This is a genomic window from Clostridium algoriphilum, assembly GCF_020443705.1.
Taxonomy (GTDB): domain Bacteria; phylum Bacillota; class Clostridia; order Clostridiales; family Clostridiaceae; genus Clostridium_AD; species Clostridium_AD algoriphilum.
The window spans coordinates 57,672-115,342 of sequence record NZ_JAIZZK010000004.1; the positions used below are offsets into that span (position 1 = coordinate 57,672).

Sequence of the window (57,671 nt, forward strand, 5' to 3'; positions counted from 1 at the left end):
ACATTTTTAGAAGGAGTAAGTTTAGGTTCAACAACTGATAATCCTGATGAGGAAGTAGATACTGTAGGCATGATGACAGTTCATAGCGCAAAAGGGCTAGAATTTCCAGTGGTATTTATGGTAGGTATGGAAAATGGGATATTCCCAGGTATGTCTTCTATTAATAACCCTACTGAAATGGAAGAATCGAGACGTTTATGCTATGTTGCTATAACGAGAGCAGAAGAGAAGCTTTATATAACTTCTGCAGAAAGCAGAATGGTATTTGGCAGAAATGTAGGGTATCAACCGTCAGATTTCATCAGCGAAATATCTCCAGACTTAAAGGAAATTATTGGAGGAGGAAAAAACAGAAGTGTGCAGGTGTTAAAGAGAAAAAACAGCAAGGATTCACATAAATTTAATCCTCATGGTCTTTTAAGTAAAACGGCACCACAAGATTACGTATCAGCTACGTCGCATGGAAGTAATATAGGTGAGCAAGGCGCAAGTGGTGGGAATACTTTAACTGAGACTCAAAGCATTATGCATAGTGAAGCTACAGTAGGTAGAAAAGTTAGGCATAGTAAATTCGGAGTAGGTACTATAGTGTCAACTTCTGATTCGAGCGGTGACACTATGGTTTCAATAGCATTTGATAACATGGGAATAAAAAAGTTAATATTAGATAAAGCACCACTAGAAATAATATAAGGTAAATGAGAATAGGGCTAGCATGATTACTTGTTATTTATTTGGATGTACGATGAATGCAGCTTGTGCATTACGAATGCAACTTGTGTATAGTGAATGCAATTAGGGCATATTGGATAAAATAACTAGGAAAATGCTAGTCATTTTATTTCAAGTGCCTTAAAGTTGCGGGATGGGAGAATAAGATATGATAATTATAAGTGTAGAAGATAGGATTAATGAATTAAAAACTATAATTAAATACCATAGTGATAGATATTACAACCAAGATAATCCAGAAACATCTGATTATGAATATGATCAATTAATGCTTACGCTTAAAGCAATAGAAAAGGAGCATCCAGAACTTGTTACCCTAGATTCACCAACCCTAATAGTAGGTGGAGGTGTTAAAAGAAAAGCAGGGGTATTGGTAAAACATAATGTACCAATGCTTAGCTTGCAAGACGTATTTACAAAAGAAGACATCTATTCTTATGTAAATAGAATGATAGAACAACTGAATGATCCAACATTTATTGTTGAACTTAAAATTGATGGTTTGTCAATGGCCCTGCGGTATGTAGATGGTAAATTAACAGTAGCTGTAACTAGAGGTGATGGAATTATTCAAGGTGAGGATGTTACTGAAAATGCTAAAGTAATTAAGGATGTTGTACGGAAACTGAAAGATCCAATTCCATATCTCGAAATTCGTGGTGAAGTATACATGTCTACTGAAGCGTTTAACAAGGTTAATGAACAACAAGAGTTATTAGAGAAAAAGATATTTGCCAATCCTAGAAACTGTGCTGCAGGTACATTAAGACAGTTAGATAGTAAAATAACAAAGGAAAGAGAATTATCTTTATTTATTTTTAATGTTCAAGATACCAAAGGAATTGAATTTAAAACACATACCGAAAGTTATGAATGGTTAAAAAAACAAGGTGTAAAAGTTATTGAGAATTATGTAAAATGTAAAACAGCTGATGAAGTGTGGAATGCTATCCAGGCTACCTCCGAGGAAAGAGGCAACTTAGCATACGATATCGATGGAGTTGTTATTAAAATTAATAATTTGGAAGATAGAAAAGAACTTGGAAATACTTCAAAAGTTCCGAAATGGGCTATAGCTTATAAATTCCCTCCGGAAGAAAAAGAAACAAAATTAATCGATATTGAAGTATCAGTAGGAAGAACCGGTAGAATTACTCCTACAGCAATATTTGAGCCGATTCGTTTATGCGGAACATCTGTATCCAGAGCAATTCTTCACAACCAAGATTTTATCGATGATTTAGATATAAGGATTGGAGATATAATTGTTGTATACAAATCAGGAGAGATTATCCCTAAGATTAAGGGCGTAGTGAAAGAAAAACGTTTTGAAGGAACAAATAAATTCAAAATACCGGACATATGCCCGGTATGTGGAACACCTACTGTCCGTGAAAAAGATACTGCTGACATCAAATGTATAAACCCTAATTGTTTGGCGCAATTAGAAAGACGCATTATTAATTTTGTTGGTCGGAATGCTATGGACATAAAAGGTTTCGGCAGCGCATATGTTAAGGAACTTATTCGTTTACAATATATCAAAGATATTGCAGATGTATATTCTTTGTTTAATTATCGCGATGAACTTATAAAGCAAGGTATAATTGGAAAAGAAAAGAACACAGATAAGTTACTAGATGCTATAGATAAGTCAAAGGGAAATGAAGCACAAAGACTGCTGACAGGACTTGGAATTCCAAATATTGGGAAGGTAGCAGCAAAAAGTATAATGAAGCATTACAGATCTATTGAAGAGTTGAAAAATACGTCTTTGGAAGATTTACAAAACGTTTCCGATATAGGTGAAATAAGTGCCTTGTGTATACTTAAATTTTTTGAAGATAATAAAAATAGAGAAATAATTGATAGGTTAAAGGATTATGGAGTTAATATGGCTGTAGAGGACACTGATAGCGAAGATAATAAGTTTGATGGGTTAACTTTCGTTGTAACTGGAACATTGACTTCCATGGGGCGAAATGAAGCTATAGTAATGATAGAGAATCACGGAGGAAAGGTAGCAGGTTCTGTATCTAAGAAAACAAGTTACGTGTTAGCAGGAGAGAATGCCGGAAGTAAGCTTACAAAAGCTCAAGAGTTAGGAATTACAGTTATATCTGAAGAAGAATTAGTAAATATGTTGTAATATATAATTGGTAAAGAAAAGACGTCAGATGGCGTCTTTTTTTATGTTAAGGTCCAATATTTCTTTTTCAGCATATATAGGAAGTAAAAAACTTCTCAACATTTTATTATTTATTTGATTATTTCACTTATTAAAAGTTAATACTTTTAATAAGGCACACGAAAATAAACTAGGATACTTATTTGTTATTTATTTAATTGTGCCTAAGATGGGGGTAAGTATGAAAAAGTTATTATGTATAATGTTAATCTTTATAACGATGTTAGGATGCGGATGTATTCAAAAGAAAGTAAAACCTTCAACATCTAGAAAATATCTAGTGTATAACTTAGGAAAATTGCCATCAGATTTGCTGATGATAGATAACGATAACATTCGCGAAAAAGATTTGTTATTAGCCTTATTTGAAGGATTAGTAAGGGAAGATAAAGATGGAAAAATTGTGCCTGCTATGGCTGAAAAATATGAAACTTCAAAAGATAAAATAGAGTATACTTTTAAACTAAGAAAAAATTTACATTATAGCGATGGCTCAGAAATAAAAGCTACAGATTTTGTAAGACTTTTTCATGATATCCTATTAGAAAAAGAAAATGTCTTTGCAGATCAATTATATTGTATATTCGGAGCTAAGGATTTCAGTTCCGGAAAAACAGGGTTTGATAAGGTTGGCATTTTTGCAAAGGATGATTTAACATTGCAAATAAGGCTGAATAGTCCTAATGATTACTTTGTAAAAACTCTTAGTAATCCGATTTTTACTTTACGAGAAGACAATTTGAATATGAAAAACTGGAAAGAAAGCTACGGTGAAATTCAATATAGTGGTCCTTTTATTATAAAAGACGTAAATAAAGAGGGAGAAATAACACTTGTAAAGAATCAAAAGTATTGGGGATCCAGTAAAATAGTAAGTAATGAGATGCTATTTACTTCAATAGATGATGAAGAGAAAGCTTTAGCCGATTTTGAAACCTCAGGTGAAAGTGATTCTTCAAAAATTGATATACTTGTAAGTCCGCCAATAAGTGAAGTAAGTGCCCTTACTAAGGAAAAGAAAACAGAAGTTAAACCAACACAGAGTATGTATTATTTGAATTTTAATTTAAATAGTAAAGCTACTGTAGATATAGACTTTAGGAGTGCAATTAGTTCAATAATAGATAGAAATCTAATTATAGAAACAGTAGCAGAAGATTTGGCTGTTCCAACAATGAGTTATACACCTTTTATTAATTCAAGTGACAATAGTTCTAAACTGATTTTTAATGCATCTCGAAGCAAAGCTAAAGGGAAGGCATATTTACGTAACAGTAAATATAATAAAGAACAAGATTTAGTTATGGTATATGAAAGTGAAAATTTTGATACTAAAATAAGCAATGAGATAGCTAAAAACATTAAAGAATATTTAGACCTAAATGTAGAATGCATTGGATATACAAAAGATGAACTTAAGAAGGTACTTGCAAAAGGTGAGTATGATATAGTATTTTCAAAGAACGATGAAGAATATGGGGATGTCTATAAGTTCTTTTCTAAATGGACAGCAAATTCAAAAGATAACATATACGGATATAAGAGTACGGATTATGATAAAGCTATAGCAACAGCATTGAATGAGAATAATGGTAGTAAAAAAATAACAATCTATAATAAGGCACAAGGAATACTTGCTAAAGACTTGCCGTGTATACCAGTGTACATTGCGAATACAGTTATCTGTAAGAAACAAAATATTAAAGACATATATACTACTAAGAGTGGAAACTTAATATTTGATTATGCATATAAAGACAATAATATGGTTGTAAAATAAGTGTATCATGTTGTATGCTAATAAAAGTATATATTGCCTGAAATGCATTAACAGCATTAAGCAATATATACTTTTTGTTATAGCATAATATGAGAAAAAATCTTAAATCATCTTATTCTTGATTTCTAAAAAATGTGGTTAAGAAAAATATAAACATATTCTTGCTACTGTCAAATGATGACTTACTTTGTTTAAAGCTTTCTTTTCGTTTATTGTATACCATACTTTTAACAAATACAGAAGCTAACTCATTATTATCAGGTGTTGGTACTTCCGGCATTCTAAAATCATCGTCATGTAATAAATCATCGGATCTTAGTGAAAAATTCCTATAATGTTCTGCGTCATCTAATGGGGGAGAATCTGGCCAACTTAGTATTATACCAGTGTCTAAAATTTGATGTTTGAAAATATCTTGAAGCATATGTGAATTATCTTCAACGTTATTAAAATCAGAATATAAAATTAGGCTATACATGTATAGTACGAGTTCATCTGAAGTATAGTTTATCTCTTTTTCAGCGCTTTCCTTTATCAAAATACCTTTTTCACTATCATATAATTTTGAAAGCTTTTCATATAAATCATCACTAGTATCTTTGAATTTAAGGATAGAAGTATTATTATACATAAGTGTGCAGTTTATAAAAAGCATACAGGAATGATCTAATTTAGCATTAATAATTAAAGTTGGTTTAGTATTGTATTGTTCGACAAGTAAATCTAAAAAATCTAACAATAGGTTCTCGCATTTTTCGGAGCCTGAGTACTTATAAAAAATGTTTAGAGCTAAGCATATCTTGTTAAGTTCCTCAAATGAGACGTTGTAAATTTCTTCTTTAAATTGGGTAAACATATCTAAGATATCCAGAGAAAATTTTTCGTATTCATGTTCACCTTTATCATAAGAAGAATATTTAAAGTAAGCGACCATCATAAAAGCTTGATCTGAGAACTTAAATTTGTTGTTTTTATCTTCAAAAGTAAATTCCTTTTGCATAGGATCAGTTAAATCTTTTTTGTCAACAAATAACCCATCTTTATTACGAAAATAAGAGGCATAAAATTCTAACTGTTCTTTACATAACGTAAGATAAAGAGAGCTTAGAGCATATTTATTATCATCAACGTCTCTAAAACTACTGTAATAATCTGATAATTCTAAGAGCGACAGGGTCATAAATGCATTGCTGCTAATAGTTATTTCTTTCTTTACCTTGCTTTCATTCCAATTTAAAGTGCCTTCTTTCATTTTTAATTTTGCATCTGCTTTTTTGTAGACACATAAAAGTGGAGAAATTAATTTAGTTGTGTTAATATCAATCTTAGAAAAAGATTTAGAGTTTAAATCGCGTACAGGAATATATACCCCGCATTTGGAGTTAAAAACTATATCCCTTAATGATTCTTTTGATAAGTAGAAAAACTGATTTTTTATGTTATTTTTGTTTAATGTATTGATTCTTAAAAAAGGTCCTAAAAAATTCAACATATCACCACCATATATTAATCCTTATATAGATAATATGATTAGAATCAATAAAATGTGCTAGTTTTGTGAAATTAGAAAGGAAGAATTTAAATGAAGGTTGGAAAACTAAGTTGGGATGACTTGAAACAGATAATTGATAACAATAAAAGTGTTGTCAGAAGCGACGTAAGAATACTGCAATAGGCAAAGGTAAAGTTAAAAGAGCAGTTGCAACTTCAGGAGCGAAGCTTTACGATGAAATAATTGTTACTAAATCATTATGCATGTAAGGAACCTCAATTATAGTCAACGATCATCTAGATAGGGTAGCAGGCATTCTAACCCACAAAGAGACACAGACGGCTAAAGACTATGTGAATAGTATTAGTGTTGTTAAGGGAGGCTGTATAGCAGGAGAATTTGGCGTTAATTCTATGCATGATATAACTGACGGTGGAGGCATATTAGTAATAGATAATATTGAAAAAGATGTTTTGCCATCTACTAGAGATGAATTATTTAGTATATAAATTTAATTAAGTTAACAGTAGCGATGAATAACTATTAATTATTATCTACTAAACAGAGATACGAGGGGGATAAATATGAAAAAAATAATAATTGCTAGCAACAATGAACATAAGATAATAGAAATCAGGGAAATCTTATCACAATTCCCTTTTGAAGTAGTATCATTAAAAGAAGCAAATATTAATATTGATGTAGAGGAAACTGGAAGTACATTTATGGACAACGCATACATAAAGGCTAGTGAAATTCATAAAATAGCTGACGGAAACATGGTACTTGCCGACGACTCAGGTTTAGCCGTGGAATCATTGAATGGCGCTCCAGGTGTTATGTCAGCAAGGTTTGCTGGGGAACATGGAAACAATAAAGCAAATAATGAAAAATTACTATATCTTTTAGATGGCGTAGCGGATGAACAAAGGAAAGCAAAATTTGTTTGTGCAATGGTACTTATAGTTGATGAAGATAATATAATAAAAGTTCAAGGAGAGGTAGAGGGGATAATCACAGCTGAATATAGAGGTGATGAGGGGTTTGGGTATGATCCATTGTTCTTTGTAAAAGAATATAACAAAACCTTCGCACAAATGAGCAATAAAGAAAAGAATACTACTAGTCATAGAGGAATGGCGTTAAATAAATTAAAAAGTGAGCTTGAAAAATTAATATAGAAGATGTAATTAGTATAGTGGATGTAATTGAATAGAAGAGATAATTATTAGGCGGCATCTAAGAAAAAGGGTGCTATGTATTTAATTGATGAAGAGGGTGAATTTAAATGCGCATAGGTGTTATAAGTGATACACATAGGATTATTAGTAGCATAGAGAGACTAGAGGACGAGATAAAGGGATTAGATGTGTTAATTCACTTAGGAGATAATGTAGAGGATGTACCAATAATACAAAAGCATTACAAGGGAGAAATAATTAATGTAAAAGGTAATTGTGATTTTGCTACAAGTACTCCTAATGACCTTGTAAGAGAGATTTGTGGAAAAAAGATATTTCTAACACATGGACATAGATATGGTGTAAAAGAGAATTTGTCTAAATTGCGATATAAGGCTCTAGAAACAGGGGCTAGTATAGTTTTGTACGGGCATTCACATATTGCTAAAATAGATTATGAAGAAGGTATATGGTACATAAATCCTGGTAGTGCATCACTTCCAAGAGATGGAGCTCGGAGCTATGCTATTATAAGCATCGATGAAGAGGTCATAGAGCCAAAAATAATAAGGTTTTAGTAAAATTTTAAAAAAGTATTGACGTATTAATATATATGGTGTAGAATAATCCATGTCGTCAGAAAAATTCATTAAATTTGAATGGTTATGAGGAAAGAGTTAATTTAGGTCATTAAATGTGTTTTTATGGGTATTTAATGTATATCGGGGTGTAGCGCAGCTGGGAGCGCGCGTGGTTTGGGACCATGAGGTCGCAGGTTCAATCCCTGTCACCCCGACCACTAAAATTAATATGCGGGTATAACTCAATGGTAGAGTGTTAGCCTTCCAAGCTAATTACGAGGGTTCGATTCCCTCTACCCGCTCCAAATATATTAATGCATAATAAGGTATTAATATATAAGCGTCTTTAGCTCAGTTGGATAGAGCAACGCCCTTCTAAGGCGTGGGCCGGGGGTTCGAATCCCTTAAGACGCACCATATGGTGGACGTAGTTCAGTTGGTAGAGCGCCAGTTTGTGGTACTGGTTGTCGTGGGTTCGAGTCCCATCGTCCACCCCATTTACAATTGGGATATCGCCAAGCGGTAAGGCACCACACTTTGACTGTGGCATTCGTAGGTTCAAATCCTGCTATCCCAGCCATTATGGTTTACTAGCTCAGTTGGTAGAGCACATGACTTTTAATCATGGTGTCCGGGGTTCGATTCCCCGGTAAGCCACCAAAATAGTAATAATATGCAGGTGTGGCGGAATTGGCAGACGCACTAGACTTAGGATCTAGCGCCTTCGGGTGTATGGGTTCAACTCCCTTCACCTGCACCAATTACTATTTAATTTTAAGAAAAAACATATATGCGGGGGTGGCTCAGTGGTAGAGCGTCACCTTGCCAAGGTGAACGTCGCGAGTTCGAATCTCGTCTCCCGCTCCAAATATGTTATTATATACATATTCAAATTATTAAGTGTCTTTAGCTCAGTTGGATAGAGCAACGCCCTTCTAAGGCGTGGGCCGGGGGTTCGAATCCCTTAAGACACACCAATATGCGTCATTAGCTCAGTTGGTAGAGCACCTGACTCTTAATCAGGGTGTCCGGGGTTCAAGACCCCGATGTCGCACCATTTTATAAATGCCGGGGTGTAGCGCAGCTGGGAGCGCGCGTGGTTTGGGACCATGAGGTCGCAGGTTCAATCCCTGTCACCCCGACCATTATAATATAATATGCGGGTATAACTCAATGGTAGAGTGTTAGCCTTCCAAGCTAATTACGAGGGTTCGATTCCCTCTACCCGCTCCAAACATCTTAATGTATATTATTGAGTATATGCGGTTTTAGCTCAGTTGGATAGAGCAACGCCCTTCTAAGGCGTGGGCCGGGGGTTCGAATCCCTTAAGACGCACCATACGGTGGACGTAGTTCAGTTGGTAGAGCGCCAGTTTGTGGTACTGGTTGTCGTGGGTTCGAGTCCCATCGTCCACCCCATTTAAGAGTTAGACTTTATAATAAAAGTAAAGCATTAGACTCTTTAATTATTCATGAACAGATTCAATCTATAATCTTACAACAATATGGTTTACTAGCTCAGTTGGTAGAGCACATGACTTTTAATCATGGTGTCCGGGGTTCGATTCCCCGGTAAGCCACCAAAATAGTAATAATATGCAGGTGTGGCGGAATTGGCAGACGCACTAGACTTAGGATCTAGCGCCTTCGGGTGTATGGGTTCAACTCCCTTCACCTGCACCATTACTATTTACAAGTAAATTACTATTGTAAGAAACATATATGCGGGGGTGGCTCAGTGGTAGAGCGTCACCTTGCCAAGGTGAACGTCGCGAGTTCGAATCTCGTCTCCCGCTCCAACTATGCGGGTATAACTCAATGGTAGAGTGTTAGCCTTCCAAGCTAATTACGAGGGTTCGATTCCCTCTACCCGCTCCAATAAAAGTCTTTAGTATTTATACTAAAGACTTTTTAAAAATTGTTTTATTATGCGCCCATAGCTCAGTTGGATAGAGTTGCAGACTTCGAATCTGAAGGTCGTGGGTTCGACTCCCTCTGGGCGCACCATAAACGTTGATATAGCAAGGCTTACAGAAATGTAAACCTTGCTATATTTTTATTTTCCCCACTAGAAAAGTATAAAAAATAAGAGGAATTATTCCTTCTAGTAAGTGCTAATTAAGAGGTGGTATTAAAGTGTTTGCATATAATAGGTTATAAGCATTAAATAGGAGCTTGCAAATGCCAAGAAAAAAGTTTATTAAAATAGTTAAGAAATTAATTTGTGGCCTTATCCTAGTGGTTTATTTAACTTCAAGTGGAATTGCTTTGTACTCAAAGATAGTGAGGGCATCTGGGGAATACAATACTAAATATACAATTACAAATAATTATGGAATGATGGAAGAAGAAGTTAATTTACTTGCGACTAAAAGATTATGTTATGTTATTTTCAGCGCAAAGAAGGATAAGGAATCTTATGAGAAGATAGTACTTAAATAGTGGGTCAGGATCCCCTTTGGGGGCACCAGTTAAAACTATGCTTAACAGTTCACAAGCTACTAAGACAAATTAGAATTTGAAAACATAAAATTATAAAACATTGAGGTGGCAATAATATAAAATTTACCGTTGCCTTAATGTTTTTTGCAAAGCATCCACACTTTAAAATAAATAATCTGAATTTTGGAGGAATGTTTGTTAAATGTAGAATATAGAAGGTAAATTAAAGGTGGTTTGTAGTATGTGGACATTATTATTGGAATTCTCAGTTTTTTAATAGGGGATACAATTGTGTTGACAGCTACTAAAATATATAGTAGAATTAATGAAAGAATAATAATAAAGTACCTTTAATTTGGTCCGAGAGACCGAGAAGGAAGTAGATGCTTAAAGTGTAATTACTACGCCTTCTCGCAAAAGAGATGGCGTTTTTTGTGTGTAGAATAATTTAATATTAAAAGTACTGTAGTACCTTTAAATTTAGTCCGGAGAGGCTGAGAAGGAGAGGATATAATATGTTAAAAGGAAGAAATTTGATTGACCCAATGGATTTATCATTACTAGAATTAGAGGAGATTTTTAATTATGCAGATGAGATAATTAAAAATCCTAAGAATTATGCTCATATAGGTGATGGAAAGATTTTGGCAACATTATTTTATGAACCAAGTACACGAACAAGATTAAGCTTTGAAGCAGCAATGTTAAGGCTTGGAGGAGAGGTATTAGGTTTTTCTGAGGCAACGTCAAGTTCGGCATCAAAAGGAGAAAGTGTAGCTGATACTATTAGAACAGTAGAATGTTATGCAGATATTGCAGCAATAAGGCATCCGAAAGAAGGAGCTGCGAAAGTTGCGGCTATGAATTCTAAAATGCCAGTAATAAATGCAGGCGATGGCGGTCATCAACATCCAACTCAAACGCTAACTGATCTTTTGACTATAAGAAACATTAAAGGAACATTATCAAACTTAACTATTGGAATATGTGGTGATTTAAAGTTTGGTAGAACAGTTCATTCATTAATAAAAGCCATGTCAAGATATGAAAATATAAAGTTTATACTGATTTCACCAAACGAATTAACAATTCCTAAATACATTAAAGAAGAAGTACTTGAGAAAAATAATATGGAGTTTAGCGAGGTTGAAAAATTAGAAGATGTTATCGGAGATCTTGATATCTTGTATATGACTAGAGTTCAAAAGGAAAGATTTTTTAATGAAGAAGATTATGTAAGACTTAAAGATATTTATATATTAAACAAAGAAAAAATGGCAAAAGCTAAGAAAGATATGATAATACTTCATCCACTTCCTAGAGTTAATGAAATAGCTGTAGAATTAGATACCGATCCGAGGGCGTGTTACTTTAGACAAGCAAAATATGGTATGTATGTAAGGATGGCACTTATTGCTAAACTTTTGGGGGTAGATAAATAATGGTAAGGATAAATAGTATACAAAGAGGAATAGTAATAGATCATATTAAAGCTGGTGTAGGACTTAAAATATTCAACTACTTAGGTTTAGATAAGGCTGAATTTACAGTTGCACTTATTATGAATGCCCCTAGTGGTAAACTTGGTCGCAAAGATATAATTAAAATAGAAAATGAAATTGATATAGATTTTACAGTTTTAGGTTTTATAGATCCTAACATAACTATAGATATAATAACTGGAGAAAAAATTGAAAGTAAAATTAAATTAAATTTACCTGATAAAATTGAGAATGTAATAAAATGTAGTAACCCAAGATGCATCACGTCTACTGAACAAGAAATTCAACATAGTTTCTATTTATCTAATAGAAAAAAGGGCGAGTATAGGTGTATGTACTGTGATGAGATTAATAACCATAATAATATATCATAATAAAACACATAATTAAATCTTGTTTATAGTTTGAACAAGATTTAATTATAAATGAAAATCTTAATATAGTGTGAAAGGATGATAAATTAATGGAATTATTAATAAAAAATACAAGAGTAGTTGATTCATCACAGGATTTTATTGGCGATGTTTATATAAATAAAGGTATAATTTATGAAATAGGTAAAGAATTAGAAAAAGACTGTGAGGTATTAGACGGAGAGGGGTATATTTTAGCACCTTCTTTTGTAGATCTTCACAGTCATTTTAGAGAACCGGGATATACATATAAAGAGGACTTGTTATCAGGAAGCAGGGCAGCGGTTCGGGGTGGTTATACTGCAATAAACCTAATGGCAAATACAAAACCTGTATGTAGCTCAATGAATATAATAGATAGGGTGCTTAAGAAATCCAAGGAAATTAATCTAGTAGACATTCATCAATGTGCATCTATTACAGAAGATTTATTAGGAGTATCTATAGATCATTTATGGAAGTTAACCACTGCAGTAAGATTTATATCAGATGATGGTAAGGGTGTTTCTAACAGCCGTGTAATGCTAGAAGCAATGATTGCAGCTAAAGAAAAGAACTTAACAATTATATCCCATGCCGAAAATGAGGAATTAGTAGAAATAGACACAAGACTTGCTGAGAATATGATGACCTGGAGAGATATATCCTTATCAAAATTTACGGGTTGCAGGCTTCATTTAGCTCATGTAAGTACAAAAGAGGCAATGGATGATGTTATAAAAGGTAAAGAGCAGGGAGGACGAATAACCTGCGAGGTTACGCCGCATCATATAGCATTAACTGAGGAAACAAAGTATAGGGTTAATCCACCTATAAGGAAAACTGAGGATGTAAATTTTCTAATAAAAGCTATGCAAGATGGTTTTGTGGATGTTATAGCAACTGACCATGCACCACATAGTGCCCAAGATAAATTAAATGGGGCTCCTGGTATATCAGGTCTAGAAACCTCCTTTCCTGTGTGCTACACTAAATTGGTAGGAGAGGGTCATATTACTATAAATAAACTTTCTGAATTAATGTCGAAGAACCCAGCTAAAATTATGAAACTTAACAAGGGCGAAATTAAGATAGGGTTTGACGGAGATTTAGTGCTCTTAGATACTAAATCTAAATACAAAATTGATTCATCCTTGTTTTTATCTAAAGGTGTTAATTCCCCATTCGATGGAATGACAGTATCGGGCAGAGTAATGTGCACTATTAAGGCAGGTAGAATAATTTTTAAAGCTAAAGCAGAAGATAGCAATGAGTGGATATGCAAATAAAATGGCAAAGGTGTGAAAATGATTGATTATAGATAGATTATTTAAAAGTGTAGAAAAAAACGGTCATGTATGCGTAGGGCTAGATACAGATTTAGAATATTTGCCGGTGGAATTTAGAAATAAGTTTATGCATGATGAACACGCAATGTATAGATTTAATCAAATGATAATTGATGCGACTTGCGATGTATCAGCTTGTTATAAGGTTCAAATAGCATATTATGAAGCTCTTGGATTAAAAGGTTTAAAAGTATATAAAGATACATTAGATTATATAAAAAGCAAGGGATGTTTAGCAATCGCAGATATTAAAAGAGGAGATATTGCTAAAACAGCACAAATGTATGCTAAAGCTCATTTTGAAGGAGATTTTGAAAGTGATTTCATAACAGTTAACCCATATATGGGTATGGATAGTATAGAGCCATATCTTCCCTATGTAAAAAATAATGAAAAAGGGTTATTTTCACTAGTAAGGACTTCAAACAAAGGTGCAGAGGATATAGAATACATAGAGAATAAAGAAAATAAAAAAGTATACGATATTGTAGGCGAAAAGTTATTAAAAATTGGTGAAGAATTTATTGGAGAATGCGGTTATAGCTCTGTAGGGGGAGTTGTTGGGTGTACTCATATAGATGAAGGTTTGAAGATGAGGCAAGATCTTAAAAAGATGTTTTTCTTGATACCTGGGTATGGGGCACAAGGTGGCGCAGCGAAAGATGTAGCTATATATTTAAAAGATGGAAATGGTGGAGTTGTAAATGCTTCTAGAAGTATTCTTCTTGCATATAAAAAAGTTGAGAATGGTGCAAGTCATTTTGAACAGTGTGCTAGAGCAGAGGCAATAAAAATGAGAGATGATATAAGAAAAGCAGCTAGTAAATAATATATGATTTCTATTAAAATACTGGAGGAGTTTATTTGAAATGCTTAGTCGCGAAGACATATGAAAATACTTTAATAAGTGAGGGCGTGTATAAGCTTTCTATAAAGGGCAAGTTTGATGTGAAGCCAGGTCAGTTTTTCATGTTAAAGGTTGGAGACTTAGAGCCGATACTACCAAGACCAATAAGCGTATATGATGTAGATGATGAGAAAATAAGCTTTTTATACCAAATAGTAGGGCAAGGCACAAAACATCTAAGTAACCTTCGCAAAAATGATGAACTTCAGATAATGGGGCCTTTAGGAAATGGATTTGATGTTGAAAAAATTAAAGGCAAGATTGCTGTCGTATCTGGAGGAATTGGCATAGCACCACTTATTTATTTAATTAAAAAGCTTACGGGTTGTGATATAGATTTGTTTGCCGGGTTTAAAGCTGTGGATTATTCTGTGGATACTGTGGAAAAATATGTAAAAAATATTAATTTATCCACAGAAAGTGGTAAAATTGGTCACAAGGGATATGTAACAGATTTAATAAATCCACAAAAATATGAAACTGTTATTTGTTGTGGACCAGAAATTATGATGAAAAAAGTTATAAGTATGTGCAATGATGTAAAAGTGCCAGTATATGTGTCTATGGAAAATCATATGGCATGTGGAATAGGTGCATGTCTTGTCTGTACTTGTAAAACAAAGGGTGGAAACAAGAGAACTTGCAAGGATGGTCCAGTGTTTGACGGAAAGGATTTGATATTTAATGACTAAAGTAGACTTATGTGGTGTAGTTTTAAAAAATCCTGTAATAGCTGCATCTGGAACTTTCGGATTTGGCGAAGAATATAAAGAGTATTTTGATATTGCAAGACTTGGGGGCATATCAGGTAAGGGTCTAACGATAAGTGAAAAACAAGGTAATGATGGGATAAGAGTTTATGAATCTCGCGGAGGGATGCTAAATAGTGTAGGACTTCAAAATCCAGGTATTGATAGATACATAGATGTTGAACTTAAAGGGATGATCAAGTATAACACGGCTATAATTGCAAATGTTGGGGGCAGCACTGTAGAGGAATATATGGCTGCAATAGAAAAATTAAATAATGAGGCTATAGATATAATTGAATTAAACATATCTTGTCCTAATGTATTATGCGGAGGTATGGCTTTTGGAATAAAGTCAAAGGTAGCATATGACGTGGTACGTAAGGTTAAAAGCATTTGCACGAAACCTCTTATGGTTAAGTTATCACCTAACGCTGAAGACATAGTAGATATGGCATATAAATGCTGCGAAGCTGGAGCAGATGCATTGTCTTTAGTTAACACATTTAAAGGCATGGCAGTAGATATACATAAACGCAAACCAATATTTAACAATATATATGCAGGGGTATCAGGGCCGGCTATAAAACCGATGGCACTTAGGATGGTTCATGAAGTATGCAAGGCAGTGAACGTACCAGTTGTAGGCATGGGTGGCATATCGACCTTTGAAGATGCTATAGAATTTATAATGGTTGGTGCACAAGCAGTTGGAGTTGGAACTGCCAATTTCATAAAACCAGATATTTGCATTGATATAATAGAAGGAATTGAGAATTACATGATAAAAGAAGGTATTAAAGATTTAAGTGAGATTAGAGGAATTATATAGGAAACTTAAAATTGGAGGAGATTATATGAATATAAATGTTTTAGATATATTAAAAGAATCAAAGGCACTACTTGAGGGACATTTTCTGTTATCATCAGGAAGACACAGCAATAGATATTGCCAATGTGCAAGATTGCTTCAATATCCAGATAAGTCAGCGAAAGTGTTAAGCGTAGTAGCTGATAAGATAAAAGATATAGAATTTGATGTAGTAGTTGGACCGGCTATGGGTGGAATAATAGTAGCTTATGAAGTAGGTAGACAAACTGGAAAACCAGCTATATTTACTGAAAGAGTAGACGGCAAGATGGAACTACGTCGTGGTTTTGAAATTAAAAAAGGTCAGAAAATTTTAATTACAGAAGATGTAGTAACTACAGGAAAATCTTCTTTAGAAACAATAGAAGTCTTGAAAGAACTTGGAGCGGAAGTAGTTGGCATATGTTGCATAGTGGATAGAGGAAGCAGCACTATCGATTATCCTATATACAGTGCTATAAAGCTAAACATTGAAAGTTTTGATCCAGCAGAATGCCCACTTTGCAAAAGTGGAACACCTTATATAAAACCAGGAAGCAGAAATATAAAATAACCTTTTTTTCTTAGAGAATGCTATAACTAAAAGTATATATTGCTAAAATGCGCTCACTTCGCTAATTAATTCTAAAATTTGTTTCATCTTAAATTGTTGAAAAATGCAAACTCGTTTCACTCAAACATGCATTTTTATTTACGCAACTTAAGCTTAAATAAACTAAGAGTTACTAAGGCTTGTTCGAATGCATTCTGCGCAATATATACTTTTGTTAGCATTTTCTATGGAAAAAGAAGAAATAATTCGCTGCAATGTATTTCAAGATAAGCTTTTATGATTTAATGTATTAAAAATTATTTCTACAGCAAGTTACTTACTTTCACACATTTTAATTAGTTAATCAATGTACGAAGAGTGATAATATATGAAAATTGCGAAGTATAACTAATATTTATATTCTAAGATATTATAAGTCGAATCGTTCTTTTATCATCTTTGCAACCATTTCTGCTGGAAGATTGGAATTGTCGATTTTCATATAATTTTCAAATGGAATTTCGCCATCATTGCTGACACAACGATAATTGTTGTCATCATTAATGAGTCTTAGGTTTGACGTTTCAACATCTCTTTTGGTTGCTTTGTGTTTCAAACGATTTTCAGTAGCATTCCTTTGTAGTCTGATAGATTGAGGTGCAACAAGTTCCACATAATATATATCGGCACTATGTTTTCTAAAAATGTCACAGACATGTTCTACATAATTCCAATCGGATTGCTGGTCAAATGCCCACATATATGTGAAAATTAATCCGTAACAATCAGAATTAGAAAATTCCTCAAAAATAACATCCCTCATTCGTGTTATTGCTTTTCCGTAAAAATATCCAAATGTCTCTATTACAGGTTCAATAATTACATGATTATGGAATAACCGAAAATCCGTAATTTTGGTCAATGCCTGTCCAACTGTCATTTTACCGACAGCAGTATCTCCAATTAAAAATACTAATTTCAAAACAACACCTCTTTTCTCAAATATAAACATTACTCTGAAATATTTTACAATTGTGACGCAGTTAATTAAAGTCACAGAGTCCTTTAAAATTTAATATTTATCCAATATCTTTGAGTTACTTCCCCATCTTCAATAACTTCATTTTCTAATACTCCACCATTATTTAATATAGTTTTTGCTGAAGCTATATTTGTTTTGTCACAAGTAACCAACGCCTTTTTAATACCTAATTGTTTCACTAATGATAATGATAGTGAAAGCATCTTCGTAGCATAGCCTTTTTTACGTTCAGAAGGCCTTATTCCATATCCTATATGTCCGCCATAATTTAGTAAAAAATCATTTAATTCATGCCTAATATGTAACGCACCATAAATTTTCATATTTTCATCAATTAAAAAATATAGAGATGCTGGAACAAAGCCATCTTCATATGATTTATTGGTTTTTTGGATTTTCCAACAATTAATTAAATATTCATAATTGACCATACTCTTTCTCGATGCGTATGGGATTATTTCTTCTCCTGATTTTTCCCATTCAACTATATAATTATTATATTCTTTTTCCATTTCAAGTTTTGGATCAATCAACATAAATATCACAAAACCCCTCCTTTGATTTGTTTAGTACAGTATGTAGTTTGATTACAATGTTCAATCAAGCGTATTTCCACGATATACATTATATGTAATGGGATTATGGAATTATAACATGTAATCTATATTTTTGAAATAAAACACTTTGCTAATAGAGTGTATATATTATTTTTTAATATCCTTGAAATAATTATACAGAATAAAAAATAGAAAGGCAGAAGATTTATATGATCTTATGCCTTTCTATTTATATATGGAGCGTCTTGCTAAAAACAATGTAGATAACTTTTTTTATTGGATTTCATATTATTTGATGTTTAATAAATTATTTATTAATGTTTGAAGCTCATTATTTTTATCTTTATCCATCGGTTCTACACCTTTTAATTTATAAGGGATAGATAAAGCTTCATATTTACTAACACCTAGAACATGATAGGGAAGAAGTTCTACTTTATCTAAATTAGGTACTTCCTCACTAATAATTTTTGCAAGTTTTGTTATATGGTCCTCTGAATCTGTAAGTCCAGGTACAACAACATGTCTTACCCAAACTCTAGATTTAGATTTTCTTAATGCTTGTAAAAATAAATTAACGTCTGTTGCACTTTTTCCTGTTAGTGCAACATAACCCTTATTAGTTGTATGTTTTATATCTAAAAGAACTAAGTCCGTATATTTTAATATTTCGTCGTAATTGCCATCACCGAAACCAGCAGTATCAAGAGCTGTGTGAATGCCGTTTTGCTTACATAATTTTAAGCATTCAAGCAGAAATTCGCTCTGAAGTAATGGATCACCACCAGAGAAAGTAACTCCTCCACCGGATCTATTAAAGTATGGCTTAAAGCGAACAATTTTTTCGATAATTTCAACCGGCGTCATTTCTGTTCCGCCATTCAATTGCCAAGTATCAGGATTATGGCAATAGGCACATCTTAATTTACAACCTTGAAAAAAAACTACTACTCTTATTCCAGGACCATCAACTAGTCCCATGCTTTCGATAGAATGAATTTTACCTTTTACCATATATAATTCCTCCTTAGCTTTGAATGAAACAATTTTATGTTAAAATTGTTTATATTCATTTTATATTAAAACAAAAACCAAAAGTGTTTTTGCTTTAATATAAAATGAAATTCTTTGTTAAATTTATATAAATTGAGAAGTACTTATAAAAATAAGTACTTCTCATATTATTTAATATTTTAAAATTGACTAGATTTTTTTATGGAATGTTCTACTTATAACTTCAAGTTGTTGTTCTTTTGATAATCTATTAAAGTGAACAGCATAACCTGAAACTCTGATTGTTAATGTTGGGTATTTGTCTGGATTCTCCATAGCGTCTATTAAAACTTCTCTATTTAGTACATTTACGTTTAAGTGGTGTGCACTTTGTGCGAAATAGCCATCTAAAAGGAATACTAGATTATTTATTCTTGTAGCTTCATCTATTCCAAGTGCAGCTGGTACTATTGAAAAAGTATTTGAAACTCCATCTTGGCAATAATTTCTATATGGAATCTTAGCAACTGAGTTTAATGATGCGAGTGCTCCATTTTCATCGTTACCTTGTGTTGGGTTTGCTCCAGGGGCAAGTGGTACACCTTGTTTTCTTCCATCAGGAGTTGTACCTGTTTTCTTACCATATACAACGTTTGATGTAATAGTAAGTGCTGATAAAGTATGTTCTGCTCCTTTGTATGCGGGGTGTTTTTTAAGAGCGTCGCTGAATTCTTTAATAAGTTCAACAGCTAGATCATCAACTCTGTCATCATCATTACCGTACTTAGGGAAATCTCCTTCTGTTTTAAAATCAACAGTGATTCCTTCTGCATTTCTTACAGGAGTTACCTTTGCAAATTTTATAGCACTCAAGGAATCGGCTGCAATTGAGAGCCCTGCTACGCCAAACGCCATGAAGTATTTAAGGTCTGTGTCATGAAGAGCGAGTTGGCCTGCTTCGTAAGCATATTTATCATGCATATAATGTATGGTATTCATTGTATCAACATACATTGCAGCGACATATTCTAAAACCTTTGAATACATCTTTCTAACTGTTTTGTAGTCAAGAATTTCATCAGTTATTTTTTCTATATTAGGTACAACAAGTTTTCCTTTTAACTCGTCTACTCCACCGTTAAGTGATAATAATAATGATTTTGCAAGGTTAGCTCTTGCTCCAAAGAATTGCATCCTCTTCCCTATTTCCATAGCTGAAACGCAGCAAGCTATGCCATAATCATCACCATAGATTGGTCTCATTATATCATCATTTTCATACTGAAGTGCATCAGTTTCAATGGACATTTTAGCGCAGTATTTTTTAAAAGTTTCTGGTAACTTTTCTGACCAAAGCACTGTCATATTAGGTTCTGGCGCTGATCCAAGGTTTGTTAATGTATGAAGGAATCTAAAGGAATTCTTTGTTACCATTGGAGTGCCATTAAGGGATACACCACCAATAGATTCTGTTACCCAATTTGGATCTCCACCAAATAAATCATTGTACTCGGGAGTTCTAAGGTGTCTTGCCATTCTAAGTTTGATTACGAACTGATCTATAATCTCTTGGGCTTCATCTTCAGTTATTTTTCCTTCCTTTAAATCTCTTTCAAAATATATGTCTAAGAAAGTTGTTGTTCTACCGAGTGACATTGCAGCACCATTATTTTCTTTTATACCTGCAAGGTATCCTAAGTATACTGCTTGAACAGCGTCTTGTGCAGTAACTGCTGGTTTTGAAAGGTCAACACCATATTTTAACGCCATGCTTTTTATTTGACCAAGTGCTCTTACTTGCATACTTAATTCTTCTCTATGTCTTATAAGATCGTCTGTTGCATGTCCTGTGAGTTCTTTTAAATCTTTTTTCTTCTGATCAACTAAAAAATCTAACCCATAAAGAGCTATTCTTCTATAATCACCAATTACTCGACCTCTACCATATGCATCTGGAAGCCCGGTTAATAGCCCTACAGTTCTTGCAACTTTCGTAGCATCTGTGTATGCATCAAAAACACCTTCGTTATGAGTTTTTCTGTATTTTGGAAAAAACTCTTTTATATCTTTGTTTAACTCGTAACCATAAGCCTCAAGTGATTGATCTACCATTCTAAAGCCACCAAACGGATTAACTATTCTTTTTAGTGGAGCATCAGTTTGAAGTCCAACAATTACTTCATTTTCTTTATCAATATAACCAGGCTTAAAATTATCTATTCCTGATATTTCATTAGTTTCTACATCTATAATACCTTTTTTAATTTCTTCTAATATAAGTGAATTAGCTTTATCCCAAACTTTATTAGTTTTATGAGTTGTGGAAGCTAAAAAATTATCATCACCTTCATATAAGGTGTAATTTTTTTGAATAAAGTCTTTTACGTTAATTTGATCTTTCCATAAATCACCTTTGAAACCATTCCATTGTTTAAACATTATTTTTCCTCCTTTTAATATCTTAATTTACGATGTTTTATAAAGTTATCGTTTAGCCACAAGATTAAGTGGAGGAACGAGTTGATAATAAATGTTAATTAATAATAAATATCGTCTAAGTATATTATACAATACTTTATTATGTTTGTTAATACCTAAATGTAAAAATAAATACAAATTCTTAAAATATTCAACATTTATTATGGTTTTCTGAAATTGAAATTGTCAATATACTTATTGTAATATTAAATTTGAAACAGTTCAAGTGGTTTTATATAAGTTGTAATATTAAGAATATTAAGTTAATTGTCAAACTGCTGATACGTATAGCATTAAAGGTGTTAAAAATTTAACAGGAAAACAATAACAGATAAATAAAAAAATGAAACAACAAGTAATTAGAGCAATTAATAATAGAAAACCTATGTAAGTATTAAATAATATTAACTTAAAACCAGGTAATATTATTTTAGTTGAAAATATATATGAAGTTACTATATTACAGAGGACAAGCATCCATAATAAAATATATTATTTTCATTTATTATGAGGTATAATAAGTAATGTATTGTTATTAGTTAAGAGAACTCGAGTGGTAACAATGTATTAAATATAATGGAGGGAAATGATATGAAGAGGCCTAGTATGTTTAGCAAGCATTATGAGAAGGAAAAAAAGAAGCGAAGAAAGATAATATTATTAGTGATTATTATCCCTATAATAGGGTTAAGCATATTTTTAAAAACAGATTTTAAAGGTTTATTAAATAAATCAAAAGAGAATAAGGAAGCACAGGTTGAAAAGAAACCAGAGGTAGTGGTTAAAGATCAGAAAACTTCGAAAAAACCCAAAGCTACACATGTAAAGAATGCTGTAAAAACTCAAGCTTTTGTTGTTTCATTGTCTGATGGGCAAAAAATAAGTATTCAATATGATGTGCAGGCGGCAGAAAAAAGTATAAAAGGTATATCAAACTCTAAGGGCATATCCTATGATATAAGCCCAAGTAAAAAAGCAATAGTTATACAAAGTACTAAAAACCAAGATTTGTTATATGTTGATGTAAATAAAGTGAGTAAAGATATCACTAAAAAAATACATAAATCCAGTAAAAATCAAATTTATCCAAAGAACAATAAGCTTAAAAGTGATCCAAACTATATTTGGTCAATTACACCTAAATTTATTAATGAAGATAATATTGTATACGTTAGTGAATTACCTTGGATGAATGAAAAAGCCATGCAATATATATGGAAGGTAAACGTAAAAACTAGTGAACATGTTCAGGTGAAACCGGCATCCGGTAAAAAAATAACATTTAAAAACATAACTTCCAAGGGGCTTGAGGCAACTATAGATGGCAATGCAGTATATGTAACTCCAATAGGTAAAGTAATAAAATAGAGAAAAGAGGTTAAGTATGGATATAGGATTATCTTCGGCTTGTTTTTATCCTAATTTGCATACAGAAGACAGCATAAAGAAGATGAAAGAATTAGGATTTAATTTCGGTGAAATATTTTTAAATACACCTAGTGAATACGAGAAAGAATATCTAAAGGTATTAGTAGAACAGAAGGAACTATATGATTTTAACGTAAATTCGATTCATGCATTCGCTGGTTCTTTTGAACCCTACCTTTTTGATAAATACGATAGAAGAAAACATGACATGTTACAATTTAAAAATGTTTGCGGGGCAGCAAAATTGTTAGGGGCAAACTCTTATACTTTTCATGGTATGCGCTATACGGACTTTAATGAACTTGATCTGAAATTTGTTATAGAGACATATAATGAACTTTTATCCATTGCAACAGAATCGGGTATTAAGTTAGCGCAAGAAAATGTATCTTGGTGTATGTCTGCAGACACAAGGTTTTTAAAATTTCTGTCAGAGGAGTGTAAGTACCCAATATATTTTACATTGGATTTGAAACAAGCGTATAAAGCCAATGTTTCTATAGAAAAATATATAAAGGTTATGGGTGGTAATATAGTGAATCTTCATATTAATGATAGAGATGAAGATCATGTTTGTCTTTTACCTGGAAAAGGAAGTTTGGATTATGAAGATATATCAAGCGAGCTTAAGAAGGTTAATTATAGTGGAAAAGGGACTATAGAAGTTTATAGTAACAATTATTTAGACTATGAAGAATTAAAGGGAGCTAAGGAACTTATATCTGAAAGATTTAATAACATTAGTGTGGAGTAAACAATTTAGTAGTGTTTAAACATAAAAAGAGTTAATATATCGTCTAAGAGTAATTATTTAACAAACATATTATTAAATTTTAGCATTACTAAAATTATCTTGTAAATTATAAATAACTTGGGTATAATCATAATATTAGACTATTTGAGCAAATATGCTTAATAATATTTGTAAATACCTTAAAAGTTATGTTATAATATTTAAGGTAATAAGCAATTGTGGCGATTAGGAGGAGTAATATAATGAACGTTAAAATGGAAAAATTAGAAAAAAATATTATTAAATTAGAAATAACAGTAGAAGCAGAAAGATTTAGTAAATCATTAAAGAAATCTTGTGCAAAAAATTCAAAAACTATGAATATACCTGGATTTAGAAAAGGTAAAGCTCCAATGAATATAATAAAGAAAATGTACGGTGAAGGTGTTTTCTTTGAAGATGCTATAAATTTTTGTTGTGATGATACATATCCTGAAGCTTTAAAGCAACATGATATAAATCCGTTAGATTATCCTAAAATTGATATTGTTGAAATTGGGGAAGGAAAAGATTTTGTATACACTGCCTCAGTTGAAGTTATACCTGAAGTTAAAATTGGAGAATACAAAGGATTAGAAGCTAAAAAAACTGAATACAATGTAACAGATGATGAAATTGAAAACCAACTAAAAGGCATGCAAGAAAAAAATGCTAGAGTTGAAGAAAAGCTAGATGGTGTTATTGCAATGGGAAATATAGCAATAATAGATTTTAAAGGATTTGTTGATGAAGTAGCTTTTGAAGGTGGAGAAGGAACAGACTTTGAACTAGAAATTGGTTCAGGATCATTCATTGATACATTTGAAGAACAATTAGTTGGTTTAAAAGTTGGAGAAACGAAAGAAGTTAAAGTTAATTTCCCAGAAACATATGGAAGAGAAGACTTAAATGGAAAAGTTGCAACTTTTAATGTAACCGTTAAAAGCATGAAGGAAAAAGAATTACCAGCTATTGATGATGAGTTTGCTAAAGAAGTATCAGAATTTGATACTTTAGAAGAACTAAGAAATGATATTAAAAAATCTCTTCAAGTAACAAGTGTAGATAGAGAAAAGAAAGAATTTGAAGAAGCTGTAATAGATGCAGCTTGCTCTAACGTTGTAATGGACATTCCGGAAATTATGATAAAAAGAGAAACTGATATAATGCTTAAAGATTTAGAAGCAAAATTAAAACAACAAGGTTTAGATCTTGAATCTTATTATCAGTACACTAACAATACTGAAGAAAAAGTTAGAACATTTATGAAAGAGTCAGCTGAAAAGAGAGTCAAAACTGATTTAGTAATATCAGAAATAGCGAAAATTGAAAAGTTTGAAGCTAGTGATGAAGAAATGCTTGCAAAAGCTAAACAAGTTGCAGCTCAATATGGAGACAAAGATTTAGACAAAACAGCAGAATTAATTATGCAAGCACAAAAACAATATCTGAAAGTCGATGTTGTAAATGAAAAAGTAATCAAAATGTTAGTTGATAGCGCTAAGATTATTGCATAATTTATACTGAAATTGATTGCCAGATATTTGTCTGGCAATTAATTTTAAATTTAGGATAAAATTATATGTTTAAAAGTAATTATTTAGGATATAATTAAGGAATAGATTACCTATTAAAATAGTATTATTATTAGAGAGTAAAGGAGTGATTTATATGAGTTTGGTGCCAATGGTTGTTGAACAAACGAACAGGGGAGAAAGATCTTATGATATTTATTCAAGATTATTAAAAGAAAGAATAATTTTTCTAGGAGAAGAGGTAAATGATGTAACTGCTAGTTTAATTGTTGCTCAGTTATTGTATTTAGAGTCTGAAGACCCTGATAAAGACATTTATTTATATATAAATAGTCCAGGTGGATCAATTACAGCAGGAATGGCTATTTATGACACAATGCAATTGATAAAACCACAAGTTTCAACTATATGCATTGGTATGGCGGCATCCATGGGATCTTTCTTATTAGTAGCTGGGGAAAAAGGAAAAAGATTTGCATTACCTAATAGTGAAATTTTGATACATCAGCCTTTAGGAGGATTTCAAGGTCAGGCAACTGATATCGATATCCACGCAAAGCGAATTATGAAAACTAAAGATACATTAAATAGAATATACAGTGAAAGAACTGGCCAACCAATAGAGAAAATTCAACATGATGTTGAAAGAGATTATTTCATGAGTTCACAAGAAGCTATGGAGTATGGATTAATAGATGAAGTTATAACTAAAAGGAAATAACATTAAATTAAATAAGGGTAATAGAGGTGAAAATATGACAAAGTTTGATGAAAAAAAACAACTTAAATGTTCATTCTGTGGTAAAACCCAAGAACAAGTTAGAAGATTAATTGCAGGACCGGGAGTATATATATGTGATGAGTGTATTGAATTATGTTCAGAAATAATTGTAGATGAATTCCAGGGAGATGTTGAATTAGATTTAGGAGCACTCCCAAAACCTGCAGAAATAAAAAAATATATAGATGATTATGTAGTTGGACAAAATACCGCTAAAAAATCCTTAGCAGTAGCTGTTTATAATCATTACAAAAGAATAAATTCAAACGTTAATGAAGGCGAAGTTGAACTTCAAAAGAGTAATATACTATTACTTGGGCCTACAGGCTGTGGTAAAACTTTACTCGCTCAAACCTTGGCAAAATATTTAAATGTACCTTTTGCTATAGCAGATGCAACTACGCTTACTGAAGCAGGATATGTAGGAGAAGATGTAGAAAACATTCTACTAAAATTAATACAAAATGCTGATTATGATGTAGAAAAGGCAGAGAAGGGTATTATCTATATAGATGAAATAGATAAGATTGCTAGAAAATCTGAGAATCCTTCTATAACTAGGGATGTATCTGGAGAAGGAGTTCAACAGGCATTACTTAAAATATTAGAAGGCACTACAGCGTCAGTACCACCACAAGGCGGAAGAAAACATCCTCACCAAGAGTTTATTCAGATAAATACAGCAAATATTTTATTTATTTGTGGAGGAGCATTTGATGGTCTTGATAAAATCATAGAAAAAAGAACTAGAACTACATCAGTTGGTTTTGGAGCTGAAATAAGGTCTAAAGAAGAAGTAAACGTAGGTGAACTTTTGAAGTCTATAATGCCAGGAGATTTACTCAAATTTGGATTAATCCCAGAATTTGTAGGCAGATTACCAATAGTTGTTACACTTGAAGCTTTAGATGAAGAGGCGTTAGTTAGTATTCTTAGTGAACCTAAAAATGCACTTATAAAACAATATAAGAAATTGTTTGAAATGGATAACGTGGAACTAGAATTTGAAGAAGAAGCGTTAAAAGCTATAGCCAAAGAAGCTATTAAAAGAAAAACTGGAGCTCGTGGACTTAGATCTATTATAGAAGATACAATGAAGGAAATCATGTTTGATATTCCGTCGAATGAAGAAGTAGCTAAAGTAATAGTTAATGCTGAGACTATTAAAACTAGAAATCCACAATTAATTTTAGCTGAGGGTGGAAAAAGAGAAAAATTAAAGATTACAAAAAAGTTAAAAACAAAAAAAGGACCAGAAACAGCATAGTGAATAACAAAAAATAAAAAAGATGGATTTCGTATCCATCTTTTTTTCTGTTTTGGTGTAAAATGTAATGTTTATAATTACATATATAATTAAATCCAGCTACTTTTATATTTATATGGTTAGACATTAAAAGCCACATAAAATTAAGATTATTTTATGGAATAAGAAGAATATATTAAGCTTTTCTTGAGCATAATATTAAAAGATGCAATATTTACTAAAATATGCAAATTTAATATGCGGAGGAGGATTAGTTTAATATATTGATTATTAAACTTCAAATAATATGACAACAAAAATTTTAATGGCAGTTCAACTCTTTTTTACAGTAGTTATTGGGTTATATTTTTTTAATGCATTAAAAACTCAACAAAGCAGCAAGATGGTTGTTGGTAAGGAAAATAAAAAAGAAATGGAAAACTTAAGAAGAATGAAAAGGATAAGCCTTACTGAGCCACTTACAGAAAAAAGTAGACCAACAAAATTTGATGAGGTTATAGGTCAAGAAAAAGGAATTAAAGCATTGCAAGCCGCAATATGTGGTCCTAATCCTCAACATGTTATAATTTATGGCCCACCTGGAATAGGAAAAACAGCGGCGGCTAGATTAGTGCTTGAAGATGCTAAAAGACGAGCAAAATCTCCATTTAATGAAGCTTCTAAGTTTGTAGAAATAGACGGAACCACTGTTAGATTTGATGAGAGAGGAATAGCAGACCCACTTATTGGATCCGTTCATGATCCAATCTATCAAGGAGCAGGTCCACTTGGAGTTGCTGGAGTGCCTCAACCAAAACCTGGAGCAGTAACTAAAGCACATGGTGGAATTCTGTTTATTGATGAAATCGGAGAACTACATCCTATAGAAATGAATAAGTTACTTAAAGTTTTAGAGGATAGAAAAGTATTTTTGGATAGTGCTTATTATAATGGTGAGGACCCTAACGTACCTCTTTATATAAAAGAGGTATTTGATGAAGGGCTTCCGGCTGATTTTAGGTTAATAGGTGCAACTACACGTAATCCAGAGGAAATAATTCCGGCAATAAGGTCAAGATGTATAGAAATATTCTTTAGAGCATTACTTCCAGAAGAATTGCAAACTATCGCAGCAAACTCAGTAAGTAAAATGGGTCTTAAGATTTGCGATAAGGCATTAAAGCTTGTAGGTAAATATTCTAGCAATGGACGTGATACCGTTAATTTAATTCAGCTAGCAAGTGGTATGGCTATAAATGATGAAAGAGATGAAGTAACGATAGAGGATATTGAGTGGGTTATTGAGAATGGCCAGTATTCTCCAAGGATGGAATCTAGGATATCAGATAAACCACAAGTTGGATATGTAAATGGGCTAGCAGTTTATGGAGCAAATATAGGAGCCGTAATGGAAATTGAAGCTAGTGCCAAAAAAGTAAAGCTAAGAAAAGGCGTGCTTAAAATTACGGGAATTATTGAAGAAGAAGAGATAAGTAGTGGCGGAAATAAGAAGCTTAGGCGTAAGAGTACTGCAAGATCTTCAGTAGAGAATGTGGTTACAGTACTTGAAAAATATTTTAATCTAGATTGCGACGATTATGATATTCATGTAAACTTTCCAGGTGGATCACCTGTAGATGGTCCTTCTGCAGGAGTAAGCATTACAACTGCTATATACAGTGCAATAAAAGGTATACCAGTTGATAATATGGTTGCAATGACAGGAGAAATATCAATTCATGGGACTGTAAAGCCAATTGGTGGTGTCAATGCAAAAATTGCTGCCGCAAAGAAAGCAGGAGCAACAAGAGTTATTATTCCAAAAGATAATTGGCAAGATAGTTTTAATAATATTGAAGATATTAAGATTATTCCAGTGAGCAGTATTAGTGAGGTTATTCGCGAAGCATTACTTCAAGAGGTACCTAAAAAGATTCCAAGCACATTTGAAACAGAGGTTGATGTAATAGCAGCTGAACCATTAAAACTCTAATTCTAGATCAATTATAATGGATTTCCTTAGGCATATAAGAATAAATAACAGGTTAGTATGTTAGTCTAGTTTGCGTCATACACCGCTTGGAGAACTACCGCTAGTTTACAACTAGCAACAAAGCTGTCTCCTTGCCTTGATGCAAAACAGCTATAGCATTATTGACTCCTTATTTATTTTCATGTGTCTTATTTATTTTACATCCTGTGGTATTGAAAAACGGGTATATTATAGGTATAATATAGTAGTGTAACTATAAAAGTATAATGAACAACTATTATACTTTATTACTTGTGTTCAATGTGGATTCAAAATAATGATTTTATATTAATAAATGACGATAAATATAATTTAGAAAAGAGGGAGAAAAATGGATAAAAGTGAAAAAATTCTTCCGCTAATTCCACTAAGAGGTATGAATATATTTCCATATATGGTGTTGCACTTTGACGTTGGTAGAGAAAAATCTATACTTGCATTAGAAGATGCTATGCTAAATAATCAAGAAATTTTTCTGGTTTCACAAAAGGTTTCTAAAATTGAAGAACCAGAAGAAAAGGATATATATAGTATTGGTACTATTTGTAATGTAAAACAAATATTAAAGTTGCCAGGAGATACAATTAGGGTACTAGTTGAAGGAATAAAAAGAGGTAAGATTTCCGAGTACAAAGATAAGGAACCTTTTGTAAAGGTAGAAGTAGAAATTATTGAAGATGAAGATTGCTCGGATGATAAAAAATGTAAGGCATATATTAGACTTATAGATAAATCCTTTGAAGAATACATAAATTTGTCGGTTAACAATTTTCCAGATGCTCTCTTTAGTTTAGAAGAAACAGAGGAACCAGGAAGATACTGTGATACTGTAAGTTCATATTTAGTACTCAAGCCAGAGGTAAAACAAGAACTACTTGAAATATTGGACGTTACTAAAAGATTAGAAAAATTGTTATTTATATTAAAAAATGAGGTTGAAGTACTAAGAATAGAAAAGAAAATTGGAACAAAGGTTAAAGGTAGAATAGATAAAATTCAAAAGGAATATTATCTAAGAGAACAAATGAAAGCTATACAAGAGGAATTAGGAGAAGAAGACGAATCTAAGAAAGAAATACTAGAATATGAGGCTAAGATAAAAAAGGCGAAATTACCTAAAGAAGCAAAAGAAAAAGCGGTTTATGAATTAAATAAATTAAAAAGCGCAGGAAATTATTCAGCTGAAAGTGGAGTCACAAGAGCATATTTAGATTGGATATTAGCTTTGCCTTTTAATAAATCAACTAAAGATAATATTGACATTAAAAAGGCTAGAGAGGTTTTTGATACAGAGCATTATGGGCTTGACGATGTTAAACAAAGAATAATAGAATATTTAGCAGTTAAAAAAATAAGTAAAACTTTAAAAGGGCCTATCTTATGTTTAGTAGGACCACCAGGAGTTGGAAAAACATCTATAGCAAAATCTGTTGCAAATGCACTAAATAGAAACTTTGTTAGAATGTCATTGGGTGGGGTAAAAGATGAGGCTGAAATAAGAGGGCACAGAAAAACATACGTGGGAGCAATTCCAGGTAGAATTATATATGCGATGAAACAGGCAGGATCTAAAAATCCTTTATTCTTGTTAGATGAAATTGATAAAATGAGTAATGATTCTAAAGGAGACCCTGCGGATGCACTCCTAGAAGTTTTGGATAGTGAACAAAATGCAAGTTTTAGGGATCATTACTTAGAGTTAGACTTTGATTTATCAAAGGTATTGTTTATAACTACTGCAAATAAATTAGATACTATTCCAAGAGCGTTACTCGACAGAATGGAAGTAATTGAGGTATCAGGGTACACATCAGAAGAAAAATTCCACATTGCAAAAAATCACCTTATTCCAAAGATGTTAAAAGAACATAATATGGAAGGTGACAAAATCATTTTTTCGGATGATTCAATTAGTTGTATTATTGAAAACTACACTAGGGAATCCGGGGTGAGAAGCCTTGAGAGGCAAATTGCCTCTGTTATAAGAAAAGCAATAACGGATATGGTAGAAAACAATAAAGAAAATGTTAATCTTACCACAACAAATGTTAAAAAGTATCTAGGAGCAGTTATATATACCTATGATAAAGCTGACACAGAAGATGCAGTAGGCGTTGTAACTGGACTTGCATGGACTGAAGTTGGTGGAGTTACGTTGCCTGTAGAGGTAAGCGCTATGGATGGAACGGGTAAGCTTCAACTTACAGGTCAATTAGGAGATGTTATGAAGGAATCTGCTAAGGCCGGATACAGCTATGTTAGAGCTAATGCGGATAAATATAATATTGATAAAGAGTTTTATAAAAATAAAGATATTCATATACATGTTCCAGAGGGAGCAGTACCTAAAGATGGTCCATCAGCTGGGGTAACTATGATAACCGCAATGATATCTGCATTAACTAAAAGAAAGGTAAGACATAACGTAGCGATGACAGGAGAGATTACTCTTACAGGAAGAGTATTACCTATAGGAGGGCTTAAGGAAAAATCACTAGCTGCCTATAGAGCTGGTATTGACACGATTATAATTCCTAAAGATAATGAAAAAGATATAGAAAAGATACCAAAGAGTATTAAGGATAAACTAAAATTTATAATTGCAAGTAAAGTAGAAGATGTGCTTGAAAATGCATTAATTGGGGAGATAAATAATGGAGATAAAACAATCTGAATTTATAATTTCGGCAGTAAAACCTGCTCAGTACCCCACAGATAATAGAGTAGAGTATGCTTTTGTTGGCAGGTCCAATGTAGGCAAGTCTTCTTTAATAAATTCTTTAACTAATAGGCGTAAATTGGTTAAAGTTAGTGGTACACCTGGCAAGACTAGGCTGATAAACTTTTTCTTAATAAACAACAACTTTTATTTTGTTGATTTGCCAGGTTATGGATATGCTAAAGTATCTAAGACTGAACAAGCTAAATGGGGAAAAATGATGGAGGACTATTTAATTCGTAGACCTCAGCTTCAAAAAGTAGCATTACTCGTGGACTGTAGACGTAAGCCAACTAAAGATGATCTTTTAATGTACGGATGGATTAAACATTTTGGTTATGAAGTTGTAATAGTTGCAACCAAAAAAGATAAGTTAAACAGAGCAGAACTTGTGAAAAATAATAAGTTAATAAGAGAAACTTTAGCACTAGATGCAAATGAAGAAATTATTAATATTTCATCACTCAAAAAAACTGGTGTGGATGATCTATTAGAAAACATGTTTCACGATAGTCATATTGAATAATAGTCATATTGAATAATAAAAAAATAAGGTATTATTAAAATAGATCTATATTACGTTGTGCAAGCTAGTACTTAGTGCACAAAGTGATTAGGTCTATTTTTTTATTTCTTTGTATAATTTTTTTGCTAAGTATTTATATAGAAATCTGTATCAATATATTTTTAACAGAATAGTATATATTAGAAAACAAAAGAAGAAGTTTTCAAGTTAAATTAAGAAAAATAACTATTCTGTATCAATATGTTTTTAACAGAATAGTATATATTAAGTAACAAAAGAAAAAAAATTAAAAGATTAATTCACAAAAACAGGAAAAAGGAGGGAATTTATATGGATATGAATAGCTTATTAAGTGGATTAGCTGAATCTCAAAAAAATGGATCTAAAAAATGTGATTGTGACTGTGATAATAATCGCAACAATGGCGGAAGTTCGATAATTTGGATTATTGTTTTATTGCTTTTATTTTGCAGTCAAGGCCAAGGAGCAGATAGTGGCACTGTTTGCGGATGCGAAAAGAAACACTGCAAGGAACTTTGTAGATGTGGACCAAGTACTAATGGCAATGGCATATTTGGATTAGGCGGATTTGGTGGCGGATGTGGCGGATTCGGCGGTGGAAGTGGTGTTTGGATAATAATCTTAATTCTTTTATTGGTATGTAGCGGCAATGGCAGAAATAACAAAGGATGTACAAATAACATTATAAACTTAGACAGCTGTGATGATGAATAACTATTGCAAATAATCTATAGCATACAAATAGATAAATAAAATGTTCTTAACTTAAGCTGAAATATATAACACATTAAAATTTGGCCCAGAAAGGGGAGTTTTATATGTCAAAAAAAAGATGTTGTGGAAACGCACCTGTAGCAGCTGTAGTAAGCCCATGCGGAGGTTTATGCACGAATCCGATTTGTGCGATAATACTATTAATTATACTTCAAAGAACATGTCTACTTGAAAACAAAAATGCTTTTTTACTAATATTGTTATTCCTAGGTTTTTGTTTCTGTAGTGGTAGAAGAAATGTAGTGAATGGTTATTAGTTAAAAAAATCAGGGGGAGCTTAATGCTCTCCCATTTATAAATGAGGTGATAAATATGTCAAAACATCATAGACGTGATAGAAATAACAATAATAACAATGACAACAATGGTAACAATAATAACGGTAACAATAACAATCGTAACAATAACAATAACAATAACGGAAATGGTAATAACGGCTCTGACAATAATCCATTAGCACAAATGTTTAATGGGAACTCTGCAAATCCTTTAATGGGATTATTATCTACCTTTCTTGGAGGAAATAGTGGTAGTGGTGGTGGAAATATGATTGAAGGCTTGCTTTCAAGCCTAGGTGGCAAAGACAATAATATTTTAGGGAATTTAATGGGTAGTTTAGGTGGTCAGGATAATAATATGTTAGGAAATATAATTGGTAGTTTAGGTGGCCAAGATAACAACTTGTTAGCTAACTTGATGGGTAGTTTAGGCGGCCAAGGTAATAATATGGCAGGAAATTCAAATAATAATATGAATACAAATAATGCGAATGCAAATAATTCAAATAAAAGCAACGCAAATACAGGTAATGTAAAATCAACACCAAATGCTGCAAAAAATGTTGCAAAGAATAATAATAGTATGAAACAAAATAATGAAATATTAAATTCAAAAGAAGATGAGCAAGATAACATGTTATCCAATATATTTTCAGGTATGGGCAGTATAGATTTAAGTCAAATTTCAGAAATGCTTTCTGGAATTGATTTGAACAATATAGATTTGAACAATATAGATTTAAATAATTCAGATCTAACTGATATGATGAATTCCATGTCAAGTAATAATTCTTTTGATAATAACAAATCATTTGATAGTAATGTTTCTTTTGAAGATGTTAATACTATTCCAAATAACGATGTTGAATTTAAACATACGAGTCCAAAAGATAATACACATAACGTTTTGGAAGATTTAGAGGATGAGGATAAAGGGCAGCTCATATATATATTAGCTCGCCTAGTAGATGACAAAAAATTAAAAACACTCAATAAAATCGTAGAGGAGAATTCTAGCTCAATAATTTAATACTTTTATATTATTAGTTTTATAAAATAAAAAATTTATAAAACTAATAATATTTTTGTAAAGAATATCTTAAATTAAATTATATTATGAATAAAAGCAAGTAAAAAGGTTAATATTATAAATGTAATCGGAGTTAAATCTCCATTTGCATAAAATAATTTATTTTAATTTATGCGTAACCCCCCATCCCCCCTTGGGACCGATAATACGGTCCCTTTTGTAATTTTATATAAGATATTGGTGCTTCTATAATAAATACTTAGGTCCTAACCGTATTATATTACTTAATATTTATAGAGCTGATTTTAAATGCTGAACTTTTATTTTCATTTGGTATAAGCTTCACAACTAATTCTATAGTATAATTTTTTACATCTTTTAAATCATTAGTATTAGTTCCTTTAAAGTTTACCGTCCATAAAATTGCATTAGCATTGCCGTCTTTATCCCAAGCATAATCTTTGAAAACGGCATCCTGAAAGTCTAGATGTACCTTTCTATTTGATAGATCACTTAAGAGTGAAATATCATTACCATCTAAATCAGGTGCGAAAATTTCTTTTGATACATTTAATTCTGATAGTGGAAAGGTTGCGACCAGATTAACAAAACCTAACATGGTATTCTTGCCCATGTAATTATCAATATAGTTATAATCAAATGATTGAAGCTTGTTTTGAAGAAAAATATAACTTGTAAAATTTACATTACCATCTTTAAGATTTCCAGAAATAACTTTAGGAGTTTTATTATTTTTACTATCTACAAAACCTAATATGTTATTAGTGTTACAAAATATATCATCAAATTTTTTACCATTCCAAAAGAATGCATGCTGCACCGCTTTATTATTTTCAGAAGCTTGAGTAAATATTTCAGGTATGTTGTTTCTTGATATGTCCATCAATGTTAGCCTCATTGGCCACTCGGTATAATTTACACCCACAGTATCAATTTTTTTAGAAGGCTCTAGATAATAGCTATTATCTCCTGAATTTATTTGAATATAGTATTTAGCCATTTCTGTTTTTATGTAGAGAATATCTTTATTTCCATCCCCTGTTAGATCAGACTGCATCATTTTGCTTTCATTAACAATATTAAATGTAGCTATAGACCCTTTTCTAAAAAATAAGAAGAACGTAGTTATTATGGTAAAAGCAATAATTGCTAAAGCATAATAAATGAATTTTTTCTTGAAAAATATTACATGTAACTTCATATATTCCACCCCCATTTAGATTATATGTAACATTTATATATTTAATTAATTTTTATCTGATAATTCTAAAAAAAGTTTATATTTATGAATACAGCGAGGTGAACTTATGAAAAAACTGAATAAATCTTTGAAAAACTTATGTAGTATTTTAATAGTTGTAATTGTTATGTTTAGCCTATCAGCTTGTAAAGCAAGTGAAGAAGAAAAAAAGTTAAATATATTTTTAGATACAACTGATGAGCACTCCACCGAAGTAATTAAATTTTTAATTGATGATTATGAAAAAAGTAATCCAGATGTGGAAGTGAAATTAAATGATGTATTGGGTGATAAAGGTGATATAGTGGAGAAAATTAATGTAGGAACCAAAGTAGATGTGATTTTTACTAATAGGAATAATCTTATAGAGCTTAGTCAAAAAGGAGTTCTGAGTGATTTACAAGGCACTTATGATGAAAATGCTTTAAGTGATAGATATTATGATATTTTAGGTTCTTATGGCAGGGTAGGGGATAAATACTATGGTATAGGAGTTGTTCCATATTCTATAGAATTACTATATAATAAAGCTAATTTAAAAAAACTAAATATATCTGACCCTAGTAATTCAAAACAATGGTTAAAGGCATTAAAGCAAATTAACGGTAAGGGAATAAAAACCACAGTAGCATTAACTGATGATGTAGATGCTAATGGATATTTATTTTCATTAGTAGCTGGTAATGTCATAAATATTCATGAGCTTGAGGAAAACTATGATAGTGGCGAGGAATCTTATAAAAAATTAAAAGACATGCAGGAAATATTTAAAGAATTTAACTCACTCACAAAAGAAAATGAAATTACGAAAAATAGTTTTGAGTTAGGAAACGAACAGAGTATCATTAACTTTAATAATAGTGAGTCACCCTTACTAGTAAGCATATCGTATTATAATTCTAAACTTAAAGAGAATAATATTGGTATAGTAGGAGATTATGATGATGACTCCAAATATGGATCTAATGCTCCAGTTATAGTTAATTCTCTAATATGTGTTCCTGTAAATGCAAAAAATCCGGATACTGCTGATGAATTTATTAAATATATATATAGTGATAAGGTTCAAGCAAAATTAGTACAGAAAGGAATTATTAGTGGGAATAAAATTGTGAATAACAAGATATCAGGTATAGGAAAATTAATGGTTCAGCATATGTATAAAGCTAATGATAACAGTATGCTTATTTTATACAATTTGCCTGCTAAAATTAAAAACAATTTAATATTAGCATTGGAAAAAATCTTAGATGGTAATTATAATTCTAAAGAATGGGAAAATGTACTAAAGAAAAGTTATAAATAGGTTGATAAAAAAAGGAGTATGAATTAATTTCATTACTCCTTTTTGTGTAACTAATTTTTGCAATTTTCACATATACCATAAAAATAAATTTTATTTGCTAAGACTTCGTAGCTTGTATACTGCTTTACATCTTCGAGTATATTTGGAAAAGTTATGCCTTCTATATCATCAACCTTACCACAAGTTAAGCATTGTATGTGAGGATGTGAAGACGTGTTACCATCATAACGAAAATTACCTTCACCTACGTTAAGTTCAATTATTAATTCAACTTCTATAAGAGTTTTCAATGCCTTATAAACAGTGGCTAAACTCATAGTAGGATAAGTTGGTTGCAGAGCTTTATAAATTACTTCAGCTGAAGGGTGTTCTTTTGTTGATTGTAAATATTTATAAACAGCAATGCGTTGAGGTGTAAGCTTTAATTTTTTCTCTTTAAAAACTGTTGTAATGTTATCCATATACACCATCCTATAATGTTATTAAGTATAATATAAGATTTATTATATAATAAAAACTATTACTTGTCAAAATAATTACTTATCAAAACAGAAAATTTTATTAAAACTGATATAAAATTAAAATTTTATTTGAATTTTAATTCATTTATAGGATATTGAACATATATTAGTAATAGAGAGAGAGGTGCTGATATTTTGAAAAAGACCTACGTACTAGATACTAATGTTATTCTATATTCACCCAGTGCTATATTATCTTTTGAAGATAATGATGTAATAATACCCGAAGTGGTGTTAGAGGAATTAGATAGTTTTAAGAAAGACAAAAGTGATTTAGGAGCAAATGCCAGATATGCAGCTAGACTTATTGATAAACTTCGCAAGCAAGGAAAACTTAATGAGGGTATTGATTTAGAGAGCGGGGGAAGACTACGAGTCGAAATGAATCACCACGATACTGAAATTCCTGTTTCTTGGAATAAAGAAAAAGCTGACAATAGAATATTACAGGTATGTAAAGGTCTTAAAGAACAAGGTGAAAATATATGGCTAATAACTAAAGATATATTTCTACGTATAAAGGCGGATTCTGTAGATATTAGTGTGGAAGATTATTATGAAAAATTTGTGCCAGAATATGATGACCAATATACTGGAAGAATTGAGGTATTCGTATCTCCAGAAAAACTTCAGGAATTTTATAGCAAAAAAAGTATAGAATTTGAAGCATTACTTATATATGATGAAGAGTTAGAAAAATATACTACTCCATTTTTATACACAAATCAATTTTTAATAATTCATTCTATAGAAAATCATAAACAAACAGCGCTTGGTAGGTATGATGGAAAGAACATAGTACCACTTTATAATAAGGAAAATAAACCTTTATGTGTTGTCCCAAGAAATGTAGGACAGAAATTTATGTTAGAAGCCTTAAGTATTGATGCAGCTAAGGCACCACTGGTAATTATTAAAGGCCCAGCAGGAACAGCTAAAACTTTATTTTCATTAGCAGTGGGGCTTCAAAAAGTATTACAAGATAATAGTGAGCAGTACAGAAGAATATTAATTTGTAGGCCAAACGTTACTATGGATGAGGAAATAGGTTTTTTACCGGGTACTGAGCAAGAAAAAATATCACCTTTCATGAGACCAATATTCGACAACTTAGAGATACTTGTGGAAACCGACGAAAAAGAACGTTATAAAAATGAGAAACAGTTATTAGATAAAATAAAAGACTTGTTTGAAAGAAGGATTATTACCACTGAAGCTGTCGCCTACCTTAGAGGAAGATCTATAGTTAAAAATTGGGTAATAATAGATGAAGCACAAAATTTGTCACCGAAACAAGTAAAGGCAATAGTAACTAGAGTTGGCGAAGGCACTAAATTAATACTTATTGGTGACCCAGAACAGATAGATCATCCTTTCCTTGATTCAAGATCAAATGGCTTGTGTTATGCATCTGAAAAAATGAAAGGTAGTGAGCTGTGTTATCAAGTAACCTTAAAATATGATGAATGTGAGAGATCACCAATAGCTTATGAAGGATCAAAAAAATTATAAAATTATTATTTTTAGAAGAGAGTATAAGAATTTATGCTCTCTTTTTGTATAAAATTGCAATTTTATAGTTATGTTAACAGAAATTACATTTAAATTCTGTGTTCAAATATGTAGTTTTACTGTACAATGTGGTAGTACATAATAAAGAAAAGGATGGAAAACATGAGAAAAATAAAAAAAAGTGGAAAGATCAAAAAAATATCGAGAACATTTGTTTTACTATTTGTTATTTTTGAATTAGTTTTCACAGCCGTTACAAGCCCGTTTATGGTTTATTATGGACCGTTTAAAAATGTAAAGACTACAGTGGTAGGTGCAGCAATGACTACCCTTACATTACAGTGGCTAGCAACATCATTTTTATCTGATGAGAAAATAAAGCAGATTATGAATGATCAAAAGGTAGAAGCTATAGTTCAAAATAATTTAGATGGTGCAAATTCTGGCGTAAAGGTAGAAAATAAAGATGATAATAACATAGAAAGATATGATGTAAGCGGAAACAAATACAAAGGGTACATACTAATAATTAAGGACCCAACTAGAATAAAAGTAGGTTATAGCAGTAAGCTCGGAGAGGAAGGACAACTAACAAGCGATATTGCAAAAGATAATAATGCTATTGCAGCAATTAATGGCGGTGGATTTACAGATGAGGCAGTTGGATCAAAATGGACAGGAACAGGAGCTAACCCAGCAGGAGTTATAATGTCTAATGGGAAAATTGTTTATAATGGTATAAAAAACGAAAATGAACAAAGACAAGTTGTAGCGTTAACTAAAGCGGGTAATTTATTAGTTGGCCCTCACAGCATTAAGGATATGAAAAACAATGGAGTAACAGAAGCAGTATCTTTTGGACCAGCAATAATAGTTAATGGGAATAAAACTATAACTAAGGGTGATGGTGGATGGGGTATAGCACCCAGAACAGCTATAGCACAAAGAAAAGATGGTGCTATTATATTATTAGTTCTTGATGGAAGACAGGTAAATAGTATAGGAGCTACTTTAAGAGAAGTGCAAGACTTGTTATATGATTATGGAGCTTATAATGCTACTAACTTAGATGGAGGTTCTTCTTCTACATTGTTTTATGATGATGAAGTTATAAACAATCCTTGTGACAGTTTGGGTGAGAGATCTGTACCCTCAATCATATATGTAGAGAGTAGGAAATAAAATTTAATCTTAGTCTAGGATATTTTAAATTAAAGGAGTAAGTATTATGAAATGGTTAAAAAGAATAAGTATATGGATAATAGTATCTTTATCGCTACAATGTTTGGGTCTCTTTTATTTAGATCATTATTTTTTGGGTACAGGTTCAAAAGTGGTTACAAAAAAGGTTGTTGAAAACCAAAGTACTAAATCAAAAAATGTAGATGTTAAAATACCTGAAAAAGCAGAAAATTTACTAGTGTCTTATGATGCTAAGTATTTATCCTATAATGTAGATGAAAAATTAAAAATTGTTAATTGTAGGGATGGGAAGATTAAAACTATTGATGCGGAAGATAATTCAATAATATCTTTTTCAGAATGGCTTCCGGATAGAAATAGAATGCTTTTAATAGAGAAAAAAAGTAACGATGAATCCAGTAACCTAGTATTATACTCTTACGATGTATTAAAGGGAGAAAAGTTAAAGGTAAAAGATTTAGCCTGGGGTGGTTCAAAACCAGAAGTTGAAGATATTCAATTATCGACGTTAACAGGAGTTACTTACGTGAATGTATCAAGTGAGGGTAATAAAAGTACAATATATAGAATAGATAGAATGGGTGAGATTACAAGGATCAATACAATACCTAGTTTTGTAAGCAATATAGCATTAGTTCGTCATGAGGATCAGCTGGTATATGAGGGATTGGTATACAATAAAATATATGCTACAGGACGTCAAAACCCTATAAGTATTGATGGAGTAGATAAGCTTACGTTAATTGGTACTGATGATGATGATAACGTGTATGTTGGAGAATTAAAAGACAATTTAGTAAGCAAAGTATATTATGGTAAAACATCAGAAGACACACAGCAATGGAAATCGGTTAATTTAGTAAAGCCAGCTTCGAAAAACGATTTATTCATTTCCAAAAATGGTATATTATACCAAAACGATTCATTGAAAGGTGTATTAACAGAAATTAACTCTGGAAAACAAACTAGCTATGTAGGAAAATTATATCAACTGTATAATAAAGGAGTAATGTCTGTAGCAAACAATAAAGCATCTTTTGTTCTTTTTAAGTAACTAGGAACATGTAATAAGTAAAAACTATGCCCTTGGCATAGTTTTTACTTATTATATAGTTTTGATAAAATAAATTTAACAGTTAATGTGCTATTTTAAAAAATATAGTTATAAAGATACAGTTACAATATTTAAATTTTTGTTTTAATAATATAAAATTTTAAATAACAATAAACTTTGTTATAATAGATATATTACATATCAATTATAATAAGGAACCAAAGATGATTTAACAATGGATATAACAATTAGCGGTTGTTATCTACTCTATAGGAATATAAGGAGGGACGAATTTGGAAACACAACAAATATTATATAAGGTTTTGATGATACCAGCAATATTAATAGCATTCACTTTTCATGAGTATGCACATGCAATTACTGCAGATAGGTTAGGAGATAAGACACCAAGATTCCAAGGAAGGCTTACGCTTAATCCAATTGCCCATATAGACTTAATGGGATTTATTTTAATTTTAATTGCGGGATTTGGGTGGGCAAAACCTGTTCAGACAAATCCTAGTGCGTTTAAAAATTATTATAAGGATGATTTGAAGGTTTCATTTGCAGGACCACTTGCAAATCTGATTTTAGGTTTTATATTTGCTGTTTTAACAGTATTATATTTCAAACTTTCACCGACTCATGGTCAGTTATATAACATTATCATGCTAATAATACAATTCACAGGCTCCATAAATTGTATGTTGTTTTTTCTTAATTTAGTTCCAATACCAGGTTTTGACGGGTTCCATATAGTTAGAGATTTGTTTCCAAAGTTTTTTAATCAATTATCAGATTCGATTTATAGGTATCAGTTCTTAATATTTATGGTGTTATTACTACCTATATTACCTGGTCAGCAATCCGTTTTCACTTATCTTGTGCAAGCACCAGCGTCATGGTTATTTAATCAATTTATAAATATTGCAGGAATGTTTTAATGTTAATATAAATTCAAGTAAATTAATACAATAATTTTTTATTATTTAGAATAGAAGGAGAAAGATATGCGCTTAAGAAAAAAATATTGGGCTAGGCCAGAATTGGAAGCTAGTCATATTGTAATAACAGATCTATATGCTCACACAGGAAATTGGAAGGAAGAATTTAAGAATAATAATGAAATACATTTAGAGCTAGGTTGTGGTAAAGGTAAATTTATATCAGAAAAATCTAAGCAAAATCCTAATATTAATTTTATTGGGATAGATTTAAAAGATGAGGTATTAGTGTTTGCTCTTAGAAAGGTAATAGAGGTAAGAAAAATTGAAGGCGAAGAAAATATAAATGTACGTCTGATGCCTTTAAACATTATGCTTATTGATGATGTGTTTTCAATGAATGAAATAAGTAGAATTTATATAAATTTCTGTAATCCATGGCCTAAAGAAAGACATAACAAAAGAAGATTAACTCATACTAAGTTTTTAACAAGCTATAAGAAATTTTTAAAACGCGGCTCTGAAGTATGGTTTAAAACAGATGATTTAGAATTATTTGATGATTCAATAGAATATTTTAAGGAGTGTGGTTTCGAAATATTATTCTTAACCTATGACCTGCATACTAGTGATTTTGAAGATAATGTAATTACAGAATATGAAGCTAAATTTACAGAGATAGGTAAAAAGGCTATGTTTTTGCAGGCTAAATTAAAGTAGAAATATATACAAAGATGATTAAAGTTCAACGCAACTATTTCAAATTCTTATACATTGACATAATTAAATTAATGTTATAAACTTATTTTGTAGAAATATATATAACATTAGATATTAAAATGAATTTAATTTTATGTAAGCATATAAACTTTAAAAAATAAATAGATGTTTTTAGGTGCCTATTATTAATCAGCTACTTTAGTAGATTCAGCTACTTTAGTAGATAATTAATAAGGTGAAAAGGGAATGTGGTGTAAGTCCACAGCAGCCCCCGCTACTGTAATTGATCACATGCTTTTTTAAAACTACCTGTAATGGTAGGAGTCAAAACAAGAGTGAATTAAGAGCCAGGAGACCTGCCTAAATCAGTAATATTAAGCTTTCGGCGGGAAAGAACTTGTAGAATTTAAGTTAGTGCAAAGGGAGTTTGTACATAACAGCAGGTGTGAAAGCTTGCTGTTTTTTATTTTGCATAAAAATTGCATACGAAAGACGAGGAAGGAGAAAGAATAATGGCTAAAATTATGGTTCAAGGGACCGCTTCATCTGTAGGGAAAAGCATAATAGTTACAGCCTTGTGTAGAATTTTCAAACAAGATGGGTTTTCTGTATGTCCTTTTAAGTCACAGAACATGTCACTTAATTCTTATATTACATTGGATGGAAAAGAGATGGGACGTGCACAGGTGCTCCAGGCATATGCCGCAGGAATTGAGCCACAGGTATTTATGAATCCAATTTTATTAAAACCTACAACAGACAAAAAGTGCCAAATTATCGTTAATGGAAAAGTTTTTGGAAATAGTACAGCTATGGAATATCATAATATGAAACTAGAATTTAAAAACATGTTAAAAGAGCAATTTGAAGAACTAGAAAAGCAATATGATATTATAGTAATGGAAGGGGCAGGTAGCCCTGCAGAGATTAATTTAAGAGATAGAGATATAGTAAATATGGGAATGGCAGAGCTTATAGATGCGCCTGTAATACTAGCGGGGGATATAGATAAGGGTGGAGTATTTGCATCACTTGCGGGGACTATGCTTTTACTAAGCGAAGATGAGAAAAAAAGAGTTAAAGCCACTATTATAAATAAATTTAGAGGTGATCTAGAGATACTAAAACCTGGACTTACTATGCTTGAGGACATTATACATGTACCGTGCGGCGGAGTAATTCCTTACTTTAGATTAGATTTAGAGGACGAAGACGGTGCAGTACAATTTAACAAAAAAATTACTGCGGCTATAGATATCGCTGTAATAAAACTACCTCATATATCTAATTTTACAGACTTCGATGCTTTAAAGAAGGAAGAAGACGTATCAGTTAGATTTGTTACAAATAAAGAAGAATTGGGTAATCCAGATTTACTTATAATACCGGGAACTAAAAATACTATTGACGACTTAATTACTCTAAAGGAATTAGGGATTATGGAAGCAATTAAGGAATATAGTATAGAAGGTAACATATTAGGTATTTGTGGAGGGTATCAAATGCTAGGAAATAGCCTAAATGACCCTAATTTCATAGAGGGAAGTTCACAAAATACTGAAGGCATGAAGCTTTTAGATATAGATACAGTATTTGAAGATGAGAAAATAACAACGAGAGTAAAAGCCCGTAGCATTAATATGGGCATTAAAGCTTATGGTTATGAAATACATATGGGAATTTGCAATTATGGAAATGGAGCAAAACCACTTTTTAAAATATATAATAGAAATGGTGAACAATCGTCCTCGGAAGTTGAGCAGTTATCCTCGCTTGACGGAGCAATTAACGCAAGAGGAAATATTGTGGGTACATATATACACGGAATTTTAGATGGGGTAGAGTTTAGAGAACACATGGTTAATAAGTTAAGATTAGAAAAAGGTATGGAACCTAAGAAATCAAAAGCCTATGAATCACTAAGGGAAAAAGAGATAGACAAGCTAGCAGACATTGTGAGAAATAATATAGATATGAATCTCATTTATAAGATTATAGGCATAGAAATGGAAAAACGTAGGGACAGTTAACAACTAATTAATGATTAGTCTTAAATAATATTACAAATGTATAAAATAGTGAGGAATATAAATGGAAATACTAAGTGCAATGAATGTAATAGATCTGATACTAGCAATTATATTAGATCTATTAATTGGAGATCCATATTGGTTTAAACATCCGGTTATATATATAGGGAAACTTATATCTAGACTAGATAAGATGGGTAGAAAGTTATGCAAAACAGAGAGTGGATTAAAAGCTTTTGGAGGAGTTATTGTAATTGTGGTAGCTTTTTCTAGTTATTTAGTGCCATTTATAATTTTAAAAGTAAGTAATAACTTTTTTTGGTTATACCACATTCTCAATATAATATTGATTTGGACAACAATAGCTACGAAGTGTCTTCACAAGGAAGGTATTAAGGTATATGATTCATTAGCTAAAAATGATATTAACGATGCTAGGGTTAGATTATCCTACATTGTAGGCAGAGATACGAAAGACCTTAGTGAATATGAAATAGTAAGGGCAGATGTAGAGACTATTGCAGAAAACACATCAGACGGTGTTATAGCTCCTATTCTCTATGCAATACTTGGGGGGGCACCTTTGGCTATGATGTATAAGGGTATTAATACCATGGATTCAATGCTTGGATATATGAATAAAAAATATAAATATATTGGATACTTTCCAGCAAAAACTGATGACGTATTTAATTTTGTGCCTGCGAGAATAACCGGTTTTCTAATATGCCTGGCAGCGCCGATAGTTCATGGAAATATTGCTATAAGTTTGAAGGTAATGATAAGAGATCGCAAAAATCATAAAAGTCCTAATTGTGCATATCCTGAAGCTGCAGTTGCAGGAGCTATGAAAGTTCAGCTAGGAGGGACAAATTTATATTTTGGAGAGAAAATGTATAAACCAACAATAGGAAATAAAATAAAAGAGTTAAGGAAAGAACATATAATAGATACAATAAAACTAATGTATGGGTCAATGCTCTTATTAGTAATAATATACATAATAGTTAAGTATTTTTGGAGATGATATAATGATACAACTTATAGGACTAAAACATGATGTAAAAATAGAAATTAGAGAAAAGCTTTCAATCATACCAATACGTCAAGAAAAGTATTTAGAGGCTCTTTTAAACATTTGTGAAGAAGCGGTTATTTTAAGTACCTGTAATAGGACAGAGATATATTTTAAGTCTATGGATGAGGATATAATAATAAAAATTTTTAAGGCCTTAAATTGGGATGAGGATTTAATAAAATGTGTAGTTAATTATAAGGGAGATAAAGCAATACAACACTTAATGGAAGTAGTTTGTGGGTTTGACTCACTACTACTTGGAGAAGACCAAATACTTGGGCAAGTTAGGGATGCTTATGAAATTACTAAGGGATTAAAATCAAATAAAAAGGAACTCCAAAGGCTTTTTGAAAACGCTATAGCCTGTGGCAAGCATTTTAGGACTAAATCTAAAATAAGTGAAATTCCAGTTTCGTCTTCTTCTATGGTAGTTAAAAAAGCTATAGATAAGGGTCATAAGAACTTTATGATTCTGGGATATGGAACAGTTGGGGAATTAACATCAAAATATATATTAGAAGCAAAAATTGACATGTTATATATTGCAGTTAGAGATGCTCAAAAGGTTAATATAGAAGACCCAAGGGTAAAAATAATACCGTTTAATGATTTAACCAAATATTACGATAAGGTAGATTGTGTTATATCTTGTACGACAGCTCCTCATACTGTAATTCATCTAGATGAATTACCTAACAAAAAATTATTACTGTTTGATTTAGCTGTGCCAAGAGATATAGAAGAAATAGTAAGCGAGAATCCTTTATATGAAGTATATGATATAGACATGTTAGGTGACATTCATGATGCAAACTACAAAAAAAGATTATCATCAATGAAAGATAATAAATATATTGTTGATAAAGCTATAAAAGAATTTATAGAGTGGAAAACTATAGAGGAATTAGCTCCCTTTATACAAAAAATAAGACATATTGGCGAGGATGTTTACAAAGAAAGACTTACAACTTTTAAGCATAAAAAAGAGACTAAGGATAATGAGGAATTAGCGGAGTTACTATTAAAGAGTACCTCAAATGCCTATGTAAATAGAGCAATAGTTGTTTTAAAGGAAGAGCATTTGAAGGGGAGGTCTAAACAATGCGAGGACATAATAAGCAGGATCTTTCAGATTTAAATTATTTAATGATTTCACTCTTCTCAAATAAGGTTAATGTGCTTATTGTTGGTGGTGGCGATGCTGCTTTTATAAAATGTAGAACTTTCTCAAGAGAAGGTTGTAATATTACAGTGGTTGCAAAAGAGTTTTGCAAAGAATTTAGTGAATTAAGTGATCTTTGTAACATAAAGTTAATACAAGATGAATATGATAAAAGTTATGTGGACAAAAATCATATAGTAATTATTGCAACGGATAGTAAGGACACAAATGAGAAAATAAAAGAATACTGCGATAGTATATGTAAGTTATATGTACATTGCGCGGATTATAAACGAGGGTTATTTGTAACACCAGTTCAAAAGGATTTATCTAACATGAAATTCGCATTACATACTAAAAATAGTAGCCCTAGAACAGCACTTTTTATGTCTAAAGTTATAGAAAATAAAATATGCGAATATACAGATTTTATAGATTATACTTTTAATATAAGAAATAAGTTAATGAAAAACAAAGATAAAAAACAAATTATGAATTTTGTTTGTAGTGAAGATTTTTATTTCTTTTATGCTTTGGGAGTACAAGATGTAATTATAAAAATGTTTTACGGGGTTATATAAGTCTTAATTAAGTTAAGAAGTGGAGGGTGAGATTTGAAAATTAATATAGGGACTAGAAGAAGTGAGCTTGCACAAGTGCAGGCGGATACAGTTATATCTATGATTAAAGAAAAATTTAATATTGATTCTGAAAAGGTGCTTATTGAGACAAAGGGAGATAAGGTTTTAAATGTTACTTTAGATAAAATAGGGGGCAAGGGCCTTTTTGTAAAAGAAATAGAGCATGAAATGCTAGGCAATAAAGTTGACATGGCAGTACATAGCATGAAAGATGTACCCTATGATGTGCCTTCTGAGTTTGAAATAGTGGCAATTCCAGTTAGAGAAGATGTTAGAGATGCATTTGTAGCCTTTAATAACATTAGCTTTTACGATTTACCTAAGGGCGCAAGAATCGGCACAAGTAGTATAAGGCGAGGTACTCAGGTTAAAATATTAAGACCAGATATAGAAATTGTACCTATAAGGGGTAATGTTCAGACTAGAATTGCAAAAATAGAAAAGGAAAATCTAGATGGAATAATACTTGCAGCGGCAGGGCTAAAAAGGCTCAAAATGGAAAATATAATTACTAATTATTTTGATCCAATGGAAATTGTACCTGCAATAGCCCAAGGAGCGCTTGGAATAGAAATGGTTAAAGATCATGTGTTGCTCGCAATGATTAAAGAATTGGATTGCTATGATGCCAGAATTTGCGTAGATGCAGAAAGAAGTTTCATGGCCACCCTTAATGGAGATTGTCATGATTGTATAGGTGCATATGCTTATCTTGATAACGACGTTATGCACATGCTTGGTGTTTACAGAATTGAAGGCAAAATAGTTAAAAAACAATTATCAGGAGATAAAAATGACTATATGAAGCTAGGTGTTGATTTGGCTAAAAATATATTAGAAAACAGTTAGCTTTAATAAAAGCGAGAGGGGGATACCAATGGGAAAGGTTTATTTAATGGGAGTTGGTCCAGGAGATGCAGAACTAATAACCCTAAAAGCCATAAGAATGCTTGGAAAATGTACAGCTGTTATGTATGATAGGCTTGCAAGTACAAGTGTACTTAAATATTTAAAAGAAGATTGCGAAATATACTATTGTGGGAAAGAACCAGGGTGTCATTATAAAACTCAAGAAGAAATAAATGACATGCTAGTATTGCTTTCGAAAAAAGGCCATGTAGTTGGAAGAATTAAAGGTGGAGATCCTTTCGTATTTGGTCGTGGTGGAGAGGAAGCAATAGCATTATTTGATGAAAACATTGAATTTGAAGTTATACCTGGAATAACCTCACCAATAGCAGTACTGAATTATGCAGGAATACCTATAACTCACAGGGGAATAGCTCAAAGTTTTCATGTATTCACAGCAATGAGTGCAGAAAAACTTAATATAGATTGGAATGCAGTAGCAAGACTCCAGGGAACATTAGTATTTATGATGGGTTTTAGAAACCTAGAAAAGATTGCAGAAAGTCTTATATCTAATGGGAAAAGCAAAGAGACTCTCTGCGCTGTTGTAATGAGAGGAACTACATCAAAACAAAAGAAAGTAGTGGGGACGCTGCAAAATATATTAGCTAAGGTTAAGGAATCAGAAATATCGTCACCTTGCATTATTGTAGTGGGAGAAGTAGTCAAATTTAATGATAGGTTCAATTGGTATGAGAAGAAACCTTTATTTGGCAAGAATATATGTATAACTCGTTCAAAAGAGCAATCAAAGGAGCTTCGCGAAGAGTTGATAGATTTAGGAGCAGAAGTACTTGAGATTAATTCAATCCAATTTAAGAATACTTCATATAACTTAGACGAAAGCTGCGAAAAGCTTAAGGATTATGACTTTATAGCTTTAACTAGCGTAAATGGAGTGAATTTCTTATTTGATTATTTAAAAGATATTGAATTTGATATAAGAAAACTTAAAGGTAAATTTGCAGCTATAGGACCAGCTACTGCGAAGGCTCTTAAAAACAGAGGAATTATTCCAGAAATTGTTGCTGAACACTTTGTTGCGGAAAGTTTATTTGATAAAATGCAAACCTACATAAAAGAGAATGACAAGGTACTGATACCTCGCTCAAAAGGTTCAAGGCCTTATTTGGTAGATGAATTAAGGAAAAGTGGATGCTGCGTTGATGAAGTGTTTACATATGAAACAATATGTGGCAAAGTACGATCTGACAATGAGATAAAAGGTGTAGATCTTATAGTATTTACTTCACCATCTACTGTTAAAAACATGATAACGATGGTAGGTATTGAAACTATAAAATCAAAAAAAGCACTTGCTATAGGTCCAATAACTGCAAAGGCACTTTTAGATGAAGGCATAGAAGCTATTATATGCGATGTTTATAGTGCCCAGGGTGTTCTTGAAAAACTTGTAAACATGTAGCGTTAGTAAGTGGATTATTTATAATAAAATGTGGATAAGATTAAAATATATTTAACTAGGAGTGGATAACTATGTTCAAAAGAAATAGAAGGTTAAGAGAAACAAGAAACATAAGAGATTTAGTACGTGAAACAATTATAACACCAGCGGACTTTATATTTCCTATTTTTGTAGTAGAAGGCGAAAACATTAAGGAAGAAATATCTTCAATGCCAGGGAATTATCATTTTTCATTAGATAGGCTTCATGAAATTATTGAAGAAGTTGAAGAAGTTGGATTACGTGGAGTAATGTTATTTGGACTTCCAGAACATAAAGATGAAGTTGGTTGTGGGGCTTATGATAAAGATGGTATTGTTCAAAGAGCAGTTAGAAAAGTACGTGAGATATCAAAAGATTTATTCATAATAACAGATGTATGTATGTGTCAATATACTAATCATGGACATTGTGGGATACTTGAGGGTTCAAAGGTTGATAATGATAAGAGTCTTAAATATATAGCAGAAATTGCGTTATCTCATGCACGAGTTGGAGCAGACATGATAGCACCATCTGACATGATGGATGGGCATGTAGAAGCAATAAGAACAATTTTAGATGATAATGGCTTTAAGGATATATCGATAATGGCTTATAGTGCTAAATATTCTTCAGCATTTTATGGTCCTTTCAGAGAAGCAGCAAATTCATCACCACAGTTTGGGGATAGAAAAACCTATCAAATGGATCCAGCCAATATCAGAGAAGCTATGAGAGAAATAGAATGTGATATTGAGGAAGGTGCAGATATAATAATGGTAAAACCTGCATTATCATACTTAGATGTAATAAGATGGGCTAGAGATAGATATGATGTTCCCGTAGCAGCTTATAGCGTTAGTGGAGAATTTGCCATGGTAAAAGCAGCAGCAAAGCAGGGGTTAATTGACGAGAAAGCTATAGCTATGGAAATGCATATTTCTATGAAAAGAGCGGGAGCAGATATAATTATTACTTATTATGCACTTGATTTATGTAGATGGTTAAAAGAGTAATTCCTAGATTAAAACTAACTTTAATGTAAAAATTACAAAAGAATACTAGTAAATAAACTTAATATATAGAAAAGAGGAAACTACTATGAGAAACTTAGACATATTTAATGAATCAAAGCAATATATGCCTGGTGGAGTTAATAGCCCGGTTAGAGCTTTTAAAGATGTAACTGTCACTCCTCCAATTATTAAAAAGGGTAAAGGTGCATACATTTATGATGAAGATGGGAACAAATACATAGATTTTGTATGCGCATGGGGACCAATGCTTCTTGGCCATTGTGATGATGATGTAGTGAAAGCTATACAAAACACTTGCGAAAGCGCAATTGCCTTTGGTGCATCTACAGAAATTGAGTTAAAAGTAGCAAAGCATATCTGCACTACTGTAGATAATGTAGAAATGATCAGAATGGTTAACTCAGGTACAGAAGCTACAATGAGCGCTGTAAAACTTGCAAGGGGTTACACTAAAAAGAATAAAATAATAAAATTTGCAGGTTGTTACCATGGACATTTTGAAAGCTTTTTAGTTGAAGCCGGTTCAGGAGTGATGACTGCAGGCATCGCTGGATCTGCTGGTGTTCCAAAAGAAAGTATTATAAATACACTAATTGCAAATTATAATGATTTAGGTAGCGTAAAAACATTGTTTGAAAATTATAAGGATGATATAGCATGCATAATCATTGAACCAGTAGCAGGAAATATGGGAGTTATACCAGCTGAGAAAGAATTTTTAATTGGACTTAGAAAATTATGTGATGAATATAAGAGTTTACTTATTTTTGACGAAGTAATGAGTGGATTTAGAGTAGCCTATAAAGGAGCACAAAGCATTTATAATGTAGCTCCAGATTTAATAACTTATGCAAAAATCATAGGTGGAGGACTTCCATGTGGTGCCTTTGGTGGAAAAAGAGAGATAATGGAGTTCTTATCACCTATGGGGCCAGTTTATCAAGCAGGTACTATGTCAGGTAATCCTGTGGTTATGGCAGCAGGTTATGAAACATTAACTAAGCTTTGTGATAACCCAAGAGTATATGTGACCATGGAGAAGCTTTCAGAAAAACTTCAAAAGGGACTACTCGAAATTGCAAAAGAAAAAGGAATACCTATGGTAGTTAATAGATGTGGCTCAATGATTACAGCTTTCTTTACGAAAAATAAAGAAGTCAAAAATTTTGACGATGCTAAAACTTGTGATGCTTTGATGTTTTTAAGATATTTTGAACACATGATAAAAAGTGGAATAAATATTGCACCTTCCCAATTTGAGGCGATATTCCTATGCACTAAACATACCGAAAAGGACATAGAAAAATTCTTAGAAGCGTTTAAGAGTTTTACAGTATAAGTGTTTTTTTAGAACGCTCTACTATCCTAACTTCTATATGTTGGACTTTTATAAAGTTGATTCGTATTTGGAATATACTACGTTAGAATAAATCAGGAGGCGCAAAAATATGAGGTTTATTAAAGACAATGAATTTATAAGGGGCAATTGTCCAATGACTAAGGAAGAAGTAAGAATATTAAGTGTAGTAAAGCTTGAGCTTGAAGATGATTATAAGGTACTCGACATTGGTGCAGGTACAGGATCAGTAAGTATCCAGATGGCGAAGATTTGTAATAAGGGTAAAGTTATTGCTATAGAAAGAGATGAAGATGCAATAGACATTATAAAACAAAATAAAGAAAAATTTAAAACTGATAATATGGAAATAATAAATAAAGAAGCCATGGAGTTAGAGCCTAGTATAGCAGGTGAATATGATGCAATATTTATTGGGGGAAGTGGTGGAAATATAGATGATATTATAAGATGTTATGGAAGTAAACTCAAAAGGAACAAGAATATCGTTTTAAACTTTATAACTATAAATAATGTGTACAAGGCCATGGAAACTTTAAAAGAATTAAATTATGAGGTAGAATGTGTTCAAGTACAAGTTAGTAAGACAAGGGGACAGAGCTACATGTTAATAGCTAATAATCCTATATTTGTGGTCAGTGGAAAAAAGCATTAATAAAAAGCCTTCTTATTTCAAGATAATTACTACTTGAAATAAGAAGGCTTTTTTATATTTAATATATATTTTTATTTAGATGTTAAAAATCCTTCTTTCATTAAAAGTTCAGCTGAAAGTACTGCACCACCGGCTGCTCCACGTAAAGTATTGTGGGACAAACAAACAAATTTGTAATCAAATAATTTGTCCTCGCGGAGTCTACCAATTGATATTCCCATTCCCTTTTCAATGTTTCGATCTAGCCTAACTTGGGGTCTATCATTTTCCTCAAAGTATGTTAAAAACTGTTTGGGAGCATTTGGAAGGTCTAATAGTTGTGGTTTTCCTTTAAACTCAGCCCAAAGCTTTAATATAGTTTCTTTTGATGGCTTTTCTTTAAAGGAAACAAATACAGCAGCTAAATGACCATCTGCAACAGGAACACGAATGCATTGAGTTGAGATTATAGGTTCAGTAGCATTTATAATCTTATCATTACCCCTATGACCCCAAATTTTTAGGGGTTCTTGTTCGCTTTTTTCTTCTTCTCCACCTATATATGGAATAACATTATCAATAATTTCTGGCCAGTCTGAGAATATCTTTCCTGAACCAGATATAGCTTGATATGTGGAAACTAGTATTTTTGTAGGTTTAAATTCCATAAGAGCACTTATAGCAGGAACGTAACTCTGAATTGAGCAGTTAGGTTTAGCAACTATAAAACCTCTTTTAGTGCCTAAACGCTTACGTTGTACGTTTATTAGTTCAAAATGATCAGCATTTATCTCGGGAATGACCATTGGAACATCAGGAGTACTTCTGTGAGCAGAGTTATTTGAAACTACAGGAGTTTCAGCTTTTGCATATCTTTCTTCAATTTCTCTTATTTCATTTGCAGGCATATTAACAGCGCAGAAGACGAAATCTACAAGGCTGCTTATTTCATCTACTTCATTAATATTTTTTAAGACTATGTTTTTAACGCACTCAGGCATAGGCACGTCCAATTTCCATCTATTATTCACTGCTTCATAATAAGTTTTACCCACAGAGTTCTCACTAGCAGCAATAACAGCTATTTCAAAATAAGGGTGATTTTCAAGTAGTGTAACAAGACGTTGACCAACAAATCCAGTTCCACCTAATAATCCGACTTTTAATTTTTTATTCATTGCAATAATACCTCCGATTCTAATAATTTACTTTTATGGAAAGATATAAATATTATACTTAATTATATTCATATCCATGTTATAAAGTGAATAGTATAGGAACATAAAAAAAATTATATTACTATTATAAATAATTATAATAGTAAAAAGTATATACTTCAAGCAAATTATTATATAGAATAGGTATGGACAATAAATTGATGTATTAATAATGAAGTAATAAGTCATATAATTTAATTAGATAAAGACAAATAGAAATGGGGAATAGAGTTGGCTAAAAATGACAAAAATAAATTAAGGCTATATGGATTTAACAATTTAACAAAATCATTAAGTTTTAATATCTATGATATTTGTTATACAAAAACAAAAGAAGATAGAGAGAAATATATAGAATATATTGATGAACAATATAATGCTGAGAGGTTAACTAAAATACTTACGAATGTTACTGAAATGATAGGTGCCAGTGTATTAAATATTGCAAAGCAGGACTATGATCCTCAAGGAGCAAGTGTAACACTTCTTATTTCGGAAGAAGAAATCCCACTATATGTGGTAGACCCTTCCTGCAATAGAGGTATTTTAACCCCAATTAGGGAGAATATCGTGGCACATTTAGATAAAAGCCATGTAACAGTGCATACTTATCCGGAAAGCCATCCACAAAATGATATAAGTACATTTAGAGTAGATATAGATGTGGCAACATGTGGTACTATATCTCCATTAAAAGCTCTAAATTACTTAATTAGTAGTTTTGATTCAGATATTATTACTATTGATTATAGGGTTCGTGGTTTTACGAGGGACATGGATGGTAAAAAGCATTTCATAGATCATGAAATTAATTCCATACAAAATTATATTGCTAAAGAAACAAAAGATCGATATAGCTTAATCGACATGAATATATATCAATCTAGTATATTTCATACAAAAATGAAATTAAACGATTTTAAGCTTGATAATTACTTGTTTGAAATTAAACAAGAAGATTTAAGTTTTGATGAAAAAGCTAATATTATAAAAAAATTACAAAAAGAGATGGAAGAAATATTTTATGGCATGGACATTTCTAATGATTAATTTTATATAAAAATTTATATTAGGCACATTTAAATAGATAACAATTTAGTATTCTTGTTATTTATTTGAATGTGCCTAAATATTTAAGATTATTGTAAGAGTTAATAGTTTTCATTATTTCTCCAAATAACAATAATTAATATTATTATTAATGTAAAAATAAGAAATAAATTTTTTGAATTTAATCTTTGGTATTATGTATTATTTTTTGTAAAAAAATCATTTAATGTAGTTGGGGTATTAAGTTACAAAAAGTGCAGAAATATATTTAAATTTTATGTAGAAAAGTGGTTTAATTTAGAGGTTTTTAAATGATAAAATCTTCCAATCATAACGCTCTTTTAACCACTTATATGTTATAATTGTAAATAGTGATTGTAAACATTTTGTTAAAACAAACAAAATAAGGTTTTCTTTCATATTTGAAAACTTAAGCAGTTAGAAAATTTATTTTTTATAGATTGTACTACAAATTATAGTTACTAAGGCGCATTCAAATAAATTATAATTTGTATATGTTTAAAGTTGGAGGAAGTTATAAATAATGTTGAAGTTTTCTTTTCTCATAGTCAGGAATTTAATAGTTACAAAGTTATGGGATGGAAATTAAGAACAAAGAATGGTAAAAAGGGGGCTGGATTCTCAGTTTGGGTGGCAAACTAAAATAAGTTAGGGTGTTTGGAGACTTTAACAATTGGAATTGTTGTAATTATTTAATGAACTTTAATAGCTAATACAACATCAGTGGTAGTAAATTTTAAAAATTAACATTGGAATGATAACATTTGGGTAAAAACAATAAAATTTATTTTTATATCAAAATTGCGTACAGGCTCTAAGTTATGTACTTTATATGTGATATGCCCAAATAGAATTTCTTCCTGTTAAAAAGCATCCATTAGATTAATGAAATGCTGAAATACATGCAACTTAATTGTGATCGGAAGAAATTCAGACATAAATTAATTACATTTACATTAATGTATGCGTTTTCTTGAAATTTATTTTGCCACATTCACATAATGAGGTGATTCACGGTAAAAATCTTTATTAGGTAAAATGGTTGGGAGTATGATTATAAGTTTGCAAGTCTAAGACCTTTTTATGGGTATATGATGTCACCTCCAGGTGAATAGTTATTATTTATGGATGGGGATTTTGGTCAATTTATTGAATGGAGCCTCAATAATCGAAAAGTGGAATAGGCAGCCTTATTGTATAAATATTAGTGTACCGGCATTATCTATAATTTTTATAAAACTAAATGTAGACAACGAAGTTGAATTATTAAAAGCTAGTAAATAGATAAATTAGCAGAAGTATAGAAGGGGGAGAAGTAGAATGATAAAAAAAGAAATGATAGCTATGATACTCGCAGGAGGTCAAGGATCAAGACTAAAGCAATTAACAAAAATGACGGCAAAACCTGCAGTACCATTTGGAGGAAAGTATAGAATTATAGACTTTTCTTTAAGTAATTGTTCTAATTCTGATATAGACACAGTAGGGGTTCTCACTCAATACCAACCATTGGCACTGAACTCTCATATAGGAATAGGAGCTCCTTGGGATTTAGATAGGAGAAATGGAGGCGTAAGTCTTTTACCACCTTACCAAAATGAAGACGGTGGCAATTGGTACAAGGGGACAGCTGATGCTATATATCAAAATACAAATT

The 57,671-nt window shown here is 31.6% G+C and carries 52 protein-coding genes, 19 tRNA genes and 1 riboswitch (2 of these 72 cut by a window edge); of the genes, 63 read left to right on the top strand and 8 right to left on the bottom strand.

The features are described from left to right. The 3 genes from pcrA to LGK95_RS05080 form a co-directional block, all read left to right on the top strand. On the top strand, positions 1-693 hold the 3' end of the coding sequence (gene pcrA, locus LGK95_RS05070) for a DNA helicase PcrA (protein WP_226122931.1). Its footprint begins 1,590 nt before the window's first position; 693 of the gene's 2,283 nt are visible here — the last part of the coding sequence; its start codon lies off the left edge, out of view; the stop codon is at positions 691-693. Positions 694-889: 196 nt separating this feature from the next. Further along, entirely contained in the window at positions 890-2,881 is a 1,992-nt protein-coding gene (ligA, locus tag LGK95_RS05075) for an NAD-dependent DNA ligase LigA (RefSeq protein ID WP_226123233.1), read from the top strand. A 220-nt stretch (positions 2,882-3,101) separates the two neighbouring features. Next, a complete protein-coding gene (locus tag LGK95_RS05080; protein WP_226122932.1) occupies positions 3,102-4,700 on the top strand; it encodes a peptide ABC transporter substrate-binding protein in 1,599 nt (532 codons plus the stop codon). A gap of 112 nt (positions 4,701-4,812) precedes the next feature. Here the strand turns inward: LGK95_RS05080 and LGK95_RS05085 are convergent, their stop codons facing one another. Then, complete coding sequence (locus LGK95_RS05085) at positions 4,813-6,192, bottom strand: hypothetical protein (RefSeq protein WP_226122933.1); 1,380 nt, start codon at positions 6,190-6,192, stop codon at positions 4,813-4,815. 353 nt (positions 6,193-6,545) lie between these two features. Here LGK95_RS05085 and LGK95_RS05090 point away from each other — a divergent pair, with 353 nt between their 5' ends. The 30 genes from LGK95_RS05090 (at position 6,546) to pyrE (ending at position 16,719) form a co-directional block, all read left to right on the top strand. Beyond that, positions 6,546-6,701, top strand: a complete 156-nt coding sequence (locus tag LGK95_RS05090; RefSeq protein WP_226122934.1) for a hypothetical protein — start codon at positions 6,546-6,548, stop codon at positions 6,699-6,701. A gap of 75 nt (positions 6,702-6,776) precedes the next feature. Further along, positions 6,777-7,373, top strand: a complete 597-nt coding sequence (locus LGK95_RS05095) for an XTP/dITP diphosphatase (protein WP_226122935.1) — start codon at positions 6,777-6,779, stop codon at positions 7,371-7,373. 107 nt (positions 7,374-7,480) lie between these two features. Continuing rightward, positions 7,481-7,951 (top strand): metallophosphoesterase, encoded by a 471-nt coding sequence (locus LGK95_RS05100; RefSeq protein WP_226122936.1) that lies wholly within the window; start codon positions 7,481-7,483, stop codon positions 7,949-7,951. 145 nt (positions 7,952-8,096) lie between these two features. Then, a tRNA-Pro gene (locus tag LGK95_RS05105) sits at positions 8,097-8,172 on the top strand. A 13-nt stretch (positions 8,173-8,185) separates the two neighbouring features. After that, positions 8,186-8,259, top strand: a tRNA-Gly gene (locus LGK95_RS05110). Between the two features lie 35 nt (positions 8,260-8,294). Continuing rightward, a tRNA-Arg gene (locus LGK95_RS05115) sits at positions 8,295-8,371 on the top strand. Between the two features lie 4 nt (positions 8,372-8,375). Next, positions 8,376-8,451: transfer RNA gene (locus LGK95_RS05120), tRNA-His, on the top strand. 8 nt (positions 8,452-8,459) lie between these two features. Further along, positions 8,460-8,534: transfer RNA gene (locus LGK95_RS05125), tRNA-Gln, on the top strand. A gap of 4 nt (positions 8,535-8,538) precedes the next feature. Further along, positions 8,539-8,614 (top strand) — tRNA-Lys (locus tag LGK95_RS05130). 15 nt (positions 8,615-8,629) lie between these two features. After that, positions 8,630-8,714: transfer RNA gene (locus LGK95_RS05135), tRNA-Leu, on the top strand. Between the two features lie 32 nt (positions 8,715-8,746). Then, a tRNA-Gly gene (locus tag LGK95_RS05140) sits at positions 8,747-8,821 on the top strand. A 33-nt stretch (positions 8,822-8,854) separates the two neighbouring features. Further along, positions 8,855-8,931 (top strand) — tRNA-Arg (locus LGK95_RS05145). A 4-nt stretch (positions 8,932-8,935) separates the two neighbouring features. Then, positions 8,936-9,011 (top strand) — tRNA-Lys (locus tag LGK95_RS05150). A 12-nt stretch (positions 9,012-9,023) separates the two neighbouring features. Continuing rightward, a tRNA-Pro gene (locus tag LGK95_RS05155) sits at positions 9,024-9,099 on the top strand. A gap of 14 nt (positions 9,100-9,113) precedes the next feature. Next, positions 9,114-9,187: transfer RNA gene (locus LGK95_RS05160), tRNA-Gly, on the top strand. Between the two features lie 29 nt (positions 9,188-9,216). Further along, positions 9,217-9,293, top strand: a tRNA-Arg gene (locus tag LGK95_RS05165). Between the two features lie 4 nt (positions 9,294-9,297). After that, positions 9,298-9,373: transfer RNA gene (locus tag LGK95_RS05170), tRNA-His, on the top strand. A gap of 88 nt (positions 9,374-9,461) precedes the next feature. Then, positions 9,462-9,537, top strand: a tRNA-Lys gene (locus LGK95_RS05175). 15 nt (positions 9,538-9,552) lie between these two features. Beyond that, positions 9,553-9,637 (top strand) — tRNA-Leu (locus LGK95_RS05180). A gap of 41 nt (positions 9,638-9,678) precedes the next feature. Further along, positions 9,679-9,753 (top strand) — tRNA-Gly (locus LGK95_RS05185). Between the two features lie 5 nt (positions 9,754-9,758). Continuing rightward, positions 9,759-9,832 (top strand) — tRNA-Gly (locus LGK95_RS05190). Between the two features lie 52 nt (positions 9,833-9,884). Beyond that, positions 9,885-9,961: transfer RNA gene (locus LGK95_RS05195), tRNA-Arg, on the top strand. A 174-nt stretch (positions 9,962-10,135) separates the two neighbouring features. Beyond that, on the top strand, positions 10,136-10,396 hold the full coding sequence (locus tag LGK95_RS05200; RefSeq protein ID WP_226122937.1) for a hypothetical protein: 261 nt from the start codon (positions 10,136-10,138) through the stop codon (positions 10,394-10,396). 515 nt (positions 10,397-10,911) lie between these two features. After that, entirely contained in the window at positions 10,912-11,838 is a 927-nt protein-coding gene (gene pyrB, locus LGK95_RS05205) for an aspartate carbamoyltransferase (RefSeq protein WP_226122939.1), read from the top strand. Next, on the top strand, positions 11,838-12,272 hold the full coding sequence (locus tag LGK95_RS05210; protein ID WP_226122940.1) for an aspartate carbamoyltransferase regulatory subunit: 435 nt from the start codon (positions 11,838-11,840) through the stop codon (positions 12,270-12,272). The genes pyrB and LGK95_RS05210 overlap by 1 nt, the downstream gene beginning before the upstream one ends. 89 nt (positions 12,273-12,361) lie before the next feature. After that, on the top strand, positions 12,362-13,579 hold the full coding sequence (locus LGK95_RS05215; protein WP_226122941.1) for a dihydroorotase: 1,218 nt from the start codon (positions 12,362-12,364) through the stop codon (positions 13,577-13,579). A 22-nt stretch (positions 13,580-13,601) separates the two neighbouring features. Then, positions 13,602-14,468, top strand: a complete 867-nt coding sequence (gene pyrF / locus LGK95_RS05220; protein WP_226122942.1) for an orotidine-5'-phosphate decarboxylase — start codon at positions 13,602-13,604, stop codon at positions 14,466-14,468. 35 nt (positions 14,469-14,503) lie between these two features. Next, complete coding sequence (locus LGK95_RS05225; protein WP_226122943.1) at positions 14,504-15,238, top strand: dihydroorotate dehydrogenase electron transfer subunit; 735 nt, start codon at positions 14,504-14,506, stop codon at positions 15,236-15,238. Then, entirely contained in the window at positions 15,231-16,127 is an 897-nt protein-coding gene (locus LGK95_RS05230; RefSeq protein ID WP_226122945.1) for a dihydroorotate dehydrogenase, read from the top strand. Before LGK95_RS05225 ends, LGK95_RS05230 begins: the two co-directional genes overlap by 8 nt. A gap of 25 nt (positions 16,128-16,152) precedes the next feature. Next, complete coding sequence (pyrE, locus tag LGK95_RS05235) at positions 16,153-16,719, top strand: orotate phosphoribosyltransferase (protein ID WP_226122947.1); 567 nt, start codon at positions 16,153-16,155, stop codon at positions 16,717-16,719. A gap of 409 nt (positions 16,720-17,128) precedes the next feature. Here the strand turns inward: pyrE and LGK95_RS05240 are convergent, their stop codons facing one another. The 4 genes from LGK95_RS05240 to pflB form a co-directional block, all read right to left on the bottom strand. Continuing rightward, positions 17,129-17,620 carry a shikimate kinase gene (locus tag LGK95_RS05240; protein ID WP_404814404.1) on the bottom strand — a complete coding sequence of 164 codons (492 nt, stop codon included), beginning with the start codon at positions 17,618-17,620 and terminating at the stop codon, positions 17,129-17,131. A 143-nt stretch (positions 17,621-17,763) separates the two neighbouring features. Then, positions 17,764-18,276: a GNAT family N-acetyltransferase gene (locus LGK95_RS05245; protein WP_226123234.1), complete on the bottom strand. Its 513-nt coding sequence runs from the start codon at positions 18,274-18,276 to the stop codon at positions 17,764-17,766. Between the two features lie 309 nt (positions 18,277-18,585). After that, the gene (gene pflA, locus LGK95_RS05250) at positions 18,586-19,311 is read right to left on the bottom strand and encodes a pyruvate formate-lyase-activating protein (protein ID WP_226122951.1); all 726 of its coding nucleotides are present in this window, start codon (positions 19,309-19,311) and stop codon (positions 18,586-18,588) included. A gap of 189 nt (positions 19,312-19,500) precedes the next feature. Beyond that, complete coding sequence (pflB, locus tag LGK95_RS05255; protein ID WP_226122953.1) at positions 19,501-21,729, bottom strand: formate C-acetyltransferase; 2,229 nt, start codon at positions 21,727-21,729, stop codon at positions 19,501-19,503. Positions 21,730-22,359: 630 nt separating this feature from the next. On the opposite strand from pflB, the gene LGK95_RS05260 reads away from it, so the two are divergent. The 11 genes from LGK95_RS05260 to LGK95_RS05310 all read left to right on the top strand — a co-directional run bounded on the left by LGK95_RS05260 (position 22,360) and on the right by LGK95_RS05310 (position 34,910). After that, positions 22,360-23,136 (top strand): hypothetical protein, encoded by a 777-nt coding sequence (locus tag LGK95_RS05260; protein WP_226122955.1) that lies wholly within the window; start codon positions 22,360-22,362, stop codon positions 23,134-23,136. Between the two features lie 16 nt (positions 23,137-23,152). After that, complete coding sequence (locus LGK95_RS05265; RefSeq protein WP_226122957.1) at positions 23,153-23,950, top strand: sugar phosphate isomerase/epimerase family protein; 798 nt, start codon at positions 23,153-23,155, stop codon at positions 23,948-23,950. A 242-nt stretch (positions 23,951-24,192) separates the two neighbouring features. Continuing rightward, on the top strand, positions 24,193-25,485 hold the full coding sequence (tig, locus tag LGK95_RS05270; protein ID WP_226122958.1) for a trigger factor: 1,293 nt from the start codon (positions 24,193-24,195) through the stop codon (positions 25,483-25,485). 154 nt (positions 25,486-25,639) lie between these two features. After that, positions 25,640-26,224: an ATP-dependent Clp endopeptidase proteolytic subunit ClpP gene (gene clpP, locus LGK95_RS05275; protein WP_226122959.1), complete on the top strand. Its 585-nt coding sequence runs from the start codon at positions 25,640-25,642 to the stop codon at positions 26,222-26,224. A gap of 34 nt (positions 26,225-26,258) precedes the next feature. After that, positions 26,259-27,551 carry an ATP-dependent Clp protease ATP-binding subunit ClpX gene (gene clpX / locus LGK95_RS05280; protein WP_226122960.1) on the top strand — a complete coding sequence of 431 codons (1,293 nt, stop codon included), beginning with the start codon at positions 26,259-26,261 and terminating at the stop codon, positions 27,549-27,551. 286 nt (positions 27,552-27,837) lie between these two features. Beyond that, complete coding sequence (gene lonB / locus LGK95_RS05285; RefSeq protein ID WP_226122964.1) at positions 27,838-29,523, top strand: ATP-dependent protease LonB; 1,686 nt, start codon at positions 27,838-27,840, stop codon at positions 29,521-29,523. Between the two features lie 370 nt (positions 29,524-29,893). Further along, on the top strand, positions 29,894-32,236 hold the full coding sequence (lon, locus tag LGK95_RS05290) for an endopeptidase La (protein WP_226122965.1): 2,343 nt from the start codon (positions 29,894-29,896) through the stop codon (positions 32,234-32,236). Further along, positions 32,217-32,807, top strand: coding sequence for a ribosome biogenesis GTP-binding protein YihA/YsxC (yihA, locus tag LGK95_RS05295; RefSeq protein ID WP_226122967.1), 591 nt, complete (start codon positions 32,217-32,219; stop codon positions 32,805-32,807). Before lon ends, yihA begins: the two co-directional genes overlap by 20 nt. Before the next feature lie 330 nt (positions 32,808-33,137). Further along, a complete protein-coding gene (locus LGK95_RS05300; protein ID WP_226122970.1) occupies positions 33,138-33,542 on the top strand; it encodes a hypothetical protein in 405 nt (134 codons plus the stop codon). 104 nt (positions 33,543-33,646) lie between these two features. Next, positions 33,647-33,859, top strand: a complete 213-nt coding sequence (locus LGK95_RS05305) for a hypothetical protein (RefSeq protein ID WP_226122972.1) — start codon at positions 33,647-33,649, stop codon at positions 33,857-33,859. Positions 33,860-33,914: 55 nt separating this feature from the next. Beyond that, on the top strand, positions 33,915-34,910 hold the full coding sequence (locus LGK95_RS05310) for a hypothetical protein (RefSeq protein WP_226122974.1): 996 nt from the start codon (positions 33,915-33,917) through the stop codon (positions 34,908-34,910). 280 nt (positions 34,911-35,190) lie between these two features. Here LGK95_RS05310 and LGK95_RS05315 read toward each other — a convergent pair whose 3' ends face one another. Continuing rightward, a complete protein-coding gene (locus LGK95_RS05315; protein ID WP_226122976.1) occupies positions 35,191-36,132 on the bottom strand; it encodes a VCBS repeat-containing protein in 942 nt (313 codons plus the stop codon). A 106-nt stretch (positions 36,133-36,238) separates the two neighbouring features. On the opposite strand from LGK95_RS05315, the gene LGK95_RS05320 reads away from it, so the two are divergent. Further along, entirely contained in the window at positions 36,239-37,477 is a 1,239-nt protein-coding gene (locus LGK95_RS05320) for an ABC transporter substrate-binding protein (RefSeq protein WP_226122978.1), read from the top strand. A 50-nt stretch (positions 37,478-37,527) separates the two neighbouring features. Here the strand turns inward: LGK95_RS05320 and LGK95_RS05325 are convergent, their stop codons facing one another. Next, complete coding sequence (locus LGK95_RS05325) at positions 37,528-37,938, bottom strand: Fur family transcriptional regulator (protein ID WP_226122981.1); 411 nt, start codon at positions 37,936-37,938, stop codon at positions 37,528-37,530. Positions 37,939-38,133: 195 nt separating this feature from the next. Here LGK95_RS05325 and LGK95_RS05330 point away from each other — a divergent pair, with 195 nt between their 5' ends. The 14 genes from LGK95_RS05330 (at position 38,134) to cbiT (ending at position 53,747) form a co-directional block, all read left to right on the top strand. Further along, entirely contained in the window at positions 38,134-39,510 is a 1,377-nt protein-coding gene (locus LGK95_RS05330; RefSeq protein ID WP_226122983.1) for a PhoH family protein, read from the top strand. A gap of 162 nt (positions 39,511-39,672) precedes the next feature. Then, positions 39,673-40,692 carry a phosphodiester glycosidase family protein gene (locus tag LGK95_RS05335; RefSeq protein WP_404814405.1) on the top strand — a complete coding sequence of 340 codons (1,020 nt, stop codon included), beginning with the start codon at positions 39,673-39,675 and terminating at the stop codon, positions 40,690-40,692. 46 nt (positions 40,693-40,738) lie between these two features. After that, positions 40,739-41,767, top strand: coding sequence for a hypothetical protein (locus tag LGK95_RS05340; protein ID WP_226122986.1), 1,029 nt, complete (start codon positions 40,739-40,741; stop codon positions 41,765-41,767). Between the two features lie 326 nt (positions 41,768-42,093). Further along, positions 42,094-42,711: a site-2 protease family protein gene (locus tag LGK95_RS05345; RefSeq protein WP_226123235.1), complete on the top strand. Its 618-nt coding sequence runs from the start codon at positions 42,094-42,096 to the stop codon at positions 42,709-42,711. A gap of 66 nt (positions 42,712-42,777) precedes the next feature. After that, the gene (gene trmB, locus LGK95_RS05350) at positions 42,778-43,431 is read left to right on the top strand and encodes a tRNA (guanosine(46)-N7)-methyltransferase TrmB (RefSeq protein ID WP_226122987.1); all 654 of its coding nucleotides are present in this window, start codon (positions 42,778-42,780) and stop codon (positions 43,429-43,431) included. Positions 43,432-43,623: 192 nt separating this feature from the next. Continuing rightward, positions 43,624-43,809: riboswitch (cobalamin riboswitch) on the top strand. Positions 43,810-43,943: 134 nt separating this feature from the next. Then, the gene (locus LGK95_RS05355) at positions 43,944-45,461 is read left to right on the top strand and encodes a cobyric acid synthase (protein WP_226122988.1); all 1,518 of its coding nucleotides are present in this window, start codon (positions 43,944-43,946) and stop codon (positions 45,459-45,461) included. Positions 45,462-45,522: 61 nt separating this feature from the next. Continuing rightward, positions 45,523-46,488 carry an adenosylcobinamide-phosphate synthase CbiB gene (cbiB, locus tag LGK95_RS05360; protein ID WP_226122989.1) on the top strand — a complete coding sequence of 322 codons (966 nt, stop codon included), beginning with the start codon at positions 45,523-45,525 and terminating at the stop codon, positions 46,486-46,488. 4 nt (positions 46,489-46,492) lie between these two features. After that, on the top strand, positions 46,493-47,677 hold the full coding sequence (gene hemA / locus LGK95_RS05365; protein ID WP_226122990.1) for a glutamyl-tRNA reductase: 1,185 nt from the start codon (positions 46,493-46,495) through the stop codon (positions 47,675-47,677). Next, entirely contained in the window at positions 47,641-48,282 is a 642-nt protein-coding gene (locus LGK95_RS05370; protein ID WP_226122992.1) for an NAD(P)-dependent oxidoreductase, read from the top strand. Before hemA ends, LGK95_RS05370 begins: the two co-directional genes overlap by 37 nt. A gap of 33 nt (positions 48,283-48,315) precedes the next feature. Then, on the top strand, positions 48,316-49,191 hold the full coding sequence (gene hemC / locus LGK95_RS05375) for a hydroxymethylbilane synthase (protein ID WP_226122993.1): 876 nt from the start codon (positions 48,316-48,318) through the stop codon (positions 49,189-49,191). Between the two features lie 28 nt (positions 49,192-49,219). After that, entirely contained in the window at positions 49,220-50,677 is a 1,458-nt protein-coding gene (cobA, locus tag LGK95_RS05380) for a uroporphyrinogen-III C-methyltransferase (protein WP_226122994.1), read from the top strand. A gap of 71 nt (positions 50,678-50,748) precedes the next feature. Then, entirely contained in the window at positions 50,749-51,714 is a 966-nt protein-coding gene (gene hemB, locus LGK95_RS05385) for a porphobilinogen synthase (RefSeq protein WP_226122995.1), read from the top strand. Positions 51,715-51,799: 85 nt separating this feature from the next. Further along, positions 51,800-53,074 carry a glutamate-1-semialdehyde 2,1-aminomutase gene (gene hemL / locus LGK95_RS05390; protein WP_226122996.1) on the top strand — a complete coding sequence of 425 codons (1,275 nt, stop codon included), beginning with the start codon at positions 51,800-51,802 and terminating at the stop codon, positions 53,072-53,074. A 109-nt stretch (positions 53,075-53,183) separates the two neighbouring features. Continuing rightward, entirely contained in the window at positions 53,184-53,747 is a 564-nt protein-coding gene (gene cbiT, locus LGK95_RS05395) for a precorrin-6Y C5,15-methyltransferase (decarboxylating) subunit CbiT (protein WP_226122997.1), read from the top strand. Between the two features lie 71 nt (positions 53,748-53,818). On the opposite strand, the gene asd is transcribed toward cbiT, so the two are convergent. Further along, positions 53,819-54,904, bottom strand: coding sequence for an aspartate-semialdehyde dehydrogenase (gene asd, locus LGK95_RS05400; protein WP_226122998.1), 1,086 nt, complete (start codon positions 54,902-54,904; stop codon positions 53,819-53,821). Positions 54,905-55,174: 270 nt separating this feature from the next. On the opposite strand from asd, the gene speD reads away from it, so the two are divergent. The 4 genes from speD to LGK95_RS05420 all read left to right on the top strand — a co-directional run. After that, positions 55,175-55,993, top strand: a complete 819-nt coding sequence (speD, locus tag LGK95_RS05405; protein ID WP_226122999.1) for an adenosylmethionine decarboxylase — start codon at positions 55,175-55,177, stop codon at positions 55,991-55,993. A 525-nt stretch (positions 55,994-56,518) separates the two neighbouring features. Further along, entirely contained in the window at positions 56,519-56,656 is a 138-nt protein-coding gene (locus tag LGK95_RS05410; protein ID WP_226123000.1) for a hypothetical protein, read from the top strand. Between the two features lie 495 nt (positions 56,657-57,151). After that, entirely contained in the window at positions 57,152-57,298 is a 147-nt protein-coding gene (locus tag LGK95_RS05415) for a hypothetical protein (protein ID WP_226123001.1), read from the top strand. A 36-nt stretch (positions 57,299-57,334) separates the two neighbouring features. Further along, positions 57,335-57,671 carry the 5' portion of a glucose-1-phosphate adenylyltransferase gene (locus LGK95_RS05420; RefSeq protein WP_226123003.1) on the top strand. It continues 818 nt past the right edge of the window, so the window shows 337 of its 1,155 coding nt (coding positions 1-337); the start codon lies at positions 57,335-57,337; its stop codon lies off the right edge, out of view.

Bases quoted from the DNA above. Each gene is read 5' to 3' on its own strand.
- LGK95_RS05200 (WP_226122937.1), top strand. From the start codon at position 10,136: ATGCCAAGAAAAAAGTTTATTAAAATAGTTAAGAAATTAATTTGTGGC.
- LGK95_RS05260 (WP_226122955.1), top strand. From the start codon at position 22,360: ATGAAGAGGCCTAGTATGTTTAGCAAGCATTATGAGAAGGAAAAAAAG.
- cbiB (WP_226122989.1), top strand. From the start codon at position 45,523: ATGGAAATACTAAGTGCAATGAATGTAATAGATCTGATACTAGCAATT.
- LGK95_RS05320 (WP_226122978.1), top strand. From the start codon at position 36,239: ATGAAAAAACTGAATAAATCTTTGAAAAACTTATGTAGTATTTTAATA.
- pyrB (WP_226122939.1), top strand. From the start codon at position 10,912: ATGTTAAAAGGAAGAAATTTGATTGACCCAATGGATTTATCATTACTA.
- LGK95_RS05215 (WP_226122941.1), top strand. From the start codon at position 12,362: ATGGAATTATTAATAAAAAATACAAGAGTAGTTGATTCATCACAGGAT.
- LGK95_RS05345 (WP_226123235.1), top strand. From the start codon at position 42,094: ATGATACCAGCAATATTAATAGCATTCACTTTTCATGAGTATGCACAT.
- lonB (WP_226122964.1), top strand. From the start codon at position 27,838: ATGACAACAAAAATTTTAATGGCAGTTCAACTCTTTTTTACAGTAGTT.
- LGK95_RS05315 (WP_226122976.1), bottom strand. From the start codon at position 36,132: ATGAAGTTACATGTAATATTTTTCAAGAAAAAATTCATTTATTATGCT.
- hemA (WP_226122990.1), top strand. From the start codon at position 46,493: ATGATACAACTTATAGGACTAAAACATGATGTAAAAATAGAAATTAGA.
- LGK95_RS05085 (WP_226122933.1), bottom strand. From the start codon at position 6,192: ATGTTGAATTTTTTAGGACCTTTTTTAAGAATCAATACATTAAACAAA.
- LGK95_RS05370 (WP_226122992.1), top strand. From the start codon at position 47,641: ATGCGAGGACATAATAAGCAGGATCTTTCAGATTTAAATTATTTAATG.
- cobA (WP_226122994.1), top strand. From the start codon at position 49,220: ATGGGAAAGGTTTATTTAATGGGAGTTGGTCCAGGAGATGCAGAACTA.
- asd (WP_226122998.1), bottom strand. From the start codon at position 54,904: ATGAATAAAAAATTAAAAGTCGGATTATTAGGTGGAACTGGATTTGTT.
- LGK95_RS05095 (WP_226122935.1), top strand. From the start codon at position 6,777: ATGAAAAAAATAATAATTGCTAGCAACAATGAACATAAGATAATAGAA.
- lon (WP_226122965.1), top strand. From the start codon at position 29,894: ATGGATAAAAGTGAAAAAATTCTTCCGCTAATTCCACTAAGAGGTATG.
- hemL (WP_226122996.1), top strand. From the start codon at position 51,800: ATGAGAAACTTAGACATATTTAATGAATCAAAGCAATATATGCCTGGT.
- LGK95_RS05335 (WP_404814405.1), top strand. From the start codon at position 39,673: ATGAGAAAAATAAAAAAAAGTGGAAAGATCAAAAAAATATCGAGAACA.
- clpP (WP_226122959.1), top strand. From the start codon at position 25,640: ATGAGTTTGGTGCCAATGGTTGTTGAACAAACGAACAGGGGAGAAAGA.
- yihA (WP_226122967.1), top strand. From the start codon at position 32,217: ATGGAGATAAAACAATCTGAATTTATAATTTCGGCAGTAAAACCTGCT.
- LGK95_RS05100 (WP_226122936.1), top strand. From the start codon at position 7,481: ATGCGCATAGGTGTTATAAGTGATACACATAGGATTATTAGTAGCATA.
- tig (WP_226122958.1), top strand. From the start codon at position 24,193: ATGAACGTTAAAATGGAAAAATTAGAAAAAAATATTATTAAATTAGAA.
- LGK95_RS05210 (WP_226122940.1), top strand. From the start codon at position 11,838: ATGGTAAGGATAAATAGTATACAAAGAGGAATAGTAATAGATCATATT.
- LGK95_RS05080 (WP_226122932.1), top strand. From the start codon at position 3,102: ATGAAAAAGTTATTATGTATAATGTTAATCTTTATAACGATGTTAGGA.
- LGK95_RS05305 (WP_226122972.1), top strand. From the start codon at position 33,647: ATGTCAAAAAAAAGATGTTGTGGAAACGCACCTGTAGCAGCTGTAGTA.
- hemB (WP_226122995.1), top strand. From the start codon at position 50,749: ATGTTCAAAAGAAATAGAAGGTTAAGAGAAACAAGAAACATAAGAGAT.
- cbiT (WP_226122997.1), top strand. From the start codon at position 53,184: ATGAGGTTTATTAAAGACAATGAATTTATAAGGGGCAATTGTCCAATG.
- trmB (WP_226122987.1), top strand. From the start codon at position 42,778: ATGCGCTTAAGAAAAAAATATTGGGCTAGGCCAGAATTGGAAGCTAGT.
- LGK95_RS05340 (WP_226122986.1), top strand. From the start codon at position 40,739: ATGAAATGGTTAAAAAGAATAAGTATATGGATAATAGTATCTTTATCG.
- LGK95_RS05245 (WP_226123234.1), bottom strand. From the start codon at position 18,276: ATGTTGATTGATCCAAAACTTGAAATGGAAAAAGAATATAATAATTAT.
- LGK95_RS05355 (WP_226122988.1), top strand. From the start codon at position 43,944: ATGGCTAAAATTATGGTTCAAGGGACCGCTTCATCTGTAGGGAAAAGC.
- pyrE (WP_226122947.1), top strand. From the start codon at position 16,153: ATGAATATAAATGTTTTAGATATATTAAAAGAATCAAAGGCACTACTT.
- LGK95_RS05310 (WP_226122974.1), top strand. From the start codon at position 33,915: ATGTCAAAACATCATAGACGTGATAGAAATAACAATAATAACAATGAC.
- LGK95_RS05325 (WP_226122981.1), bottom strand. From the start codon at position 37,938: ATGGATAACATTACAACAGTTTTTAAAGAGAAAAAATTAAAGCTTACA.
- LGK95_RS05300 (WP_226122970.1), top strand. From the start codon at position 33,138: ATGGATATGAATAGCTTATTAAGTGGATTAGCTGAATCTCAAAAAAAT.
- LGK95_RS05230 (WP_226122945.1), top strand. From the start codon at position 15,231: ATGACTAAAGTAGACTTATGTGGTGTAGTTTTAAAAAATCCTGTAATA.
- LGK95_RS05265 (WP_226122957.1), top strand. From the start codon at position 23,153: ATGGATATAGGATTATCTTCGGCTTGTTTTTATCCTAATTTGCATACA.
- pflA (WP_226122951.1), bottom strand. From the start codon at position 19,311: ATGGTAAAAGGTAAAATTCATTCTATCGAAAGCATGGGACTAGTTGAT.
- clpX (WP_226122960.1), top strand. From the start codon at position 26,259: ATGACAAAGTTTGATGAAAAAAAACAACTTAAATGTTCATTCTGTGGT.
- pflB (WP_226122953.1), bottom strand. From the start codon at position 21,729: ATGTTTAAACAATGGAATGGTTTCAAAGGTGATTTATGGAAAGATCAA.